The organism is Nonomuraea sp. NPDC049480, from assembly GCF_044465905.1.
Taxonomy (GTDB): Bacteria; Actinomycetota; Actinomycetes; order Streptosporangiales; family Streptosporangiaceae; genus Nonomuraea.
The window spans coordinates 1-55,427 of record NZ_JBITMD010000022.1; the positions used below are offsets into that span (position 1 = coordinate 1).

Consider the following 55,427-nt stretch of genomic DNA (forward strand, 5'->3'; position numbering starts at 1 on the left):
CTCAACGTCCAGGAGAGCAGAGTGCTCACCTACCGGCGGCCACTATCCACCACGGAGTCTGCCGGATGGCTTACTCCCAGAACTCATTAGGAGAGCCCAGTTCATGACCGATCCGCCGCGTACCCCCGCGCATGCCATCCCGGCACGCCTGCCCGCAGCCATCGTCAAGGCAGCCGCCACGATAGCCGGAGGGGCCGCCATGGCCAGCATCCTGTACCAGATCCTCGGCGAACGCGCCGACCGGCGCCGTTTCCCGCCTCCCGGCAAGCTGGTCAACGTGCGCGGCCGGCGCATTCATGTGTGGCTCGAGGGTGACGGCGACGGGCCAACAGTTGTGGTGGCGCCCGGCATTGGCTCCACCTGCCTGGAATGGACGGCAATTCAGCGTCAGCTCGTCCCCCGCCATCGCGTGCTGCTGTACGACCGGGGCGGGCTCGGCTGGTCGGATTGGGTGCCGGGCCAGCGCTCGGCCCCCAAGCTCGCCGACGAACTCCACGCCGTATTGGAGGCGGCCGCGGTACCGGGCCCGTACGTGCTGGTCGGGCACAGCCTCGGCGGGTCGATCATCCGCCTCTACGCCGCGCGTCACCCGGAGCGGGTCGCCGGCCTGATCCTCATCGAATCAACCCACGAGCTGTCCACAGAGAAGATCGTCGAAGAGTTCGGCTGGCGGATGGGCGACTACGATCGGTGGAAACGGGCCGTTACCCGCTATCTGCTGAGGCCGCGCGGAATCGAGCGCGCCCGTGTCCGGCTGCTCGGCCACCGGTACTACCACGACTGGGCCGCCAAAGAGGTCCCCGCCGACCTGGTCGAGACGAGCGTGGCCTTGGACCTGACCAGCCGACGGCGCCGCGCAGTCGTCGCCGAACTGATCGGCAACGGCGCTTCTAGCAAACGCGCGATGGCCGCCGAACGCCGCCACTTCGGCGACTTACCCCTCACGGTCATCACTCGCAGCCCCACCCCGATCGGGGCCTACGGCAGCCACAACGATCCCGAGTTCCTACGTCGATGGATGTCGTTCTGGATGCCCCTGCAGCAGGACTTGGCAGCCCTGGCCAACAACAGCCGTCACATCGTCACGACCAGAGCCGGTCACAGCGTCCACCTCGACGAACCAGACCTGGTCGTAGCTCCCATCAAGGACATGTGCGAAGCGCGCTCGGCGACACAACCTCACGTTGACACCGCATGTGACGCCGGCGGTCCTCAGCGAACGTTACGGAACCTGTCGGGAGTATCACTCTAAGGGCTCTGCCAAGATTCCTGTGGTGACAGAATGTGCTGTTCCATCCACACCCCGCTGCTCTGGATGAGACCGTGAACGGTGTGCAACCGTGACATGGTGAACATGCTCTTCCCGCACCTGGCCGCGGTGCAGATCGAGCAGATCGACCGGCGCCGGCGGCGTCCAGGCCGACGAAGACGGGCCTGCCGTCGGTGGTGATGCCCCAGGCGGCCAGGATCGGCTCGGCCCGGCTGCTGGCCTGGTGCATCTTGAAGTGTGAGGCGTCGAGGAACAGGTAGTCCAGCTCGATGCCGGTCAGGTCGCGCCGGCACCAGGCGTCGTACTCGGCGACGATGGCCTGGCAGATGGTCGAGACCGTGGACTTCGACAGAGCGGCTTCCGGGCCGAGTGCATCGGCCAGCGCCCCTTCTACGTCGCGCACCGACAGGCCGCGCACGAAGGAGGCGATGACCAGCGTTTCGAGGGCGTGGGTGCGGGTGACGCCGGTGCCGAACAGGCGGGAGGCGAATTTCTCGGTGGTGCCGCGCAGCTTGGGGCGGGCGATGGTGATCGGGCCGCTGGTGGTCTTGATCGTGGTCGGGCAGTGCCCGTTGCGGTGGCCGGGCCGCACCACGACATCCTCCTTCTCGCTGTCGGCTGCGGTGACGGTGGCGGCGCGCTGGTAGCGGGCGCGGCCGAGGAACGCCTCGACTTCGGCCTCGACCGCGGTCTGGATGATCAGGCGGGCGCCGAGCCGGGCGACGTCTTCGAGGACCTCGACCAGGTCACGATCAGCGGTGAACAGAGCGTCGATCTCGGCACGGATGGCCTGGATAGGCGATACTCGACGGGTCACGAGCGTGGACTCCTTCGTACGGAACTTGGCGGTTCAGTACGGAACCTACGCTCGTGATCTATTTACACCGCATCCAGGACGCGACCAGCAGGTCGCGTGCGATATCGAGCAGGTCGCTTGAGACGGGACACTGAGTCTGGACACCGATGACCCGTGCATATCCCCAACGAAGCTGTACCAGACAGAGAGTGTGTTATCTACCGGATGTCGGAGAGACCGGTGCCTCCTGCGCAGGTCTCGTTGTTGATGACATCGCAGGAACAGCGCTTCGTTGCTTCGATTGATCACCCTCATGAACGACCAGCGCCTCGCATTTCGCGAACTTCGTCGGGGTTCCGCGGTGAGTGAGTGCAGGTCAGCTGATGACCGTTGTCCGCAGCCCGTGGTCCCGCAATCGCGGCCGACACCAACCTGATCAACCATCGCGGCCGCGCTCAATGAGGCATGCCTGCCGACGGCGATCATCCCAGAGCTGGACACGGGCGGCCGTTACGATTTTGCCTGACGGCTGACCATCGCAATGACCGCGCACCTCAAGGGCGACCCGGCACCGGGAAAACTGTTCTTCTTCGGCGTGGCCATCACCGGGCCGCCCTGGCTGCGCTTCCACGTCGCCGACGCGCAGGCCGCCGCGTGCACAGTGAGGACATCGAAGTCCGCGGGTCGTCCATGACGCACGACTTCACCGTCACCCGGAACCACATGTCGTTGTGCTGAGCGGGCCGTACGGCAGCGGCTGGCCGACGGCGGCACCTGGATGATCGTCGAGCCGTTCGCTGGTGCGAGCGTGGGTGACAATCTCAACCCGGTCGGCCGGGTCTACTACTCGTTCTCGACGTTCCTCTGTGTGCCGAACGCGCTCTCACAGGAGGGCGGCTACTCCCTCGGCGCCCAAGCCGGCGAGGAGCCGATGCGCCGGATCGTCACCGACGCCGGATTCGCCAGCTTCCGGCGCGTCGCCGAGACACCCTTCAACATCGTGTACGAGGCGCGCGCATAGGACATGTGGTGTCTGGGCACGGCTAGGCCAATCCGGTCTGGCCGCGTGACTTTCACACCGGAGCGGGACGGGAGGGATCACATGTGGCTGGCCGGTGTGCTCCGCCAGGTGCGCGGTGCACCACATGATCGAATGGAGAGGTTCAGCGATGATTCGGCAGGCAGTCGATTGACAGTCGGTTGACTACGCCGCTCGGACCCGCGCCGGTTGAGAAGGCTGAGGCAGGGTGAAGCCCTTGGCGAACAACCAGATGGGCAGCACCAGGACTTCGAACAACCCGCCCGGCGCGAGCAAGAGCATGCCCGCTCCCGCGTCCATGTCCAGGACGCCGAGCAGGTCCAGTGGCACTCCCAGCAGCAGCAGGGCGTAGCCGATGAGGCCGAGGACCGCGATCGGCTGCGGGACGATGCGGGAGGCGAACAGCAGGTAGGTGAACACCAGGCCGCCGATGGCTGTGGGGATGTACACCCACAACATCGTGTTGGGGACGGCTTGCAGCTGCGTCAGCAGGTAGATGCCGCAGGTGGCGGAGACCGCGAATTCGATGACCCTCATGACGGGGTACCACAGGGCCAGCTTCTGGTTGAAGTCCTTCAGGATTCGGTACATGAGCAGGCCGATGCCTACCACGGCCAGGCCCGAGCAGATCATGAGCGTGACGCCGGTCGTCAGCGCTGTTTTGTCGGGGTTGCCGTCGATGAAGGCCTGGGTGAGTGTGGTGCCGATCATGGCCGAGATCATCTGGAAGATGAACAGGGCTCCTACCGTGACCGCGATTGTCCGGGGTGTCATGACTGGGCCGTCCTTTCTCGGGGAGGTTCGGCATGCTTGCCCGCCTCTGGCCGGGTGGTCAGCCGGCGGCCGCTGATGAGCAGCCAGAAGATCAGCACCACTTCACCGGCGAAGGTGAACAGCGCGATGTCGAGTGCATAGCCCGGGACCAGCATTAGGCCGAGCCCGTCGGCGAGGTATCCGAGCCCGGCGATCACCAGCAGGATGCCGATCACGCGCGGCATGAAACCGGACCGGTACGCCAGATGGCCGATCAGCAGCAGGTGGAAGGAGAAGAAGACGAGGCCGATGTGCCAGATGGTGGTGAACGCACCCGCCGCGCGCAGGACCTGTCCGGGGTCGTTGAGCGGATCGAGCGCGGTCACGAGACGGCCAGGACGGTCATCAGCAGCAGGGCGATGCCCGCGATCAGGCTGGCCATGCGCATGGACCAGCCGGCGTGGCTCACATTCGCGCCGGGTCTGTCATGAACGATGGTCTTCACGGGTCTCTCCCTGGTCCTCTGGATCTGGAGCACGACCTCGGGCCAGGAGGCCGAGCATCTCGGCGATCCGGGCGGCCCTCCCGGCGCCCGCCGGGGGTCGTCCATGCGGCGGTTCGCGGGTCAGCGGGCGGCGGGCGCGATCGTGGCGGCGGTGAGGGGAGAGGGCTTGAACCCTTTGACGACCAGCCAGAGGCCGAGCGATCCCTCCCACAGGAATATCGGAACGGCCGACATGCCCGACAGCACCGAGACCTGCGGGTAGAGGCCGAACAGCACGGCGGTCGCGGAAAGCAACAGCAGGGGCGCCCCGATGAGGCCCATCACCGGAATGACCCGTGGCACGAGCCGGGCCCGGTACAGCAGGGAGCCCAGCAACAGGGCGTTCACGGCCGGGATGAAGCCGGGCCCGAGCAGGAACGTCCAGTTGTGGATCGCGACGAGCGCGGTGCCGGTGGTGACGAGCGAATCCGTGTCGGCTCCGGCGGCTGCCGGCTGCCGCAGGGTCACGACGGACAGGAGGCTGATGATGCCGGCGACGATGATGGCGGCCTCCAGGACGCGCGCGGCGACGAAGCCGAGCGCGGCGGCCTCGTTGTGCCGTTTGACCACCGGATACAGCACGACCGCGGTGCCGATGCAGGCGAAAGCGCAGATGACCTCCAGGAAGCCGCTCCACAGCACACCGGTGTCCGGGCCGGGCCCGGCGATGAAGCCCGGGTCGTTGAGCACGGGGCCGTAGAGGACGAGCGCGGGAATGGAGGTGACAATGGTGATCAGGTAGAGCAGTCCCGCGACGAGCGCGGTCCTCCTCATCGCGTCCGTCGCGCCTCGTTCCGGCGCCGGGATGTGCACGTTGGTTGCCATGTCGATGCCTTTCGTGGCCGGTCCGTGCCGGACGCCCCTGGCTCGATCCGGCCGCCCCGGCTCCGGCAGTTCTCGCTCTACGAGTGGGGCAGACGCCTGCTCAGGTACTTCTCATGAGCCGCCCCGGCCGCAAGCGGCGGCCGGGGTAGCAGTGTCTCCCGCGGGCCAGGGATTAGGCCGAGACGCCGATCCTCGCGGTGTAGACCACCCGCCCGTTGTTGCCGCTGAAGGAAAGGTCACGGGCGCCCTGGACGGCCGGGCCGATGTCCTGGACCCCGAGGTCGAGATCGTTGGAGCCGCCGCGGGCGCCGTTGCGCTCCCGAAGCCGGACCAGAACCTCGGTGTTGAACGGCTCGTGGATGTTGAGCGTGACGTCCTCGTCGTTCCTGGACTTGTCCAGGCGGTGCGGGCCGGACACGTGCCGCTCGGCCCCGCCGTCGACCTTGAGGTAGACGTCGACCTCGTCGCCGTCCCCTCCGAAGCCGTCGCGGGTCTTGACGCAGTGCAGGTTGGTGATGTCGAGGTGTGCCACAGCGGGCCTCATTCCGGTGAAGGGAACAACCCTGCCCCCGCTTGATCAAGAGGGCCGGGCGGTGCGCGGAGATAGATCAGGGTCGCGAAGGCGTGCCAGCGGCGTTGCCGACCATCGACATGGTTCCACTACCTCGCGTGGTAATGACGCAGCCAGGCGATTTCACTCACCCTGCGGTCGTCCCAACGGCCGCCGTTCGGAACGGGCAGCGGGGCCGGCCACGGGCGGACAGCGCCGCGGGCCGAACGCCTGCCCCTTGACTCAACGCCCGCCCCTGCCGGAGGGAAACCGACGATAAGCGAACGATCCATCAGCACAGCCGATAACTGCCGCAGGCTCGATTGGCGGGAGGGGACCCGAGAGCCGGATCGGAGAACGAACGGAAGGCGGCAGGCCTCCGCCCTGACCGCCCTTGTCTACGCCAAAGGACGCAAAGCCCTGGTGAGCTTCGGCACTGAGGCGCGGCCATCGCAGCGCTGTACTGGGGGTGTCGGGCACCGGCTTCGGAGCCTGATCATCCACCCGGCAAGGGGATAGATGAAGACACGCAGGAACGATAGCCGCTCACGAGCCACCATCGTGCGCAGGTACGGCGTGCGCGCGCTGGCAGCGGGGGCCGCGCTGTCCGGCACGCTGCTGGCCGTCGCCGGGCCGGCACACGCCGCCAGCAACGTGGTCGTGACCGGCGGCGGCACGCTGCAGATCATCGCGGGCAACGGGCCGGACAACATCACCGTGTTCGTCGGCGCCGGCGGCCGGCTGCACGTTCGCAACACCCTCGACGTGGTCCCGGCGGTCGCGCCGTGCGTGGCGGCGGGCGCCAACGAGGTGTCATGCCCGGCTGCGGGGATCGTCCGGATCAAGGCGGCCACCAGGGGCGGCAACGACACGCTCCGGAACTTCACCTCCCTGCGCTCCAGGGCGGACATGGGGCGTGGCAAGGACAGGTTCTTCGGCGGGACGGCCAGAGACGTGGTCTTCGGCCGGGCGGGCGATGACGTCCTCAACGGCCTGGGAGGCAACGACGCCGCCAACGGCGGCCCGGGCTTCGACCTGTGCACTGCCGAAACCAGGGTGCTCTGCCCGTAGCGGGTCGGCGCACACGGGGATCGGTCCGGGAGATCGGCCCTTGCGTGGGCTGTGGCGGAGCTTTCCTCAAGGTCCGGCGCTCGGGCCGCCGTCATGGGGCTTGCGGCGCCGAACGGCGGATCTCCCTCGGCCTGCCCCGCTGACCCCACGCGCCGTACCCGGGGAACCTGGACCCGCAGGCTGGGGCGCGGCCGGCCGACGCCGTGCCGACAGCGATGAAGCGGGTCGAGAGTGTCCGGTCCGGCGAAGCCGGAGGGCCAGGGTCAGGTCCAACGATCAGTCAGTGACGGCGACCATGGCGATCGACACCAGAATCCCCGGCCGGTCGACACCTAGCTTGCTCACGCAGCGCGGCGGCCGCACGTCCGGGAAGAACTCGTCGAAGACCTCATTGACGCCGTCGGCGTCTTCGGGGCGCAGGAGCAAGGTGTGGACCATGACAGCGTCGCTCAGAGCAGCGCCGCCGGCGCGCAGGATCGCCTGGCAATTGAGCAGCGACTGGCGGGTCTGCTCCTGGATCGTGGGCCCTGCCAGCTCGCCGGTCGCCACATCGACTCCGACTGTTCCGGCGACGTAGATCGTGTTGCCCGCCTTCACCGCCTGGCTGTAGCTGGGATATTTCGGCGCCTCGGGCGTGGAGATGACTTCTCGCGGCATCGCATGTGCTCCTGTTCTTGACGGGGTCTGTTCTCCTCGGATGAAGCGCTCAGCCGCCGACAAGGCCTGCCCTGACGTCGCCGGACTCGGTTGACCTGCTGGATCACACCACGATCGGGAAGCGGCGGTCCAGGCCGGTGATGTGCAAGCAGTTGGGCCACGCGCGGCGGAAGGCCGGTCAGGGCCAGCGTGATGCCCCGTGCCCGGGCACGGCCCTGCACGCCGACCAGCACGCCCAGCCCGCCTGCCACGCAGAAGGTGACCTGGGACAGATCGGGGCTTGAAACCCAGGAACAGCCGTTGGCGCTGAGATTGATCTTGGACGGAACGTGACGCCCGGTTTCGATGCGTGATCATCGCCGAACCCCCATCTGTTCCGCTCCGGCGTGAAGGGCGTCTAGGCGACCCCGCCGGATGCTCCTTGGTCTCGTCGCGTGAGCTTTCCCCCCAGTTTTAGTGCGGCCCGGCCGCTTCGGCTTCGGTGCCGGTTTACCTAGGCCGGGCCACGGCATCACCCATATCGGGACGGGCGGATGCCAGACTGTGAGAAGTGGGCAACGCGATCCTGGAGCGAGAAGACGAGCTGGCGGCGCTGGGCAGCTCCGTCCGCGACGCCGGCGACGGATCCGGCACGGTGGTCCTCATCTCCGGCGAAGCAGGGATCGGGAAGTCGAGCCTGGTCGAGGCCATCCGCGGAGTGCTGCCGGCGGAAGGCAGGCTCCTCATCGGCTACTGCGACGACCTGGTGACGCCGCGGGTGCTCGGCCCGTTACGGGATCTCATCGGCAGCGTCGGCACGGCGTTGACCCGGGCGCTGGAGCTCGGTGACCGGGGCGAGGTGCTGGAAGCCCTGCGCGACGAACTCGGCTGGGCCAACCACCCGACCGTGCTCGCCATCGAGGATGTGCACTGGGCCGACGAGGCGACCTTCGACGTGCTGCGCTACCTCGTCCGCCGGGCGGCGCAACTACCGCTGGTCCTGGTGCTGACCTACCGCGACGACGAGCTGAGCACCGACCATCCGCTGCAGCAACTGCTCGGACTGGCTTCGCGGGTCGGGCCGGTCCGCCGGCTGCGTCTGGCCCGGCTCACCGAGTCCGCGGTGCGCCGGCTGAGCGCCGCCGCGAACGCCGATGCCGATGAGGTCTTCGCGATAACCTCGGGCAACCCGTACTTCGTCACCGAGGTCCTGGCCTCAGGCGACGCGACGACGGTGCCGCTCACGATCGCGGACGCCGTCCAGGCCCGGACAGCGCATCTCGACCCGGCCACCTTGGAGATCCTCGAACGGCTCGCCGTCGTACCGTCGGTCGTACAGCGCTGGCTCGTTGAGGCGCTCGTACCGGAGGGTCCGGCGGCACTCGCCCCGGCCGAGCAGCTCGGCCTGATCGCGGTCACGCCGAGCCGGGTGGGCTTTCGCCACGAGCTCACCCGGCGCGCGGTGGTGGGCTCGATGCCGGCCGCGCGCCGGATGGCGGCCAATCGCAGCGTGCTCGCCGCGCTCATGGCGCGGCCGGGAACCGACGTGTCCCGGGTGGTGCATCACGCGGCCCAGGCGGGCGACAGCGCCGTCATCCTCCAATACGGGCCGATCGCCGCCCAGGAGGCGTCGGCGGCCGGGGCGCACCGGGAAGCGGCGGCCCATCTGCGGCTGGTGCTCGACCAGCACCCGATCCTCGAGCCACGAGCCGAGGCGGAGCTGTGGGAGGGCTTCGCCATCGAGTGCTACACCATCGACGCTCCGGCCGGCGACGCGCTGGCGGCCCAACGCAGGGCCGTCGAGCTGCGGCGCGGTGACGACCCGCGTGTCTACGGCGCCTCCCTGCGCTGGCTGTCACGGATCTGCTGGTGGGCCGGGGACCCGGACGGGGCGGATACGGCGGCCGACGAGGCGATCGCCGTCTTGGCCGCCGCCGGCGACGACGACCTGCTGGCGATGGCGCTCAGCGGCAAGGCGCAACTGCACGCGCTGGCGGGGCGCAACGCCGAGGCCGTCGTCGTGGCCGAGCAGGCCATCGCGCTCGGCAAGGACACGCCCGCGACCCTGTCACACGCGCTCAACAATCTCGCCATGGCGCTCTGGGGAACCGGTGACGCCCGCGCGCGTTCCTCCATGGAGGAGAGCCTGCGGATCGCGCTGGCCGCCGACGAGCCGGAACACGCCTGCCGGGCCTACGTGAATCTCATCCTGTACTACCTGGAACTCCTGCATCTCGACGACGCCAGGCGGCTGCTCCCCGAGGGCATCGAGTTCGCCGAGCGCTCCGACTTCGTGATGTTCACCCGATATCTCCAGGTGGCGTTGGGGGCGTTGCATTTCGCGACCGCCGAATGGGATCAGGTCGTGTCGGCCGCGGCGTACGCACTCGACAGCTCCCCGCCGGTGCGATGCGCCGCGGTGACGCTGATCGGCCGTACTCGGCTGCGGCGCGGCGAACCCGGTGCGGTGGAGACGCTGCGTGAGGCGTGGCAGATCGCGCTACCCCTGCGCGAGTGCCAGTGGATCGGCCCGGCCGCCGCGGCGCTGGCCGAGGCGGCCATGCTCGCCGGCGACGCCGGTGCCGCCGCCGCGGAATTGACCGAGGCCTACGAGCTGGCCGGCCGGTTCGGCACGGCCGCCATCCGGGCGGAGCTGGCCTACTGGCTGGGCCGGGCGGGCCGGCCCGTCGGCGGGGAGGGGCTGGACCATCCGTACGCGCTGCTCGCCGACGGCCGCTGGCGCGAGGCGGCCGAGACGTGGCGGGCGGCCGGTTGCCGGTACGAGTACGCGGCGGCCCTGGCCGACAGCCCCGAGACAGAGGACCAATTGGCGGCTCTGGTTCTGCTGGACGAGCTGGGTGCCGAGCCGCGTGCCCGGCTGGTCCGGGCACGCCTGAGAAGTCTCGGCGTGGCCCGGATCCCGCGCGGTCCGGCACCCGCGACCAGGGTCAACCCGGCCGGGCTGACCGAACGCCAGAGCGAGGTCGTCCAGCTCCTCGCTCTGGGCATGACCAACGCCGAGATCGCCGGCCAGCTCGTCCTCTCGGTGCGCACCGTGGACAGTCACGTCGCGGCGGCGCTGGACAAGCTCGGCGTCCGCACCCGCAGGGAGGCTGTGACACGCGCCCGCGACTTGGGCATCCTCGACCTGCGGCGATGAGCAACGTGCCCGCCGCCGCAGGAGATCAGGTCAGGTCAGCCGGTGGGAATGAAGCACTGTGCCAGGGCGACCAGCTTGGTGTCGCGGATGCCATGGGAGTTTCCGCTGGCGACCCAGCCCTCGGCGCCCGGGAGTGAGTCGAGAATCCTTCCCTGCTGTTCGGTGCCGTCGGACTTGGACAGGTACACGCCGCCCGAGAGCATGGTGTATCCCGGCTGGCACGGAACGTGGACGATCTCCTCCCTGGCGTTGATGGGGAGCGGGATGTTGGCCTGCTCGACATGCGCATCGCCCAGCGGTGCGCACTGCGTGGTGATGACGAGCTTCTCACTGAGACTCCCCGAGAAGACCTTCATGGTCCAGCCGGTGCCGTCAGCGGTCACCGTATTGGAGTACATCGCGTTGCCTTTGGTGCTGAGGGTTCCCTCCGGAGTCCGTAAGGAGCCGCCACCGCCGAACGCGCGCATCCCGGACGGGCAGGTCACCACGCCCCGGCGATTGCCCCGCGCGTCGGGGAAGAAGTTCTGCGTGAGTGAGATCCATCTGGACGAGCTCAGGCCGGGGACTTGGGCCGTCGGCAGACAGCCGACGACGATCTCCAGGAAGGCCCGGTTGGCCGTACTTCTGAGACGGCCGACGGCCTCCGCTCCCGAGAAGTCCGGGAGCGGGGTGATGGCGGCGATGCCGGCGTTGCCTGCGGCGGAGGAGACCATCCGGGTGCCACTTGGGCAGAGCGCGGTGCCGCTCACCACTGTGTTCGGCGCGCCGGAGAGGACGCGCTTGATGTATTGGATCTGGAATGCCGCGGCCGCCGATGAGGCCGGGGCGGCGGAGGCCTGGCCGGCGACGAGCATTCCTGCGGCCGCGACCACCGCCGCAAGGACGGTACGAACAATGTTCATGACGCTTCCTTCAGGGTCGGCACAGCGAGTTCATGCCGCGAAGGGAGTTCAGCACTTCGGTGCTCTGGTCAGGCTCTTGTGAGGGGATTCGCTGAACGACATATCGCAACATGACCCGCTTCTATACCGGCGAGTCTGCGGCCGACGGACAGGTGCGACATCGGTAACCGCTACCGAGATCGGCCCCGGCGGCCACTGACAGCCAGGCCGTCCCCGGAGGCGCCGACGACGAGCACGTTGCTCATTGATCACCTCAGCGACGACGGGCCGGGACTGCCGACCTGCCGAGGCGGGAGTGGCGCCGGCTGCGCGCGCCGATCGGCTACCGACCAGAACCCGGACGGGGGCCGGCGTGCGCGGCCTGTGGCTGACCGGCGAGCTCGGCGTTCATCGGCGTTCATTGGCGATCGTCGTTGCTGATCGCATATGCCACCGCGGTGTGGAGATCGAGTTCGGCTCCGCGGCGGAAGGCGGCGGCGAACGCCTGTTGTCCGAGCCCTTGGCGGGCGCCGCTCTCGCAGTCCTGGTGGGAGTGGGTGTGGTAGGGCAGCAGGGTGGGGGCGAAGCCGATCTCTTGCCACAGTGCGTCGGCGGCGCCCAGGAGGCGGGCGGCGCGCTCGTGGGCGTGGCGGGCTTCGGCGGTCCAAGCCAGCACCTCCAGCGCCTTGGCCAGCGCCCAGTGGTCGTTGGCGGCCATCCATGGCGCGGTGGCTTCCTGGATGAGTCTCTCGGTCTGGCGGGAGTCGCCGTGTTTCCAGGCCGCGATGCCGATGAGGAACAGCGCGTACGCGCGGAACAAAGGCGCGTCGTGGACATCGCACAAGGCCAGCAGCTCACGGCCGAGCGCCGCGGCGGCGTCGGGATCGCCGGCGGCGCAGAACGTCGCGGCGAGATAGAGGTTGAGGCCGACGGCGTCGAGATCGCCAGCCGCTCGCTGGCGTGCGCGCGCCGCCTCCATCAGGGCCAGGCCATGGGCGGTGTTGCCGGCCGTGAGCTCGGCGATGCCGGCCGTCATGGCGGCGTATGTCCGGCCTGTCTCATCTGCCAGCTCCTTGGCCAGGGCATGACACTGGCTGAGCCGTGCCGTGGCCGCGACGGGATCTCGCTGGTAGATCGCGAGCAGGGCGTCGACCCACAGTGCGGTGATACGCGTCCGGGTCGGCGCCGACGCGAGGTCGAGGCCATGATCCAGCCAATGCCTGCCCTCGGTCAAAGCCCCGGCCAGCAGCCAGAAGGCTCCAAGCCGGGCGGCCATGTCCAGGCCGCCTTCGGCCGAGGCCGGCCTGCTGTAGCAGAACTCCAGAGCGGTCCGCACGTTGGGCAACTCGGCCTGCAGGATGCGGAAGCTCTCGAGCTGGTCGGGGCCGAGCCGGTCGATTGACTGCCGTTCGGCCAAGGACCGGTAGTGAGCGCAGTACCGCTCCCGCAGCAACTCCTCATCGTGGGAGGTCAGGCGTTGACGCCCGTAGGCGCGCAGGGTGTCCAGCAACCGGTAGCGCATGCCTGTCGCCGACGGCCGGGCCGACAGGATCGAGTGGTCCACCAAGGCGGCGATCACGTCGACGATATCCTCGGCGGCGATGCCGGCACCGGAGCACACCTGCTCGGCCGTCTCTAGATCGACGCCACCCGGGAAGACCGAAAGGCGCCCCCATAGCCGCTGTTCGGCAGGTGAGCACAGCCGGTAGCTCCAGTCGATGATGGCACGCAGGCTCTCGTGGAATGCGGCGAACGGCGATGAGCTGTGGCCGGTCAGGCCGGTGCTGTCGTCCTCCAGCTCCCGCTCGAGCTGCTCAAGGGGGCAAGCACGCAGGCGCGCCGCGGCCAGTTCGATGGCCAGCGGGATGCCGTCCAGCCGCCGGCAGATGCGGGCGAGTACCGCAATGGTGGTGGCATCGATCTTCAGGCCGACCTGGGCGGCGGCAGCCCGCTCGATCAGCAGCCGCACCGCATCACTGCGGGCGATCTCGCGCACCGGCGCGTGCTGGTCGGCGTACGGCAGCGGTTCGATCGCCAGCACCTGCTCGCCGAGCACGCTCAGGCGGTGCCGGCTGGTCGTGATGACGCTCACGTGGGGAACGGTGCTCAGCAGCCACTGCGTCAATTCCGCGCACGCCTGCGCCAGATGTTCGCAGCCGGCCAGCACGAGCAGCATCCGCTTGTCGGCCAGGTACTCTGCGAGCTCCGGCCGTAGCGGCCGGTCGAGGTCCCGCACTCCCAGCGCGGCGGCCACCGCCGGGGCGAGCAGATCGTCATGCGTGAGTGGGTGCACTTCCACGATCGCCACGCCGTCGCGAAACCGCGACCGCAACGTGTGGGCGGCGTGCAACGCCAGCCGGGTCTTGCCGACCCCTCCCGGACCGGTCAGCGTCAGCAGCCGCGTTCTCGGCACCAAGCGCCGAACATCGGACATCTCACGTCGACGCCCGACGAAAGTCGCGCTTCCGGCCGGTTTTCGCACCCGGCCAGTTGAACCAGGCATCTCCCTGCCAGCCTACAACGCGCGTTCCACCTGGGCATTTACCGCGACATCAATCCGCGGGAAGTGGGCGGCGGCCGTCGTGGTCTTGTTCCTCTTCCAGGGCCGGGGCCACGATCGTTATCCAGGTCAGCCGCCGGTCCCACCCGTACACTGCGCCGCGAACTCCAATCCTGTCGCCTGGTCAAACGCGCCGCCGCGGTCGAAGGTCGCCTCGCCGAACGAGGCGCCGGCGTTGAAGGCCGCCCAGGGGGAACTGGGCGTCGCCGTTGAAGGTCAATCACTCCGCCGAACCTGGCGTAGTCGTCGAAGGTCGCCCTGGCGAACTCGGCCGAGGTGCGGGGTGGTGGCGTGGGCGGGAGTGCGGCGCCTCGCGGAACGCGACTCATCCAGGCGGATAACGGCCGCGGTATGCGTACCACGCGTGCACGTGTGCTAGATTAGGCGCAGTTGCAGTTGTGGTACCCATAAAGAACTTGTGTGCACCTGACGGTATGTAGCCTCAGGTGCATTTTTTTGTTTACCGGTCTTCTCCGGGTGTGGGCCTATCTCGGCGACACGGAATTCGTGCAGTGCGGATTTCGGCTTTGCACCTATCAAGAGGAGATCAACATGGCTGCTGGCACCGTGAAGTGGTTCAACGCGGAAAAGGGCTTCGGCTTCATCGAGCAGGACGGCGGCGGCGCCGACGTCTTCGCGCACTACTCCAACATCGTCTCTCAGGGCGGCTACCGCGAGCTGCGCGATGGCCAGAGGGTGGCCTTCGATGTCACCCAGGGCCAGAAGGGCCCGCAGGCCGAAAACATCGTCGCCGCCTGACAAAATAGCGCCACGGCAGGGCTCGCACCTTCACAGGGTGCGGGCCCTGATTCGTTTCCGGCTGCTGTATCGCCGCCCGCACGAGAATCGGCAGCACGGGAGGTCTACCACAGCCGCACAGCTCCTTGAATGCCAGTAATCGACAGCGTGTGAAACGTCATCACGCCTGGTAGGAGGCCACGAATCCCGGGAGATGCGAGGCTGGCGGCAACAAGCGCGACCAAGTCGCCACGCTGCACAGCAAGACCCGGTCAGCTTCGGGCTGCCGGGTCTTCTCACCGCCGGTGTCAGTCCCCGGCCGCGCGCTCGCGTTCGTATGCGGCGTTGATGCGCAGCGCCTCGGCGAGCTGGTCTTCCAAGATGATGATCCGGCAGGCGGCTTCCACGGGAGTGCCCTGATCGACGAGTTCCCGGGCACGCGCGGCCAGGCGGAGCTGGTAGCGAGAGCAGCGGCCATGGCCGCTGCTGGAGCGTTTCGGCTCGATCAGATGCGCTACGCCCAGGGCCCGCAGGAACGTCGGGGTGACGCCGAGCATCTCGGCGGCCGTGCCCATGCTGTAGGCGGGGTAGTCCTCATCGTCGAACCGGTCGTCGGCCGTGACCGTGAGTTCGGCCGTATCCGTAATCCTGCCGCGAGTGAGCGTGTCACCCTCGGCAGCCGAGCGACGTTGATCCATACATTCCTTTCTCATCACGCGCACAGGGGCCCCGGCGCCTGTTGCGCCGGGGCCCCGAAGAGTCCAACAGGCGGATTCGAGTGATCATCGCAACGGTGACGGACAGTCATGGTGCCAGACCTTCATAGAAGACGTCAGCGGGCGTTCGCCAGCCGAGCGTTTTCCGGGGACGGTTGTTGAGTCGTTCCTCGATGGCGCGTAGGTCTGCTTCGGTGTGAGCCGACAGGTCGGTGCGCTTGGGAAAGTACTGGCGGAGCAGCCCGTTGGTGTTCTCGTTGCTGCCGCGCTGCCAAGGGCTGCCTGGATGGGCGAAGAAGACGCCTTCACTCAGGTAGGGGGCGATCTGATCGTGACAAGCCATCTCCGCTCCCTGATCCCAGGTCAGCGTTAACCGCGCGGCCGGCGGCAGACCGTCGAGGACAGCGATCAGGCCATCGCGAACGGCCTGCGCGTCGTGACGAGCCGGCAGCGGGACCAGGCGCAGGTAACGGCTCTTGCGGTCGACCAGGGTGGCGATCGCGGACTGGGTTCAGCCGCCCCGTGATCAGGTCTCCCTCCCAGTCCCCGACTCGATGGCGGAGCTCGACGACGACGGGCCGCTGGTCGATGAGCAGCGCGGGCGCGATGAACCGCGGCTGACGCTGGTCGGGTCGGCGGCGGCGTTTGCGCAGCGGTCGCCCGGTGCGTAGCCGGCGGGTGAGGTTGCGGCTCAAGCCGCCCTTGCCGCCGTGGTAGAGCGCCTGGTAGATCGTCTCGTGGCAGACGTGCCAGCTCGGCCGGTCTGGCCACGCGCTGCGCAAGTACGCGGCTATCTGCTCAGGACTCCAGTCCAGCTCCAGCTTGGCCTGCACCTCCGCGCGGAGCTGCTCGTCTTCCAGCAGCCGCCCCTGACGCGGGCGCCGGGCCCGTTGCCGGGCTCGTGCATGGGCCAAATCACCGTCGTAGATGCCCCGGTCGTGCGGGAGCGTATTGCGCCGCAGCTCGCGGCTGATAGTCGACGGGGAGCGTCCCAGGCGGTCGGCGATCGCGCGTACCCCCAGGCCCCGCGCTCGCAAGGTCGCGATCCGCTGCCGCTCCAGCAGCGATAAGAACCGGCTCGATCGGGCGCTCTCAGCCAGCCGCGCCGGCGGTAGACCGCCGTTCTCCGCCCGCCACCGGTATCCGGTCTTGCGCCCGATTCCGACGGCTCGACACGCCTCCACCGTTCCCACGCCGGACAGCACCAGCCGCCAGTACTCCGATTCCACGTCCAACCTGCGCTTGGGCCCTCGCCTCGCCATCAACACGCCCTCCATGATCAGGTGTGTTGCGACAAGCACTAGAACCCGAGCGTCGTCAGGGGGTCAGAATTCGGCCGTCGTTGACACCGACGACAAGCGCATGCGATCGAGTTCGCGGAAGGCACGCGGTTCGGCCTCATCGCGCGCGCGTGGACCGATGACAATGCGCGCTTCGAGAGCGTCGCGCGACGGCTTCGCGTCGGGGGTGTGATCCAGAGCGACGCTCCGACGGCGTGGGACGCCCCGTTCTGCGGGGTCGAACACTCATAGGTACGGGCGCGAGCGCGGTTCTACGGCGTCGAAGAAATACCTCGTTCCGAAGTCTCTTCAGCGCGGAGGCTCGAAGGGCTGACACCACGGTGGTGATTCGCCTAGTCGGCGGAGCGCAAAAGCATTGCCTCTACCTCGGGACCGGCATCGGTCGTGCAGACGTACGTGTGCCTTCCGGTCGCTGGATCAACGTAGTACAGAGTCGCACGCTTGCCGCATCTTGAGCACCAGGCGTCAGGCCCGCCACCGAGTTCGGCCAGGCCGACCTTGATCTCTGGGATAACAAAAGCCATGCGGGAAGCGTAGATCGGCATGGTCAAGACTTCCGTGATGACAGCGCGTCCTGCGGAATCTATGCCCGTAGATTGTTCGACACGGGGGTGACGGGCCCGCCGGTGTCATGCCGCCGGTGGTGAGGAAGATCCGGCCGGGTCGTGAGGTGAGATCCGGGAGGACTGGGCGAGACGAATAGGGCTTTCACCATTCCCGGCTCAGGGGTGACGCCGAAGGCCCGGTTGAATGGTGCGTCGTTCGCGAAACCCCACCGGGCGCCAATGGCGTTGAGCGGGATGTGGCCGAGCCGCGGATTGGCCAGGACGCGGTGGCAACGGTCCAGCCGCCGCAGGAGCGCCTTGGCGTCCCGAACGCGGTGTTATCCCTTGCAGCTCCGCGTGGTCCGCCCCACACGGACGGCGCAGGGTGGCAGCTGGAATAGCAATGATCGAATAGGGTGTCGGCCGTGCTCGGTGCGTGCTCGGTGCGTGCTCGTACGCCCCGTCACGTGGCGTCAGGGGTGGGCACCTTCTAGTCCGGAAATCAGCCTAGTCCGGAAATCAGCGAGTTAGCGGGCAGGCGGCAGCGGACCCCGGCGTATGGTGGCGCGCCAGAGTTGGTGATCAGCTCAGTTGGTCAGGCGACTGGTTCCAGGGTGACTCGGTAGCCCAGGGCTTCGAGTTCGCGGATGTGCTTGCGTTTGCGGTGGTCGGTGCTGATGCGTTTGTCGTAGAAGTCGGAGCCCAGGTCGATGAAGTGGGTGTCGGGGTCGGACAGCAGGTGCCAGACGATGGTCAAGATGGAGCGGCCGACGGCGACGATGGCGCGTTTGGGGCCGCGTCGGCGGGCGATGCGCCGGTAACGCTCGCCCAGGAAGGTGTCGGTCCGGCCGGCCACCACCGCCGCCTCCCGAGGACGCGGGCCAGGTAGGGGTTGCCGTGCCCGGTCGCGCCGCGGCCCTTCTTCTTGCCCGCCGACTCCTTCACCCCGGGCGCGAAGCGGGCCCAGGAGGCCAGGTGCCCAGGGGTGGGAAAGCGGCTCATATCCCACAGTCATTAGGTTCGAATCCTGCAGGGCACGCTTACCTGGCCAGACAAAACCCAGGCCTGACCTGCGGTAACGCCTGCCCGCCGACGCTCGGCGTGTGCCACGGTGTGCCAGCCTCGGCCCGCACGTGCCGCCGCTCGCGGAATATACGCGGAATGATCTCGCCGTCCGTGGCCGCCTCTTGCGCGGGTGGGGCCAAGTGACGGCGGTTGGCGCGGCTTGTGAGGAAGAGGCGTCGACCGGCACGCCCGGCGGTGGCGTCGCGCCTTCTTCCAGATCGTTTCCACGGGGATATGTGCAGGTGCCTCGTTCGCTGCTGCGCTCGCTTTCGCATGGCGCCCTGGCGGTGGCCGCGTGGGCGATGTACGAGACGTTGATGCCCCGCGCCCTGGGTGGTGGTCGGGCTCCGGCGTACGCGCGGCGCTGCTGGGTGGCCGAGGCGCTGGGTGTGAGTCCCGCTTCAGCCGCGCTAGTGCGGCAGAGAAGATTGTGCGGGCGCGCCGCCAGTGCCGCCCTGCAGTTGCCGTCGACGGCGCGCGAGTGGACCGAGCAACTCGCCGCGCTCGCCCGCCAGTTGAAGGACGGCGGCAAGCTCGCAGACGAGCACTGGCACCTCGGTTACCTGTACGGCACGCTCGCCGACGCCGTCATCGCGCTCGGCAACGCCCACCCCGGAGGCCTCGACCGGCTCCAGCCACGCCGCCGCTGAAACGCGTCGACCGGGCCTCGATACGGCTGATCATGCCGGAGCAAGATAGTAGACAAGACAGTCAAAACCGAGGTGAAGAACCCAGGTATCGCTACGCCGATACGACCATGCCGACCATGATCGGATGCAACGTGTCCGGTCCGCGCGAACCTTGCGACGTCCCGACCTACGTTGCGAACGATCGTGCAATGTCCGGAAAACCTTCGACAGGAGAGATGTCGGCTGTCCGGTCCGGGGCGCCGGCTCCGACGTCACGGGTAAATCAGGTCTTCAGAAGGGAACCACAGGCCATGGGCAAGGTGATCGCGAGCGCGACGGTCTCGTTGGACGGCTTCATCGCCGACGAGTCGGACCGGGTGGGTCCGCTGTTCGACTGGTACAACAACGGGGATGTCCCCTTCAATGGCGGCGACCCGGAGCGGGTCTTCCACGTTTCGGCCGCCAGCGCCGCGTACATGGAGAAAACCTGGTCGCAGATCGGAGTGGCGGTGATCGGCCGTCGCCTGTTCGACCTCACCAACGGCTGGAACGGCCGACCCGCAGCGGGCGACGCCGTCTTCGTGGTGACCCACGAACCGCCGACGGACTGGCCGTTCCCCGACGCGCCGTTCACGTTCGTCACAGACGGCCTGGCAAGTGCGATCGCCCAGGCCAAGGTCGCCGCCGGAGACAAGGACGTGTCGCTGACCGGCGGTGACCTGCTGGGCCAGGCCCTGGCCGCCGGTCTGGTGGACGAACTCCAGGTTGACCTGGTCCCAGTGGTGTTCGGCAAGGGCGTACGGTTCTTCGGTGCGTACGACGGTCCACCCGCACTCCTCGGCAACCCGGAGATCGTCCAAGGCGACCGCGTCACCCATCTGCGATACGACGTCCGTCGATAGCGCGCCCGGTGAAGGCACCGCCGAGGTCTCGCTCCACAGGATCAAGGCGTCGGCCACGCGGTCGCGCGGGCTGATGTACCTATGCAGCTGCGATGTACGGGTCCGCCGAGTTGCCGAAAGATCTTGGGCTGAGTTTGCCCGATCGGCAGACTTCGGTTCCGCCGTGAAGGGGCTGGGGCCGATCGCCGCCCGGTGGCTCGTTCCTCACCACCGGCCACCGAGCCGGGCGGTTCTCGTGCGTCGCGGTGACCGAGGGAACCGAGCACGAGGAGCGAGCGAGCGTCGAGCTGTGTAGTCGAGCGAGGTGCCGAATTGGAGCAATTGTCAAATCCTGTGTATCGATGAGTGTGGTCGGACTTCCCAGGTCGGCCGTTGGAGTTGATCGTTGTACACGATGATGTCGGCGTGGTCGGTTGGGCGGGCTGTGGCGAAGTAGAGCTGTTGGGAGGGGATATAGCGGTTGCGCCAGGACCGTTCGATGTCGGCGGTGTCGGCGGTGTCGGCGGTGTCGGCGGTGTCGGCGGTGGATCCGGCCAGCGCTGTGCCTCGGTCCCGGGCGCGATCTACCGTCTGCTCGAATGGGACGGACACGAAGATGCGCAGGTCCCACCGGTCGATGAGTTCTGGGCGCAGGAGGAAGACGCCGTCGAAGAGCAGTACGGCGTCTGCGGGGGCGGTCGTGGCCGGCGGGGACGATGGGGTGTCGGTGTCTCTGTCGTAGACCGCGTGTTGGAACCTTCGGTCTCCGCCTGGGCCCAGCGGATCGAGCAGGACCCGGCACAGCGCGGCGTGGTCGTGGGCGTCGAAGTAGCAGCCTTCGGCCGAGTACTGGCCGCGTCGGTAGCGCTGTGCACGGGGGAAGAGGAAGTCGTCGATGGTCGCGCGGATGACGTCGCGGTCCTGCGCTCGCAGGACGACGGCGAGCTCGTCGGCCAGCGTGGTCTTGCCGGCGGCGGGCGGCCCGTCGATGGCGACCCGCAGCGGGTGCGCGGTCGTGACGGACATGATCGCCTCGGTCAGCCGACTGATGAGCTCGCCGCGGGTGCCTTGGTCCATTGCTGCCTCTCTCACGATGTCTCTGTTTAGCACCGCACGTCAGGCTGCGGTCGTCGGGCTCGCGTTCGACGAGGACGCCTCGTTCGAAGCGGGCTCCGGCGCGGACGAGGCCGACGAGGTGGGGGACAAAGTTCGTCGTCTTCTCCAAACAGGTGAACGCACGCGCACGAACCCCGCTCGCGCCGGATCCCGTTCCGAGTCACACGACGCTCCGTCCCGCCCGAACGATCAAGCACACCTAGGCATTGCAACCTGATGGTTCTGTTCGTGCATGCACAAGCCCGCGCGCGGCAACGGCCAGATCAAACGCGTCCTGGACCACCGACTGGCTCTCCCGTGTCACCACGCAGGCCAAGGCGGACACCTCCACCCCGGACACCGTCCAGGACGACCGCTACAGCTACACCACCGCCGGCAACGTCACCCGCGTGCTGGACGCCGCCTCGGCCATCCCCGGCACCACCGACGGCCAGTCCGAATGCTTCACCTACGACGGACTGCGCCGTCTCAAGACCGCCTACACCACCACCGCCGGCACGTGCACCGGCACCGGCGACGCCCAGGGCATCGACCCCTACAGCCAGGCCTACACCTACGACAAGGTCGGCAACCTCACCACCCTGACCGACAACGGCCAGACCGCCACCTACACCTACCCCGCCGCCGGGGCCGACGCGGTCCGTCCGAATGCCGTCACCAGCATCACCAGGCCGAACGGCACCGACACCTACGCCTACGACAACAAGGGCCAGCTCACCGCCCGCACCGTCGCCGGCAAGCAGGCCACCTTCGACTGGGACCCGCTCGGCCAGCTCACCCAGGCCACCATCGACGGCCGGCAGACCGGCATGCTCTACGACGCCGCCGGCGAACGCCTGATCCGCCGTGACCCCGACGGCAGCACCCAACTCGCCGTCAACGACACCACCGGCACCGTCAGCCGCGAACGCTACCTGCCCTTCGGGCAACGCCGTGGCGCGGACGACCTGCCCTTCACCGACCGCGGCTTCCTCGGCAAGACCGAAGACGCCTCCACCGACCTGACCTACCTGGGAGCCCGCTACTCCCGAAGACGGTGACCGCGTTGATCACCAGCGAGGGACCCAAGAACATCGTGCAGGTCTCGGTGGACGGCGCCGGCGGCAGGGAGAGCATCGAGGCCACGGAGACGCATCCCTTCTGGGTCCCCGTGGAAGGCAGATGGGCGGAAGCCGGCGAGCTACAGCCGGCGCAGCGGCTCCGGACGAGTGCCGGAACCTATGTGAAGATCGCGTCCGTCGCGAAATGGTCGGCCAATGGCCGGCGCGTCCACAATTTCACGGTCGCGGACTTCCACACCTACTACGTGGCCACGGGATCCTCGGACATCCTCGTCCACAACCACGCCTTGCTACACGGGAGTCTCACGGCAGGCGCAGGATGCGCATGTCAAGGGGACGAGGCAGTACGACGAACGAATCCGCAACGGCACGCCGACCTCGACGTTCAACAGCCGAGCCGAGCCGAGGCGCACGCGTACGCGGAGTTCGCCTGGAAGAACGGAACCCCGGTGCCGGGCCGTCCGAACGTAAGAGACTGTGAGTTCGGCAGGCCGGTCGGTCGCGGGCCGAACGGGGGCTGGCAGACCAAGGTGCGCGTACACATCAACGGGCAGGACGGGTGCACGCTCACCCGAAGGGGAAGGAATATCTCAATTGATGGCGGGAAGGAGGATCCCGGGCGGTCGGACCGGCCGTCTCGGAGCCTTTCGTGAATGCCTTCTCCGATCCTACGGAGATTTGGCGGACCCGAAGCGGCACTTCGTCGCGGAAGTGGTGGCACGACAGCCATACGCCGACATCCTGACGGGCTTGGCGGAGAGCGGAGAGGTCAACGACGACACGGACGTGAATTGCGACGTCTCGTTCACCTACATCGCCAGGCGCCGGAGATATCTGACGGTTCGCCTTTCCATGGTGGGGCCGTACGCGGCCATTCTGTCGTCAGGAGCCGACGGGCTGAGTCCCTTCCACGTCATCTCGGCACGTGACCAGTGTGAAGACGCCTCGGAGCAGGCCGTTTTCGACCTGATTGACGAGAGCGGGTTCAAAATTCTCTCGGACGGGGAGCTGCGGGAGAAGGTGCCGATCCGGCTGAGGAAGGGCGGCCCGATCAGTACCATTTACGCAGCGTTCTTCGAACCAGACGGGCGCATTTGACATTGTCCGCGAAGGGGCTCACGCCAAGACGCGTGAGCCCCTTCGCACTGCCCGGTCGAGGGCTGAGGGCGACGGCTGAAAACTGGATCAGGCACACCTTCCGTGAACGCTTTTCATCCTCACGCCGCCTGCGCAACTCGGTGATTCTGCAGGACGGCGATGGCCTTGCACAGGTGGCCGGCCTTGGACGGGCTGCAACGTAGCTTGCGGAGGATCTTCCAGCTCTTCAGCTGGTCGTTGGCGCGCTCTGTGCCTGCCGGTAATTCCATCCATGCTGGTCAAGCGGCATGTGAGTATTCGTGGAGGACGCCGCCGAGCCGGTCTCGTCGGCGTATGTTCAGGTCGGTGATTCGTCCGGGATCGGTGATCGGGTCCGGGACGGGACGCAGTGGAGCCGCTTGGTTCAGGGCTTGGTGGGCTCGGTGCTGGTTGTAGAAGCGTTCGTACTCGCGCAGGGCGTGCCGCAGGTGGTGTTCGTTCCAGACGAGGCAGCGGTCGAGAAGCTCGTGGCGGCAGGACTGCACCCACTGCTCCATGATGGAGTTCATCCGCGGCGTAGCTGCACCGCGAAATGCCGGCTGCCGTGCTCGTCATCCACCGACAGGTGCGAATGCCGCGTCCTTCGCTGGCGTCCGGTCCCGGGATCGGCACAACGGCATCTCCTGCTGACCTGCACATGAGCCATTGCCATCTGCGCCACCTCCACATCCCACCGTCAACGACGGCAGGAGCAGGGGCGAGAGCTTCTCAAGCTCAGCATTCAGCCTTGTCTTGTCGGATCCGTGTCGTCGCGTTCTTGGATGGCTGCCGCTGGGGAAAAGATATCCCCAGCATGAGGGATACAGGCGCTAGCGGTCTCGCGCCCCGAGGTTGGCCTGATCGGCGGCGGTACGGCCGGCCGCCCAGCCCTCCCGATCCCAGGACGTGCGGACCGCGTGCGAGACCAGGTTCGGGAACATGCGCTCGACCGCCTGCTCCACCTCCTGTTCGCGGGCCGCCAGCACCGGCACCAGGTCGGTGCCGCGGCTGGCGCTCTCCTGCGAGACCGCACCCGCCGTGGCCTCGGCGAGCCGCTCCCCGATCCTGGAGGCGAACGCCGACAGGAACGACTGGCGGAACGTCTTATTCCTCGATCGGCCGGTGCCGTGCTTCTTGGTGCCCGAGTTCACCAGCGCGGTCTGCGCCTGCACCAGCAGCGAGGTGAACAGCACCTCCACCCAGGACAGGTCCGCCCAGAACCCCAGCACAGTGGCGAACCCCAGCTCCTTCGACCAGATCACCCGGCACCTGTTGGCCTCGGCGATGAGGTCGAGCAGCACGGCCTTGGGCTGCTCGTACGGCGCGTCGATGCCGACCCGGATGCCCGCCGGGGTCTCACCTCCGCCTGGCTGCGCGTCCAGCATCGCCGCGTCGATGCTGTACTTCGCCATCAAGCTCTGCGCCGCCGACGTGAACGTCTCCGCCTCCGCCTCGTACGTCGTCGACTCCGCCTTGGCAAGCAGCGCCCGCACCCGCGCGAACGTCTTCTCGCTGACCGCGTGCGAGCGTGCCTGGACCGTACAGCGAGCGGCCCCGGGCCGCGGGCTCAACGACTCCAGCCGCGGCAGCCCGGTCAGCAACCCCAGCAGCTCCAGCCCACCGGAGACGGTCACCAGTCGGCTGGCCCCGTCGCGTGCCTGCCGCGCCGCCAGGTAACTGCCCTTCCACCACACCGCGGCCTCCAGGCCGGCGAGTTGGTCGCGCCAGCGCTCATCCACCGTGGCCGGCGCATAGGCCCGCATCTCCCAGGCGATGAGGTCAGCCGCCGCCCGCCCGTGCCAGTCGGTCAGCCGCCTGGCCGCGATCCTGACCACGTCGGCGGGCTGCCAGCCGTTCCGCCACAACCCCGAGATCGCACGGGTCACAACCTCCACCAGCACGCGATCGGCGTCGTCCCGGTCGGCCAGGAAGGCGGCGGCGGAGTCGAAGGCTGCCTCATCCTCGCGGGCAAGGGCCTCCATCGCCGCGCCGATCAGCTCATTAGCCTTACTCACACGTGCCGTCCACCTTGAGGAAAGTCCGCCAGAACCCTACCGCGACGGAGCCTCGTCCCCTGCTCGCCGGCGCGGTGGAAGGCGGCGAGGCCCTGACCGACCCCGGCTGACCCGTCTACCCTGACGATCAGGGCCGAGCATATTGGGCGTCCCATGGCAAGCGACCCGTGCGCGCAGGTGTACCGCTCGAAACCGGCCGTGTGCAGGATCTCCCACACCGTGGAGGCCGCGATCGGGTAGCCCAGGCGAGCCGGCTCGCCCTGGATGCTCCGGTGCCCCCAGGTTGGGTTCTCCCGCGCCACCCCAACAATCAGTGCCTTGACGGGCTGGCGGGTACAGAGCAGTCCCGGGCGTCGCACAGGCGGCGGTGGATCAGCCGCGACAACAGCGTGAGCCAGAGCCGGTCGGCGTGACCCCACCGTGGCCGGCCACCGAGTTGCGGCGGAGCACCTGATTCTCGTGACAGAGCACCAGCAGCTCCACGTCCTTGGACAGATCAGCGCGGATCAGCACCGTCAGCAGGCCGAACAGGCACCTCACCAACCGGTGGACCAGGGGTGACAACACCTTGCGACGGTCGCAGCCGCCGCTCTGATCGCGCAGCGAAACCCCAGGTCAGAGCACGAAACCGTGTTTTCGAGCGGGACAGGATCGGCGGCATTCCCACGCACCTCCACCTCGCCCTGGGCAAACGCCCGAACAACGTCTATCCAGGCGTCAACCGCTACGACCAACATCGAGACCGTGCTGATCGTGCGGGTCTTCCCGGAGGGAAGCGCGCCGTCGGGTGCCTTGAGTTCCAAGGCGCCAACGCGCACAAAAGTCACATACGGGACAGCAGCTCAGCCTTCCGCCGCGACCTGTTCGATCATGGGACCTTGTACGGCGGCCAGCACGGCGGCGGCGAAGGGCAGGGAGTGATGCGTGGCTCCCCAGCCAATGCCGAACACCACGGAGGCGGGATCGTTGTTGGGATTGGACAGGGCATGGTGCCCACGGATGCGCAGCCGCAACGACCCGCGAGCGTCCTCCAGCGCATGCCAATCGACGCCCTCGATCTCGGTGATCGGGTAACGCTGGTCACCTGCCGTGTACTTGGCCGGGGAAGCTCCGGACGAGAACCAGGTGAAGGTGACAGCCTGCCCGTCGAAGGCGGCCTCACCGTCCCATGCCTTGAAACTACGCGGCACCGAAGGACCGGCGATCAGGAACCGCTCAGCCGGACCGCGCTCGGACAGGGCCGCGCGCATCTCGTCGGCATACTGGTCGGCCAGCGTCTTCGTGGCGGCGGGCAGCACCAGCCGGTACGGATCGAGCGACTCCTGGAGCTGCCCCGTTGCCGCGGACATGACCGGGTCGGCTCCCTCCCGGGGAACCACCCGCAACACCACCCTGCCGCGTGCACCAGGCTCCAGCATGACATCGGCCAGCGCGTCGTACGGCACGAACCGCTCACCGAGCTCCATGCTCAGTTTCGACGCCTTACCCGGCTCAGGCGTAATGCGCAGCCCTCCGTCCTCGAACTCCCACGCGCAACCTCGCCCCTTCAGTACGTCACCCATGCAAGCAAGGATAGGTGCTGGTGCTCAAACACTGGCGGCTGCGCAGACGGGCGGCCGCCGCAACGAGCCGGCTGGGCCTGCGCACGTCGCTGGCCGCCGCGTTCGGCGACGGCGACTACGGCGACTTCTGCTGGGGCACTCTGGAGGAGCAAAGCGGTCGACCTGTCCAGGTCGCTGTGCTTCGAGCAATGGCATTCGCCGGTGACGGTCTCCATGGCGGTCGACCTGACCGCAGCATGGTGGAGCGGCTTGCTGTGAGAGCTCCGAAGTACCGCGTTGTTGTGCAGGTCGTCCATCACCAACCGTCGGAGATGAGGTGCTTGGGCGGGGCCGTGATCTTGACGGGGGTTCCCCATCCTCGATAGATGATGTTCATCGTCATGGTTTCGGCCTCGCCGCCCTCCGGCCAGGTGAATTTCATGATGGCCTGGAAGCGTCTCGGCAGGTTGTCCGGCCCTGCCCAGAGTTTCCAGGTGATCCGCCCGCCATGCACCCCCTCCTCCTCGGTATCGAAGGAGATGCCGGCCTGTCTCTCACTCAGCTTGGTAACAGTCACGGTGCCGCTGTGGAGGGTCGTCTTCACTCCCTCGAAGGTTCCGCCGTCGGCGCTGGTCGCACCGTAAGAGGCGACCAGCTCGAGAAAGCCCGGATTGATCCCGTTGACCAGATCCTTGCCCCAGACGACCCCGGCGAAGTTCCGCCCGTAGGCCCATTCCCCCAGCGTCGGTGGCGACTTCCAGATGTACTTGCCCTCGTCGGAACGCACATAGCTCTGTGAGTAGAACTCTCGGCCTATGGTGATCTCTCGGGATCGCCCCGTCGCCGCCTTCTCGTAGGAGATCTCCGTGAGGTCGGCGGCGTACATGCCTGAAGAGTTGAAGCGGTACGCGCCGGAGATCTTGAGATCCTCCGAGGGTGGAGGGCCGCCGCGTCGCCTGACGGAGAAGCGTACGCTGCTCTTCTTCGCATACTGCTTCTTGATCGCTTCGACGACGGAGTCGAGAGACTCCGATGCGAGAGCTGCGTGCACGGCGCCGCCGGGAATTGTCACGCTCAGCAGGCTGGCCACTACCAGCGCGACGCTCATGCGTTTCATGCGCCGATCGTCGCAGATGATGATCTCCATCTCATTACGGCAAGGTGCTGGCCCGATGGAGATCATCATCCAGCAAGGAGCGGCGCGGGAGCACGCCGGTGATGAGGAGTGGCCTGCTCGAGCGTCAATCAGCAGGACGGCGTACGAGGGGCCGGCCTGATAGGAGCCGGCAGGGATAAGGCGGCCAGAGCGAACATCGGCACCAGCGCAGCACCTGCTGTGCTGTGGTTGACGGAGGCATGGCTTTACGCGATGCCGAACGGCTCGCCCGCTCAATCGTCCGCCTTGCCGTTCTCGCTCGTGGTAGCGCAAATACGGAATGGAGCATCCGCGGTCGGAAGGGCTCGGATTGCTCGTGCCGGGTCTGAACGGAGGGGACGGCCCATCATGACCCGAGTCTGAATCCCCGATCCCAGTCTGAAAAGGCCATCAAGATCTTCAGGACGCTCCTAGGGTCAGCAGACCGCTCCCGCGTCCACCACAGTGAACGGAACAGTGGACTGCTTCGGCACCGGCTCGCCGCGAATCTGCATGAGGAGAAGCTCGACGGCCCGCCTGCCCATCTCCCGCTGGTCCTGCCGGACGTGCAGGAACGCTGACCCGGTGACCGGGTCGGGAGGCGAGTCGAAGCAGGCGATCAGGTACTTGTCGCGCGCACCGAGGACGTCTGTGGCCTTGGCCAGGACCCGGGCGAGGTTGTACTCGCAGGCGACGAGCGCGGTGATGTCCGGCCTCGCGCGCAGGAACGCGACGGCGCGCTGGACATCGGCTTCGACGCTGTCGGGAGTGAAGGCGTCGGGCAGGGTGCTGCGCATGTCCGTCAGGAAGTGCCTGCTGCCGTACGCCGGGTCGCGGTCTGCGAAGGCGGCACGGAAGCCTTCGAGCCTGGCCTCGATGCTGGAGGTGTTGTCCGGCGGCGGCGACACGAAGGCGAGGTGGCGATGGCCGCGCTCCATGACGTGTTCGGTCAGCGCCTTGGCGGCGGCCGCGTTGTCGGTGTGCACGGCGCAGCCGGCGATTCCGGACAGGTAGCGGTCGATCAGCACCACGGCGTGGCCGTCGAGGATCACGCGGAGCAGGCTCGCGTTGTAGTACTCGCCGTGGACGGGGAAGACCAGGAGCCCTTCCACGAGGCCTGATGTGACCAGAGACTCGATCGCCTTCTCCTCATCGTCCTGGTGTCCGCGCGTACGCCGGATCAGGAGGCTGATGTCATGGAGGGCGCACTGCTCCTCGATCGCGTAGAAGAGTTCGAGCCCGTAGACCTCGGAGAGATCTGGGATGACCAGCCCGATCGCCGAGGCCGAGCCACCGCGGGGCCGGGGTCGGACGGGTGACGGCGTGGGCGAGTCGGCCGCGAGCCGGTCGAGGTCGGGGAGCTCGCGCGCGACGAAGGAGCCCTTGCCGCGGATCCGTTCCACCACACCGGCCTGCCGGAGGACCTCCAGTGCCTTCTTCGACGTGATGCGGCTGACGTCGAAGAGCTTGGCCAGCTCCATCTCCGACGGCACCCGGGCACCAGGGGCGAGCGCCCCGCGCTTGATCTCGGTCAGGAGGTAGTTGCAGATCCGCTCGTACAGCAGCGGAGCGTCGGCGGTCAACGGGCCTCGATCCCTTGGTCGGCAACTTGGTATGTACCTGATATTACAAGCATGCCAGGCGTGGCGTCAGGTTCTCCCGCCTCGTTATCGAGCTGAGACTTAGAGCATGTTGACCTATATCAAGTTATGTCTTTATTTTTCAGACAGGTTACAACGCATGCCAAGTTGCGTAACGGAGAAGGACGTGGCTGTGCATTCCAGGCTTACTCGCAACACGCCGCCGTGACGGCCGTGCGGCTCGGCCGCGAGCAGGCACGGGCGGGCGCGCTGTTCGTCGCTCCCGCGATGGTGCTGTTCGCGGTGTTCATGGTGCTGCCGGTGCTGGGCGCGTTCTTCCTGAGCTTCACCGACTACGACATCCTCACCCCGCCCAGGTGGACCGGGCTCGGCAATTACGCCCGATTGCTCGACGACGTGGTCTTCATGACCGCGATGAAGAACATCCTGCTGTATTGCCTGATGTTCGTGCCGGCGATGATCGTGTTGTCGCTGCTGCTCGCGCTCGCGCTCAACCTCCGGCTCCCCGGGATGGTGATCTACAAGACGGTCTTCTTCGTCCCCGTGGTCACCTCGCCGGTCGCGGCGGCGACCGTGTGGGGGTTCATGCTCAACGGCCACTACGGGCCGGTCAACGAGTTGCTGCGGCTGATCGGGATCGAGGGGCCCGCCTGGCTCGGGGACAGCGACACCGCGATGGCCTCGATCGTGCTTGTCACGCTCTGGCAGGGCGTCGGCTGGAACATGCTCATCTACCTGGCAGGGCTGCAGGGCATCCCCGCCTACCTGTACGAGGCGGCCGCGATCGACGGGGCGGGCCGATGGCAGGCCTTCCGGCGGATCACCTGGCCCGCACGGCCCGGGTCACGACAGGGACATCGCTGTCCCCGTCATGACGTGCTCCGGCGCTCGCTCACGGGCGCTGGAGCCGCCGGGCCGGCCGCGGGCTCAGCCGAGGTTCACGCGGGTCAGGGAGTTGACGCGCGTCGCGATGATGCTCACGTTGAACACCGAGATGTTCGAGGTCGTGGTCGCGTTGCACGACAACCGCACGGTCCCGGAGGTGCCCACGGTGCGCGCCGTGACCGCTGCCAGGCTGGCGAACTGGCCGTTGGGGCCCAACGAGGCGACCGTGCGGCTGTTGTTGGTGCTGCTCTCGCTGATGATCAGCAGCGTGCAGGCCAGGCCGGACGCCACGGCCGTGTTGTTGCGGCCGGTGAGCGTGGCCTCGGCGGTCCAGCTCCCGGCCGGGACGGCGAAGTCGAAGAAGATGTTCGCGGCGCCCGTCGCCGTCCGGGTGGCGAACGTGTCGGCGATGATCACTTCGGGAGGCACCGCGGCGGACGCCGGGACCGCTAAGCCGATGCCGGCGAGCGCGGCCACCGCCGCGACCCAGATCGCCCGCCGGCCGCGTACCTTCTTGAGAATCGCAGCAGACATGCCGCATCACTCCTCACATCCGGGGCGGCGCTGTGCCGCCCGACGACGCTCCGATCGTGCCGTGCGGCGTTGCGCAACCGTTGCACCCGCATCCGCGCCAACACCGGGCCCCACACATGCCCGGCGGCGGGAGCCGCCCTGTGCCCTGCGCCTGGCGGCGGCATCGGACAGGGTCTCCGCGATCGTGCAGGTATGCCAGTTCGGGACGTATCCGTATCCGGTGAGCGGTGCAACCTGTCCACCGAGTATCGGGCGCCGACAGCACGGTGATCACGTGAGTCAGCGCAGGTCGGCGACTAGATCGTGGGATTCACGGCTGTTGCCATCGGGGCCCTGGGGCCGTTGCCGCGGACCGCGCGCGAGAACGTGGACGAACAGGACCGCCATGACCACTGCGCCTGCCCACATGGCCTGCTGCCAGCCGTCGACGAAGGACTCTTGGGCAGCCCGCCCGATCTTCCCCGGCAAGCGGTACGAGGACTGGAAACTGGAGGACCCCGCAGGGCAGGGCATCAAGGCCGTACGCGAGACACCTGCCGTATGTGACGGAAGTCACGGGAGGCGGAGGAACACGAGCGCTGAGCATAGAAGGCCAGGTCAGATGCCGTGGACGAGTTATGGCACCGCACACGGTCAGCAGGATCACCGGTACGTGAGGGTGAGTAGTCTTCTCATGACCGCTCTACCTTCTGTGGAGACGAGAGGTTCCGAGCAGGTGCGCCGCTCGCAGCCGTACTATGCGCAAGGCCAGCCGCAGCGCGGCCGCGCGCCTGCCGGGGGCCACCAGCCTGCCCGCTCGCCAGAGCAAGCGGAAGCCCGTCAGCGCCCGGTCTTCATAAAGCGCCAGCGGGCGGGCGCACGGACGGCGGCCCGCCAGCACGGGGAACTCCTCGGCCAGGTGCGGGTCACGGCACGAACGCACCACGACCGTCACGGCCAGCACGCCGCCGAGCGCGGCCGCGATCGCCGAGCAGCCCCCGCAGGCACTGTCGGCGACCACGACCAGCCGCTCTACCAAGGCCACAGTCCCCACGCGAGCGCGGCGACTGTGGCGACCCCCGTGACCGAGGCCAGCAGGCGGGCGTTCATCGACCAGACATCGCTCCAGCCGCCGTCCTCGCTGTGGCCGATGCTGGCCGCCGCCATGATCCAGCGAGCGACCGCGAAGCCCGCCCCGGCCGCCAGCGCGCCGTTCCACGGCAGTGCGAGCAGCACCGCGGCCAGCACGAGGTGGGGGAGGGAGGAGGGCGAGTACGTCCGCATCCCGGTGCCCATCTCGAAGCCGAACTGGATGCCTCCCAGCACCCGCCCGCGATGCAGCACGTGCTCGGGCACGAGCCTGGCGTTCTCCGGCACCGGCAGCTTGATCAGGCCAACCTCACGCAGGAGTACGGCGGCCGCCAGCACGGCGAGCGCCGCCAGCCGTACCGGCAAAGGCAGAAGGCCCTGCACGATACCGCCCAGAATCACCCCGACGGCGGCCACCGTCAGCGCGCCCAGCAACAATCCCACGCCGAAGTAGGCGAGGGCACCACGACCGCGCCAGACCGACGCGCTCAGCAGGAATGCCGAGTTGTGGCTTCAAGTGCTGCCGGAGTTCGCGTATCCGGCATTGAGCCCCGCGAAGAAGAAGACGAGCGCCAGCGGGCCCCCCACTGTGATCGGCAGTACCGTCCCCAGAGCGATGGGGACGGCCAGCGTCAGCGGATTGAGGGCCAGCCGGCGAAGGGCAGGCGGCATCAGCACATCGAGATCGTCAGGTCGGTGTGGTGCGTGCCGTCACGCCAGGTCACGGTGGTGACGGCGTCGGAGCAGATGTACTGGTGGCCGCCGGACTTCCAGCGCCAGGCGTTCTTGAACGAGGTGCTGCCGCAGCTGTCGTCGATGCGCGCCGCGTTGGTGTACTTCTCCTGGTCGGAGGCGCCGGGCTTGTGCGTGCGACTGCCCTCGAAGTGGCGGCGCGTGCTGTTGCACGGGTAGGCGCCCATGCGCCAGCCGCCGAAGCAGACGGCCTTGCCGTCGCCCCACCAGTTGTTGCGTCCCTCGGGGTAACCGCCGTCGGGGTAGGACCTCTCGCAGCTGTTCTCGTCCCAGACCGAGGTCGGCCCGGCCGCCTTGGCCTGCCGCTTGTTCAACGCCCAGTCCAAGGGGACGAGCGCGGCGGCCATCACCGAGACGGCCATGCCCTTCGCCAGGGTGCGGCGGCTGGACGGCAACGCGCCGATCAGGTTTCTGACCCGGCTGGGCTGGGCGCCCTCCGGCATGGCGTCGATCGCCGGGATCTCGTCAAAGCGCATGGCTGCTCCTCGCAGCTAGAAGTGAGTTCATCAGCTCGGGCAGGTCCGTGTCGCCGTAGACAAACCGGCGTGCGATGACCGCCCCCGAAGGATCGATCGCGAACAGGCAGGGCGCATACCCCTCATACAACTCGCGCCACTGGCCGGCGTCGGCGAGCACCTGGCCGGTGGTGAACACCTCGGCCATCTCCTTCTCGACGACCAGCCCGAGGACGCGGACGCCCGGCCAGGAGGACTCGTGCAGCGTCGTCCACGCCTGATGGCAGACCGCGCAGGTGCTGTCCATAAGGAGGACGACCGACGCCACCTCGCCGTCCTGCGGGCGGAGCGCGGGAACGACCGTCGTGCTCTCGTTGTCCAGCCGTGCCGTGTTCGGGTTCAGCACGTTCTGCTCCAGCGCGCGCAGCCTGGAGTAGACCGCCCCGACGGCGACCAGCGTGAACAGGGAGACGAGGAGTGCGAGCAGCGAGACGGCCAGCGGCAGGCTCACGCCGCCCACGCGACCTTGAACCCGGCCAGGACGTCCTCGACGAAGCCTTCGTCGGCCGCGCGGAAGGAGCCCGCCTCCGGGTCGAAGGTGAACTGCACAGTGAAGACCGCGGTGCTGTTGGCGTAGATGTACTTGTGCTCGTACGGCGTGCCCTCGACCCTGTCCTTCTGCTCCGGATCGAGGTCGAGCGGGATCTTCCACACCTCCGCGTCACCACGGCTGGCGCCCCGGAACTCGGGCAGCGTCTCGCGGGCGGCACGGGCGTCGCTCGCCATCACGATGAGCCGGTCGTTGCGCCCGATGACCTTGGTCGCGAACTGCTGGGTCGCCGCACGCACGCGCGGCCTGAGCATGGCACCCTCAGGGCTGTCGGTGAACTCGACCGCCGCGACGAGCGCGTTGAGCACCGACCGGCGTGGCGCCGGACCGGCGAACCACGTCTTGGCCTCGTTGTACGGGCCGACCCAGACCAGGCAGCTGTTCGTGCGGTCGATGCTCTCGTAGAGGGTGAGGTCGTAGCCGTGGCGGCGGAAGGTCTCGACCCGACCACCCGGGAAGATGTGCGTTGGCAGGGCGCTGTTGCCGCCCTTCTGGACCAGCGTGAAGGCGTGGGCGAAACCCGGCCCTGCCATCTTGGTGAGTCCGTGCCATTCGAGCGCGCCCACCGAGTCCGGCAGCTCGATCGTCAGCCGGGCGGCATCAGCCGCGGCGCGGGTGAACCGGGAAAGCATGATCGTCATAAATGTGCCCCCAGGAAGGAGCGGTCGCCCAGACCGCATGATCATTGCTAGCTAGACATTGTGAGGACGCCACTCGAAACAGCAATAGATATGGCGATAACAGGACTTCCTGATATGACTAACGATCTTCGGTCGCTAGGAATCCTCAAACAGGAAGGTCTCTGGGTCCAGGCCCAAACGGGCATCCACCACGTGGGCCGGCTTCCTGCGCTCGTAAGCCAACGCCCTGCGATTTTATCGAGATCACCACCTTGAACGGGCAACGCCGGTACATCCTCGGCCGCCCCGGCTGCGTGCCCATGTCGGCCGGGTTTTATCCGCCGCGGTTGCCCAACTGGCTGCGGTGCATATCGATCTCTTCAGGCGCGAGGCGCAGCGTCTCCTCCTCATCGGGCGGCGTCACGTCGTCTCCTTTGCGTCGTGGGCTGGTTTGTCCGGGGTGTTACTGGAAACTCCAGCAGGTCCACATCCTGAACCCGCAGTAGAAACCCCGCGTACGACCGGCTCTCGCCCTGAAGCTGCCGTCGCCGTTCGTCTGGCATGCCTGCTCGATGAACAGCTCGGGCGGCTCTGGGTAAGCGCTGGCGAATGAGTGCGGCCCGTACCACCCCGCCAACCCAGTCTCAGCTCTTCAACTTGGCCCGATGAAACAGTGCGGCCGGTCACGGAGTCGCTCCAGAGCGCTGTTCTGTGCAGCGTGCACTGCCCTGGCAACATGCAGGCACTCCAGACCTCGCGGCTGTGGGAGGCACGCTTGGAGTGCATGCGCCGCCGCGACATACCTGGCGGCCATTTCACGGTCGACATCGACATCTGGCTCCAGCCACCGAACTCGACGCACTGGCCATGGCCACCGATCTCGACGCCACCCTCCATGATCACCACGGCACCCTCTTTAAGCCCGATCCGCAGCCCTGTACCGCCTCCGCCAAGTGGCCACCTCAACAATCCTCTCCCTCGACGAACCTGAAGGAGCCGGGCAGGAACACCCGCCCTCGGCGGGCCAACCGCCCACAGCGGACACCGACGGAGCCGGATGGTACAAACCCCGGCGCGCTCTTTCACCGGCTACCGCCCCGGGACGATCCCCGGCCCACACGGCAAAGGTATCCATCAGCCGGTTGACTGTCGTCAACCGCTGATTGGACATTCGCGTCCACCAATCGCGGTAGCAAATGGCTCGTGTCAACCACCGGGTTACCCCCGCGGCCACCCGAATGCAACCGTTTCTGGACGACGTCCTGCCCGTGAACGCCGCGACGTAAGGGGGCGCTTGGTCGGCGGTCTGCCGGCGGCCAAGACCAGCTGACCTTTGACCAGCACCTGCCGAAAGTTCCATCCATGCAGTTCAAGCCGCATGCGCGTACTCATGGAAGAGTGCGCCTGCCGATAATGTAATCAGTGCAGGTCATCCTGCTTGCACGGCCAACCACTGGCAACATCTGACCGAGCTGCCGGTCAGAGGCAAGTGGCGTGGGTCATCGAGGTGCGGGTACGGCGACTGGACCTCGTCCAGGTTTCCGTTTCCAGGACGATCATCATGGGTCTGAGCGCCTGATCAAACCCTGTCCGGTGCCAAAAACTCGGTCGTGGCGCCGGCCCGCGGTTTCGCGCGTCCTCAAGCGGCTCTGTGATACTCACGGATCAGACCACAGACGGCGTTTCGTCGCTCTATTCGAGCCGTGAGATCGACCGCCTCGGCCGGATCATGAAGGGGTTAGGGTAGTGACAGTGCCTGGTGCGGTCGGTGCTGGTTGTAGTGGCGCTCGTACCCAGCCAGGACCTGCCGCAGGTGCCGCTCACCAAGAATCAGAAAGTGATCGAGGCATTCGCGGATCTCTTCGAAGATTGAGGGCCGGCCCTGCTTGGCGGGTTAGGTCCACCTGACGACGTAGCGCCGCAACCTCATGCCGCAACACCAAGATCTCCACCTCTTTGGAAGCACTGCCTCGCGCGAGCAGCACCAGCCAACCGAACACCCTGACCACCAGCAGATACAGAAGTCGAAACAGCACGGGAACCAAGCCTGGAAGACCAGGTCAGATCCCTGCATCAGTTCTGGCACCGGACAGGCACCAAGCTCGCCCTTCTGGCGCCCGTCGCCGACGTCGACACTGGCCGACTGGACTCACAGATACCGATCGACGGCTGGCGCGGGGCTGAACGTGTTCCGGCTCGCCGTGGACCGAAATCCGCGACGAGTTTGTGACGGCATGTACGTATACCGCTGCCTATCATGAAGGATCGAGGTTAGGGCATTTGCCGGGCATTTTAATGTCCGGCAAATGCCCGGCCAATGTCCTGGTCGGGCATCTAGCCGTGATTGACACTTGTACCATGAATTCGACAGTGAAAGCGCTCCTCGCCGGATCGGCCTTGACCTGTCTCGCGGTGGTGGGCGCGACGGGCACCGCTCACGCCGCAACTGGACGGCTGACATTGATCGGCGGGACGGGCAGTCGCACCGTCGTCTACGATGCGTGCCAGCCCTCAATGCAATTCAGGCCGCAGCCGCTTCAGCTCGAAGCGTTCGAAAATCAACCGCTTCCCGGGTGCCAGGCAGTCCTGTTCAACCGCACAGGCGCTAGCAAGGTGTTGTGCGTGGGTCGCGGAACCGTACCCGTCGAATTCCGCGAGTCGATGCTCGTTCGGATCCAGCTCGGCACCGCGCCAGTCTGCACCTGATGGGTGGACGACACGCGATTAACGTGATCCGCCGATTTCGACAGCCGTAAGTTTCCGGAACGGCAAAGAAGGTCGTCTTGGCGATTCCCGACGGGCGTCAGAATTCAAATGCGGCCTCATGGACCGTATTCTGAAAGCGCCCGGAGACTGCCAATATGCGGCCTTGATGATTGGAGGCATATAACCTATCCCATTTCCCCTGTCATCCTCGGATCTTATCAACAAGGAATGGAGATGGCCATGAAAAATCGATCAAGGAGAATCGCTACAAGTCTCGCAACATGTCTGCTGGTCCTTGCGGCCGGACTGGGGTTCGCTGCGCCGGCCTACGCCGCCGAGAACAGTGGCTGCAATGGCTGGGCCTGCGTCAAGATCACAGGTAGCGGTGGCCGGGTAGACCAGATCCAGGCGTATGCGAACATGTGGCAGGTACTTAGCTTCTACGGCCACTTCCGCATCTTCGGCCCCGACTTCGCCTACAACACTTCCGACCGGACCAACCCTCACACGCTCGTCCACTACAGGAACATCGGCCGAAACTATGCGAACGGAAGAGCGTTCTGCGTTGAGGCTTACCAGAAGAACTCGGACGGCTCGTACACGCGCAGGGGACTTCCTTGCGTCTACACCCCGATAGATTAGTGGTCCTCACTTCCCGGAAATTCTTCCGAGGTGCAAGCCTGTGACGGGCGGACGCGGCTGCCGGTCCGACGTACGAAGAGTTCGCGGTGCGGCGCCAGCTATATCGGTTCGACTACTCCGTCGAGCTGACATCCGGTAGCGACGGCGGCCACCTCGCCGTGTTCCAGGTGGCCATGCACGAGCTGCCCATCTTCGCTCGCCAGTGCCGCCGCGGCGCGAAGCCGCTGAGGTAGATCGCTGGCGCGATCGAATCTGCACGTATCGCGCGAGAAGGCCCCAGCCGGATCACTGACCGGTTGGGGCCTTCTGCTTGCGCCCGGCCCCCGAGGGACTTTGGCGGCAACACACTCGGGGGCCGGGCTGTCTAGGGCACCGACCGTGTAGGGCGTCAAAACCCGCGTGTGGTTTGAGCTGGGGTCTCTCCAACCGAGCCAAGCGGCTCGGCGGTACTCTTTGATCACTCTTCCCAGTATTTCGTGGCGCTCAATCCGACCTTCCATCGGCACTGCCACAGGCTCATCGTGATCAGGTGGTCGCTGCCCACGAGCCTGATGCGGCCGATGCGCGTTGTAGTGATCGAGATACTCGTTCAGGACCGAGTGAAGGTGACGTTCGCCGTAGATCAGCATGCGGTCGGTGCACTCGGCGCGCACCGCCCGGATCCAGCGCTCGGCATAGCGGTTCGCCCTCGGGGTCCGCGGCGGAGTCTTCAGCACCGTGACGCCCACAGCGGCGAACACCTCGAAGACGGTTGTGAACTTGGCGTCCCGATCGCGGATGAGGAAGCGAAACGACCCTGTCCGCTCGCCGAGGTCGATTAGGAGATTGCGGGCCTGCTGAATAGTCCATACGCCGGTCGGACGGCTGGTCACGCCAAGGACGTGCTTTCCTGCGGGTACGAACCCCGTCAAACCACAGGTCAGAGCCGTCGTGGTTGCGTTGTGACGCGGTACAGGGCGACCGGGTGCGCACCCAGGACCCGAAGTCAGGAGCGACGATCTCGAGCAGCGTCCTCGCCGTGATCACCGGCCCGGGCGCCAAGAACCTGGTTGAGGTCACCGTGCAGACCGGCGGCTTGACGGGGACGGTCGTCGCCACCGCCGACCACCCCTTCTGTCGGAAGACCTGCGCGGCTGGACGGCGGCGACGCACCTGTGGGCCGGGGCCTGACTGCGTACGGACGACGGCGACCGGGCCCACGTCCTCGCGCTTGCCAAGCGGACGGTCAACGATCAGCCCATCTACCACCTGACCGTCGCAAATACCCACACGTACTTCGTCGCGATCGGCGACAAGGCCGTGCTTGTCCACAACGCCGACCCCCGCCCCGTGAAGCTGGAGTTTTCCGAATGGGACCCGGGAGATGGTGACGACGACGACGGATACAGAACCCCCCGCAACAACCAGGCCCAGAACAAGGCTTTCAACGACGCGATCAGGGACGCCGAGCGGCAGTTGGGCCGTTCGCTCACGAAGGCGGAGCGCAGGAGGGTGCACGACGCGATATCCAAGAAGGGGTACGGCTATCACAATCGTGGACGAGGTCATAGGGATGTTCGGCGACGGCGACTGCAAATAGCGACGGGGGAACAGTCCCGTCTGCCACTGCTCGAAGATCGTAAGATGGCCACCCGGGACACTGAGTCAGTTCGGAGGACCAAGCTGGTATTCGACCCGCACCGCATGGAGGCAAGGCTCCATGCCCTCCTGGGACTGCACGCGGTCGGTGTCGGCCGGGCCCTTGACCTGGGGATCATCGATTTCGACCCCACACCGCCGGACACCTGGGCAGACGACTGGCGGAGCGCCTTCGCGCTCCACCTCCAATGCCCCTTCCGCATCACGCACAAAAGCCGGGTGATCCTCGGTTCCGCTGACCTCGCGTGGCTCGAACGCGAAGTCCGTGGCACCGGCGAGACCGAAAGCGAACGGACCATGTACGACTTCATGGCGGATCGGGTCGACGCCACCTTCATGGAGCTGAGGCCCACTGTGACAGCTGCGCGAGTGTCACCTTTCGGCGATCTCCATGTCGAGCTGGAACGTGAGTTCACGGTGCAGGCGTTTCCTGCCGGGTCCGGGCGTGCCGAGGCGTGGCGTTTTCTGCGAAGAAATGCCGAGCACGTGGTGTTTCCCCCTGACGAACAGCTGGAAGAACAGTGAACGTTCTGCCCCACCTCCACCATCCACCGTCTGCGACGGCGGGTACGGCAGCCAGTAGTGTTTCGAACGCTCAATATGCGACCTCGAGGACGCTTCACCGGAAGTGACACCGGGCGGGTGCCCATGGCCGAGGCACTGCGCATCGGACGGATGAGTGGGGTGATCATCAGGTCCCGTTCGAGGTCATCGGGAGCACCCTCGCCCCGAAGCCCGAAGTCGTGATCATGGGCCGGGAACTGTGTGGCGATGGTGGGCGGTACGTGATCCGGCGCACGGAGCGGAGCTGCCGGAACGTCACGCGAATGGACAGCAGCGGAGTCGGTGATGTCAAAACGGCAGGGCTGGTCGGCGAGGCCACCGGCTACTTCGGCTTCAGCGTCCGGCTCGTGGGCGTGATCTCCGGCCGCATCCTGGGCGGCATCTACGGCGGCATCCTGCTGGCGCGGGGCGTAGGGAAAGTTCAGTTCCCCTATGGGCCGTTCCTGCTCGCGGGCGTTCTTGTTGCTCTGCTCCTGGTCGGTCCGTAGCCGGCGCTGTGTCTCCTGCAGGACCGAGGCCATCCTCGTAGCGATTGGATCGCTCCCGAGAGACCACTTGCCATCCGGCGCCACTCCCTCTATTGTCTGACGAACGTAAGATAAACGATCGTACGACAATGGGATCTCATCCCGGTCCGGCGTCAAGGGCGTCGATTCCACCCGGATGTCTCCCATGTGCTCGACGTTTCGGATGTCGCCGAAAGTCCATTGATCAGTCACTCGTTGATTTGCCGAGGAGAGTCATGCAGCAGCAACGCCAGCGAACGGCCCGGCGCAGTGCATCGAGCGCGAGGCGTTTTCTGAAGAAGAACGCCGGAATCGCGCTGGCGGTCACCGCGACGGCGGCCGTCCTGGGGTCGGCGCCGTCCGCGTCCGCAGCGACGGGACACGCGTATCCCGGATCCGTTGTCACCGACGTACGGACCGCGGCGCAGTTCGACTACGCCGCCGGCGAGATCCCCGAGAACATCACCGTCAACCCCGACGGCTCGATGATCCTGTCCATGCTCGGCAGTTGCGCGGTGTGCCAGCGCACCCATGGGCCGCAGGTGATGCGCATCTCCGCGTCCGGACGTCGCACGGTGCTCGTCACCGGGCAGGTGGGTGAGGCGATCAGCGGCAACACCCGTGGCGATGACGGCACCGTCTACTACAGCGTGTGGGCCCCGGGCAACGCGGCCAGGAACGGCGTGTACACGCTGCGCCCGGACGGCACCCCTCAGCGCATCGCCGCTCTGCCCGCCGACTCGGGCCCCAACGGGCTGGCCATCGACGCGGCCGGACGCACCCTCTACATCGCCGACAGCTTCAAAAGCATCATCTGGTCCGTTCCGATCTCGGGCGGATCGGTGACCCCGTGGCTGACCGATGCCGCTCTCGCGCCGGTACCGACCGAAGCCCTGCCGATCGGTGCCAACGGGCTCAGGTTCCACAACGGCGCTCTGTGGGTCAGCAACTTCAACAAGGGAACACTGCTGCGGGTACCGGTCACCCCCGCCGGCGCCGCCGGTCCCATCCGCCTTGTCGCGGGCGGCCTGCCCAACATCGACGATTTCAGCTTCCTGACCCCCTGGTCCGATGTGGTGTTCGTGGCGCAGAACGGCTCCTCCTCGCAGAACGGTCCGGACAGGATCGTGGTGGTCTACCCGAACGGCACCTACAAGGCCGTTCTGACCAGTGCGGACGGTCTCGCCTCGCCCTCTGCGACCGCGGTTCGCGGCGACCGGTTGTACATCACCGACGGCGGGGTCGCCGAGCCCCACGACGCGAAACTGCAGACCGGGAGGATCAACGTCGCCGCTCTTCTTGCCAACGCGGCACAGTGACCTGGCCAGGGCGGTATCCGGGCGCAAGTCCCGGCTACCGATGGAGGAACGCATGGTGCGGTACGCGAAAGAACACAAGCAGGAGACAAGGCAGCGGATCATTGCGACGGCCGGTCGCCGGCTCAAGCGGGACGGCATCGACGGCTCCGGAGTCGCGACGCTCATGAGGGACGCGGGCCTGACCAACGGCGCCTTGTACGCCTACTTCCCTTCCAAGGACGAACTCGTCACCACCGCGGTCGCCGACCAGATGCGCGCACAACACGCCAACATCGTCGCGCAGGCAGCGCCCGGCCGTGCCGGACTCGAACAGATCGTGCGCTGGTACTTCTCCCCCGAGCAGCGCGACAACATCGAGGACGGCTGCCCCAACGCCGCCCTGCTCGACGAGATCGCACGCTCCACGGATCCCACCAGGCAGGCATACACCGACGGCGCGCTTGTCCTCATCGACGACTTCGCTGCCCGCCTGGCACCCCACGATCCACCGTCGGCGCGTCTGAAAGCACTCGGCCTCCTCGGCATGCTGGCCGGGACGCTGCAACTCTCCCGCGCCCTGACCGACCGGCAACTCGCCGACCAACTCCTCGAACAGGGCATCCGCAACGCCCTCGCACTCCTGGACGCCGAGCAGCACAACTGAGACGCCATCCGCGTATCGATCAGAAGCTGGTCCGGTCGAACAAGGTCGGCGGCTCCCTCGACAACCGCATCCGCTTCGCCGTCGAGGTCACCACCGCCGTGGCAGACGAGATCGGCCACACCGACTACCCCACCCACACCGCCTGACAATCCCCGGCGATACCGGTCCTGGCGGGCCGGTATGTCAAATGGCCCCATGGAGGTACCAAATGTCTGAGCATGCTGCTGTTGCACTGAGCCCGGAAGCGATCCAATTCGCGGAATGGCTGGCCACAGGGGCGAATCCCCCTTCCGAGTTGGATGCGGCGCGCATCCAGGCGGAGCAAGTCCATCTCGCGGCCCGGGAGCCGGAAGGCGTCACCTATCGGGAGGTGGACGCGGGTGGCGTTCTGGGAATCTGGTGCGAACCCGTCGACGCCAACACCGACTACGTCCTCCTGCACACTCACGCCGGGGGCTCCGTTCTGGCGTCAGCACACGTCGACCGAAAGCTCGCCGGCCATATCGCCAAGGCCGCCGGGGCCCCCGTACTGGTCCTGGACTTCCGGCGCGCACCGGAACACAAGTACCCGGCTCAGGTGGACGACGCGGAGGCGGCCTTCATCTGGCTGCTGTCCGAAGGGTATGCGCCGGGAAACATCATCACGATCGGCCACTCGATCGGCGGGTTCATCGCCGTCGCCCTGGCGCTTCGCCTCCGCGACAAGAAGCAGCCCCTGCCGGGCGCCATCGTGTCGATATCCCCCTGGTGCGACCTCGAGATCGCCAACGAGACCATCGCGACCAACGCCGGGACGGACAAGATCCTCAGCAAGGATCTGCTGGAGTTCTTCCGGGAGTCCTGGATCGGCGGCACGGGCATCGAGTTCACGGACACCAGGATCAACCTGAACCGGGCGGACCTGAGCGGTCTGCCCCCGACCCTCGTCTCCTGGGGAACGTACGAGGTCCTCGCCGGCGAGGACGAGGAGTTCGCCGCCCGCGTCAAGGACGCCGGAATCGACACGGCGACCGTTGTGGTCCCGGGAGGCCAGCACTCGTACGTCTACGGTGCCGGCCGGGTCCCGGAGACCGACGCCGCCATCGCACAGATCGGCGCGTGGGTCCGCGAGAAGACCAAGATCTGACCGAGCGGTACAGGCTCGGCAGTCGCAAGATCCGCGCGCCTGCCGGATCGGGACGGGGGAACGGACGCGAACATGGCCTGCGGTGGCGCGCAGGTCCGCGACGCCCGGGCGCCCGTCGAGAAGTGGGCAATGGGTGATGCCGACGTCTCACTGCCCGATCTGATCTGCGAGAGTCTCACGCAGCTGCGCGCCGGCCTTCCCATCGTCGGTGTCGCACCGGCTTCACAACCGTCCCCACTCCCGACGCCGACCACCCGCCGGGTGGCCAGACGATTCCATACACCCTCGATGAGGGAAAGAACGAGGACCCGATGAGTGCCTTCCACCCCGATCTCAAACGAGGTCGCTTTATCCCCAATGTGTCCTACGGACGTCTGTCGACGCGCATCGTGCGGAGCGTGAAGTGGCGCTCGACCGATCCAGGGCCGGACGTCACGGTTCAGGAGATCGTCGTGCCCGGGCCCGAGGGCGCACCGCCCGTCTCGGTTCGCGTCTTCCAGCCGACCGGCCTGAAGGCAGCGGCTCCGGCGCTGCTCTGGATACACGGAGGCGGACTGATCTTCGGCGCACCCGAGCAGGACGACCGTACGAACATCGCCTTCGCCCGCGAGCTCGGCATCACCGTCGCCGCGGTTCGTTATCGACTGGGGCCGGACCATCCCGCGCCCGCCGCGGTCGAGGACGCCTACGCCGCGCTGCGTGGACTGGCCGAGCGCGCGGGCGACCTGCACATCGACATCGATCGCATCGCGATCGGCGGCGCCAGCGCGGGCGGCGGAATCGCCGCGGCCCTCGCGCTGCTCGCCCATGACCGGGCCGAGATCCGCCCAGTGTTCCAACTGCTCCTCTACCCCATGCTGGACGACCGCACGACGACGAGAACCGACCTGGACACCCTCAAGGTGCGCGTCTGGACGCCCAAGAGCAACCGATACGGCTGGTCGTCCTACCTCGGCGACGCCGTCGCGGGCCCGGACGTCTCCCCGTACGCGGCCGCAGCCCGCCGCGAGGATCTCACCGGTCTTCCTCCGGCCTGGATCGGCGTCGGCACCCTCGATCTCTTCCACGACGAAGACGTCGAGTACGCGCGCCGGCTGAGTGACAGCGGCGTCCCCTGCGACCTCGACGTCATCCCCGGCGCTTTCCACGGCTTCGATCTGGTATTTCCTAAGGCCGAGGTCTCGCGGGAGTTCTGGCGCCGGCAGGCACGAGCGCTGAAGGGCGCACTGTGAGGCCGACCGAAAGTGAAGGCAGATGGACATGCAGATCGCGGCGAAGGGCTCCGTCCTCACGGCGGCGGCAACGGGATCGGGCGGGAAGGGGTGCTCGGACTCATCTCCCGCGGCGAGCGCGTAGCTGCCGTCGGCCTCAGTGAGAGCGGGCCGACCGAAACGGCCCAGGTGCAGCACCGGGACACCAGCCGCTTCCACGACCCGGTCACCAGCTTGGTGTCGATGTCGGCCTCGGTGACCTTCTTCCTGCGGCCGTCCACCAGCCGCGGCATCTGCTTCATCGCCGCGGGCATCCGGGCGGGCCTCGGCGTTCGCGCCGAACTCGACCACCGTCGGCGTTCGGCGGCGGCACCATCTCGGTCACCGCGGCGACCACCTCCCGCGACTCCCGGCGCGACACGATCGAGTCGATCGCCTCCCACACCTCATCGCCGGCCGCACCCGCCCCATCGACGAGTTCACCCATCAGATCCTGCTCGAATGGCTCGATTACCGGCGCACCCGCTGGCCGGACACAGCCAATCCCCACCTGTTGATCAATCAGCTGAGTACGCTGGGCACCGATCCGGTCTCCAAGATCTACTTCGCCAAGAAGCTCCGCGGTCAGGCTGCGACGCTCGAACGCCTGCGCGTTGATCGGCAGCTTGAAGAAGCCCTCACGTACGGCCCGGACCCGCTCCACCTCGCCGCAGTGTTCGGCCTCGACCCCAAGACCGCCACGGGTCCACCCGAGCGCCGAACACCTTCAACGTCTACTGCGAACACCCGGCGATCGACTGCCCGATCGCGTACACCGACACGCTCCCGGCCGGCATCGCCGCCAGGGCCAACCCGAGCACCGTCGGTAGCCCGTGCCGGATACGCCGCGCGTCCCGAGGATCAGGTACCTCCGACAGGGCCCTGAGCAGGCTTTCCTGCCCGTTACGACCGAGCAGGACAGGTCGTGTCCGGCTGTCCGGCTGGCTTTGGACAGCGTTGATCAGCAATGATGCAGGCGCGGGCACGGTACTTCACAAGGTGAGCTGAAGGCGTCGAGAACCTCAAGATCACCGAAGCCGTGCCCGCCCCGTCAAATCCACTCTCGACATCAATACAGAGTCCCTGTCGCGCACTCACCGACTTTGCCGTACCCCCGCCTAAACAACTCGCCCACGCTCACCAGCGACGACGCCATCCCGCTCACGCCGAAAGTCGCGCAACAAATCCCGCTGTTGGCCGGCCTGGCCGACGGAACAGCGACGACCAGCAGACCTGCGGACCTGGATCGCCGCCCAAGACCTGCGGCTGATCTGCCGGGCCCGCGACCGAGACGACGCCGAGCATGGGCTCGATCTACTCGCTTGAACTACCTCCGATACGACCGGCGTTGAGCGCCCGTGCGTACGTCTCCCGATCCAGCAGAGGGAGCTCGCCAGTGGCGTCCGTGGTGGCGATGTATTCAAGCATCCGCCGCTGAGCTTCCTTCGATTGATCCCTGACCAGGAACTCGGCGTGCTCGAACTGCAAGTCCTGTTCGAGCGACAGGGAGCTGCCGAAGTAGATGGATCGCTTGATGGCTCCGAGAGATTTCTTCGAGCGTAGGCTCAGATACTCTGCGCGCTCGATCGACCGTGCGAGGACCTTTTCCTGTGGCACCACTTCGTCGACCGCACCGAGCGAGAGAGCCTCTGCAGGCGTGAACGGCCTGCCTTCGAGAACGGCGACCAACGTCTGCTGAGTACCGATCAGACGAGGCAGTCGCTGAGAGCCGCCGCCACCCGGTGTCAGTGCGAGCAGGACTTCTGTCAGGCCGATGACATGCTCCCCGTCTGCCATGATGCGCAGATCACAGGCAAATGCCAGTTCCGCGCCGACGGCAAGCGCCGAACCGTTGAGTGCCGCAACGAAGATGGTGCCGCTTGCATTCATCTTCAGGAAGGTGGCATGGAAGCTGTCGAGCTGCAGAAGTGTCTTGAGCCGGGTCATCCCCGCGAGCGTTCTGACAACCGGCACTCTGTTGATGAGTCTCGCCGTGCGCGCTACGAGCTTGGCGATACGCGTGTTGATCGGCGGGAATCCGGTGCCACCCTCTTGTAGCCAGCGCACATCAGAATGACTCAAGAAGCGGTCAGGATGCGTACCGGTGAAGACGACCGCGCGGATGTCCGGATCGCGGTCTGCACGACCGACCAACTCTTTCAGCTGCTTGGCGATCTCGGGATCGAACAACGCATGCGGGCCTCCGTCGATACGAGCGACGAGCACCCCGGCGTGGCCCTCGACGGCAATGTGTCCTGCGGGTTGCGAGCTACTTCGTGACGTGTCCATGTGGTCCTCCGGTGAGTCGGCTGTGGTCGACGATTTCGGGCGCTCGCGCGGGTCGCGCTCCCGCGTGAAACGGCGACGCATTCTGTACGCGGGGGCGCGCCGGCCCGGCGGCCCGGGGCGGCGGGTGCGGTCATTTCATGCGGACGACGACCTTGCCGGCCTTGGTGCGTCCTTGCTCGAGGTGGGCCAGGGCCTCGCGGGTCTGGTCGAAGTCGAAGACGGAGTCCACGACCGGCCGGATGATCCCGGCGTCGATGAGGGCGGCGAGTTCGCGGAGCTGGTCGCCGCTGGCCTTCATGAACAGGTACGAGTACGTCACCTGGCGTCGCCTGACACGCCGGCGGATGCGGAAACTCAACGCCGCTATCGCCAGCCGGATGACGGGATTGGCGCCGATCTCCCGGGCGAAGGCGGGGTCGGGTGGCCCGGTGATGCTGATGACGGTCCCGCCCGGCTTGAGCACCCGCAGAGACTTGTCGAGCGTCTCGCCGCCGACGGTGTCGAGAACCACGTCGTAGTCGTGCAGGATCGTCTCGAATGCCTGTTTCTGGTAGTCGATGACGACGTCCGCGCCGAGGCTCTTCACCAGATCGGTCTTCGTCGCGCTCGCGGTCGTGGCCACGCTCGCTCCGAGATGTTTCGCCAGTTGGATGGCGATGGTGCCGACGCCGCCGGCACCGGCGTGGATGAGGACCTTCTGGCCGGGGCGCAGGTCGGCCCGCTCGACCAGGGCCTGCCAGGCGGTCAATCCAACCAGGGGGATGGATGCGGCCTCCGCCATGGTGAGCGTGGCCGGTTTGGTCGCCACGTCGTCCTGGTGGATCGCAATGAATTCCGCGAACGTGCCCATCTGGTTCTGGTCCGGGTGTGCGTAGACCTCGTCGCCGACGGCGAAGCGTGTGACGCGGGCACCGACGGCGACGACCGTGCCGGCGAGGTCGTTGCCGAGGACGAACGGCGCCCGCAACGGCAGGATCGCCTTGAGGTCGCCGTCACGGATCTTGAGGTCGACCGGGTTGACGCTCGCCGCGTGAATCCGGACGAGGACGTCATGAGCGCCCGCCTTCGGATCCGGTACATCGCTGGCGCGCACGGTGTCGGCGTCGCCGTAGCGCTCGACCACAAATGCCTTCATCGTTGTCTCCGTCTCTGGTGTGCGCTGCTCACAGCAGTACAAAGATCGCTCGGTCAGCGCGGCGTAGTCGCAAGACTCGTCTCAGGCTGAACACTCGCCCGGGCTTTCCGGGAAGCGGACCGGTGACGTGCTCGGTGCTTACGGGGTTCGCCCGCAGCTGCCAGCCGGTGCCGCGACCAGCGCAGGCCGCTTGCACCGGCAGAACAGATGGCGCGGGTTCGCCGCCGGTCGGACCTGCTCCGGCTGCCCTGACTGCTAGCCCAGGAGCGAGGCGAGCCGGGTTTCGATCGGCTGGTGCAGGCCGGCACGGACCGCGCGGGTGAAGTCGTCGGCCAGGATCTCCACATCGCCCTTCTCGACACCGTCGAGGATCTGCCGGACCACGTCCGCGGGCTTCGACTTGGCGGCGTCGATGCTGGCGGCCATGTCGGTGTCGACGTACCCGACGTGGACTCCGACGACCTGCACGCCTTGGGGCCCGAACTCCAGGCGCATGGAGTCGGTCGCGCTCCACACGGCCGCCTTGGATACCCCGTAGGTGCCGCCCGTGGGGAGCCAGGAGGCCACCGAGGCCATGTTGATCACGATGCCGGAACGCTGCACCAGTCGGTCGGCGAAGGCCGAGGTCACCGCGAGCGTGCCGAACAGGTTCGTCTCCAGTTCGCCGCGCAGGGTGGAGGTGTCGGCGTCGAGGACCGAAACGCCGCGGGCGATGCCGGCGTTGTTCACCACGACGCTCACGTCCTGTGCGGTCTCGGCGGCGCGGGCCACCGAGCCGGCGTCGGTGACGTCGAGCTGCAGCGGGACTATGCGGGGGTCGTCGGTGACGATCGTCTGCGGGTCGCGGGCGGCGGCATAGACCTTCGCGACGCCGCGGTCGAGGAGCTGACGGACGAACTCCCGGCCCATGCCGCGGTTGGCACCGGTGACGAGAACGGTCTGGTCGGCGAGCTGAGTCATGTCATTCTCCAGGAGTCAGTGCGCTCGGTCGGGCGCTGAGTGACGAATACGCCGCCGTACGGGGTTGTTTCGCAGACACGCGGGGGAGCCCATCTGCTGGATCGCTTGGAGCGACCTCGGGTACGCGGCCGACGGCGCGGATGAACAAGCAATCTGATTACGGTCATACGACCATAGGGTGGGAGAGCAGTCGGGGGCAAGCCGTTAGGTGAAATTAAATTATGGTCGTACTCTCAATATTGTCGGGGCGGCGGACGAAGCGGCCTGCCTGCGGGTGAAGGGGAGTGTGGTGCGGTACGGGAGAGAGCACAAGCAGGTGACGCGGCGGCGGATCATCGAGGCGGCCGGGCGCCGCTTCAAGACCGACGGCATCGACGGCTCGGGGATCGCCGCACTGATGGCCGACGCGGGATTGACGAACGGTGCGTTCTACGCCCACTTCGACTCCAAGGACGACCTGGTCGTCGCCGCGGTCGCCGACCAACTCCGCGAACAGCGCGAGGGCCTGAGCGCGGCGGCACCCGGACCGGCCGGAGCCGAGCAGTTCCTGCGGGAGTACCTCTCGATCCGGCATCGCGACAGCCCCGAGGACGGCTGTCCGTCCGCCGCCCTGCTCGACGAGATCGCCCGCAGCGCGGATGCCGTCAGGCGCGCGTACACCGACGGCGTGCTGGCCGTCATCGACGACGTCGCCGCCCGGGTGGCACCCGACGACCCGCAGTCGGCGCGCGTGCGATCGCTCACCATCTACGCCCTGATGGTCGGGACGCTGCAACTCTCCCGCGCACTGGTCGACCAGCAGCTTGCCGACGTCGTCCTCGAGCAGGGCATCCAGAGCGCTCTCGCGCTGCTCGACGCTGAAGGCCGGGCGACAGGGCGGGCCTCGCCGCCGACGTGAGCCGCCCTTGAAATTACGAGAATAATTTCATGACCGAGGGGTCTTGCCTCCCGACTCATTCTCAAACTATGGTAGTATGATCGTAATCTTATGTTGCTTCGACGGCACCGGCGAGCAGGCCGCCTACCCGCCGATCTCCGTCGAAACGACGACCACGAAATGAGCCATCCCATGAGCCAGTCCAGCACGATCCGCCTCGAGCGCACGACCCCGCAGACCGCCAGGATCACGTTCGCGAATCCGCCGATGAACCTGGTGATTCCCGAGACCGTGGTGACGTTGCACGAGATCGTCCGCGGACTCGACGACGACCCCGACATCCAGGTCGTCGTCTTCGCCAGCGAGGTCCCCGACTTCTTCTTCAACCACTTCGACGGCGCTGAGGCCGGCAACCTGCCCGTGCCCGAGCACGAGGACGACGCGCCGGTCTGGACCGACCTGGTCCTGCGGTTGAGCAAGGCCGCGTACGTCAGCATCGCGGCCATCCGGGGCCGTACCCGCGGCGCCGGCAACGAGCTGGCCCTTGCCTGTGACCTGCGGTACGCCAGCCGGGAGAAGGCGTTCTTCGGCCAGCCCGAGGTCGGGATCGGCATCGTGCCCGGCGGTGGTGGTGCCGAGCGGCTCCCGCGGTCCATCGGCCGCGACCGGGCGCTCGAGGCGATTCTCGGCAGTGCCGACTACGACGCCGACCTGGCCGAGCGTTGGGGATGGGTCACCCGGGCCCTGCCGGACGCGGAACTCGACGCCTTTGTCGACGCGATGGTCGCACGGCTGGCTTCCTTTGACCGGCAGGCGTTGGCGACCGCCAAGGCGATGGTCGGCCGGGCCACCCTGCCGCCGGATGCCGACCTGATCGCCTCCTACGGCGCGTTCGTGGACTCTCTGACCGGCCCGGGACTCCTGCCCCGGGTGATGGCGCTCGGCGCACTGGCCGCCGACAAGGGCCTGGATGTCGAATACCAGCTGGGTGAATACCTCGGCCAGATCAACCAGAGCCTCTGATCGCCTTGTCTGCGCGGCGGCGAGAGGCAAGAAGGCCGGCTCTGCGGCGCGCGCGGCACTGAACCGAATGCGGGGTACGCCATGCGCGCCCGGCGTACCCCGCGCGGAAGGCGAACGCGTCATGTATGGCCGGCTGCTCGCAGGGTTCAAACCATTCGAGGCCGACGTCGACGGCGCTCGCATCGCCGGTCGCCACCGCCGCCCTGGCCCGTTCCTCCAGCGGTCGTCTCCCGGGCCAAGGCGGGCCCGCCCCATCACTTGTCCTGAGGATTCGGGTTTGCCGGTGAGCTTGTGGAATCTTTAAATTATGGTCATACTTTGATTGCCGCGGAGCCGCCGGAGCCTCACCCAAAGGGAAGAACAGTCATGAGCCACCGCCAAGAAAACAACGCGATCACGTCGTACAAGTACGCGCCCACCCGCACCATATCCGCCGGTGGCGTGGAGTTCGCCTACCGGGAGCTCGGCCCGAAGACCGGCGTCCCGCTGGTCCTGGTGACCCATCTGGCCGCGGTCCTCGACAACTGGGATCCCCGGGTGGTCGACGGCCTCGCCGCGAAACATCGGGTCATCGCGTTCGACAACCGGGGCGTGGGCGCCTCCACCGGCGCGACGCCGAAGACCATTCGGGCGATGGCGAAGGACGCCGTGACGTTCATTCGGGCGCTGGGTCTGAACCAGGTCGACCTGCTGGGCTTCTCCATGGGCGGCATGATCGCCCAGGTGATCGTTCAGGACGAACCTCAGCTCGTGCGCAAGCTGATCCTCGCGGGCACCGGGCCGGCCGGCGGTGAGGGCATCAAGAACGTCACCAAGCTCTCGCATCTCGACACCGTCCGAGGGCTGCTCACGCTGCAGGATCCGAAGCAGTTCCTGTTCTTCACCCGGACCCCGAACGGCCGTCAGGCGGGTAAGCAGTTTCTGGCGCGCCTGAAGGAACGTACCGACAACCGGGACAAGGCGATCTCGTTCAAGTCCTACTTCGCGCAGTTGTCCGCCATCCACAGCTGGGGACTGGAGCGGCCACATGACCTCTCTGCCATCCGCCAGCCCGTGCTCGTCGCCAACGGCGAGAGCGACCGGATGGTGCCGACACAGAACTCGCGCGACATGGCCCGCCGCCTGCCGGACAGCGACCTGGTGATCTACCCCGACGCCGGGCACGGCGGCATCTTCCAGTTTCACGGCCAGTTCGTCGAGCAGTCCCTCGCCTTCCTCCAGCGGTAGCACCGCAAGGGGCACTGCCCCCTCGCGGTCGAGGGGGCAGTGCCGTGGACGGCCTCGGCTGCGGCTCAGCGAAGGAACACGAGGGCGTTCTGGATGCCGTGTTCGAGGACCTCATCGGCGAACTTCGGGTCGGACACGGCGCGGGACAACTGCAGCGTCCCGATCGCCATCGTGTACAGCGCGAGTGCCTTCCCGTACGCGGACTGCGGATCCGCGGGAGCCAGGCGAACGGCTATCTCGTCCAGGATGACCCGGGCACCGTCGGTGTAAGCGTCCTTGGCTCCGGTCGGGCAGCGCCCGATCTCGTCGAGCAGGGCGGCGGCGGGACATCCGGCGCCGGGGTTGTCCCGATGTTGAGGCGACAGGTATTCGCGCAGAAATTCCTCCAGGCCCGACCGGCCGGGCGGCAGCTCACTGAAACTCTGCGCCTGGGAACCCAACTGGTCGGCGATGACGTTGGCGACGAGGTCGTCCTTGGATGAGAAATGGGCGTAGAACGCACCGTTGGTCAACCCCGCGTCCGCCATCAACGTGGCCACACCGGAGCCGTCGATGCCGTCGGTCTTGAACCGACGGCCGGCCGTGTCGAGGATCCGCTGCCGCGTGGCCTGTTTGTGCTCCTTGTCGTAACGCGCCACCGGAACTCCTCCATCTACTCGGCACGCTCAATGCATGGTATGACGTACATAATTTCACAGTCGTGGGGTGACGTTCGGTCAGTGGTTTTGGGCCGGCACGCCTCGGAAGGTGCGTCGGTAGGCGAGTGGCGAGACGCCGATGGCGGCGTGCAGGTGTTCGCGCAGCGAGGTGCCGCCGGCGAAGCCGACCTGGCCGGCGATCTCGTCGACCGCGAGGTCGGTGGATTCCAGCAGGTGCCGGGCCCGGTCGACGCGTTGCTGGATGAGCCAGCGTCCTGGGCTCATGCCGACTTCCTCGTTGAAGCGGCGGGCGAAGGTGCGCAGGCTCATGTTTGACTGCTCGGCAAGGTCGCTCAGGGTCAGCGGCTTGTGCAGGTTCTGCAGCGCCCATTGGCGGATGGCGGACGTGTCGTTCGCCACGGTGTCGGGGACCGGGCGCTCGATGTACTGCGCTTGGCCCCCGTCGCGCCACGGGGGGACGACGCACATGCGGGCCACATGGTTGGCGATCTCGCTGCCGTGGTCCTTGCGGACCAGGTGCAGGCAGACGTCGATGCCGGAGGCGGCGCCGGCCGAGGTCAGCACGTCGCCCTCGTCGACGAACAGCACGTTCGGGTCCAGTTCCACCTGCGGATACCACTGACGGAAGGCCTCCGTGGCGGCCCAGTGCGTGGTGGCCCGCCGTCCGTCGAGCAGCCCCGCCGCGGCCAGCACAAAGGCACCGGTGCAGATCGACACGATCCGGGTGCCGGGGGACACGAACGCGAGGGCTTGCGCCACGTCGACCGGCGTTTGACGGCTGAAGTCAGTGGTGCCGAAGGGCGGGATGATGACGGTGTCGGCGGTACGCAAAACCTCCGGGCCGTGGTCGACGGTGATCGAGAAGTCCGCGTTGGTACGGACCGGGCGGCCGTCGGCGGTGCAGGTCAGGACTTCGTAGCGGCCGTCGGCGGTGCCGAAGACCCGCCCGGGGATGCCCAGGTCGAAGGGGTACACGTCGTTCGGGGCGAGAACGACGACGCGGTGCACCTGTGCCATGGCAGGATCCCGTCGAAAGTTGGCGACCATGCCATTGTAGCGGGCCGTGACGGCGGACAGGCTGGACCCATGACGAACACCGAGACCATGCGAGCCATCAGCCAGGACACTTACGGAACCCCCGACGTGCTGCAGGAGACCCTGCTACCCAAACCGGCGCCAGGGGTGAGTGAAATCCTTGTAGCCGTCCACGCGGCCGGGGTCAACCCGACCGACTGGTGGAACCGGGCCCAGTCCATGACCGTCGCCCAGATGCCGCTGGTGCTCGGCTGGGACGTCTCCGGCGTCGTCGAGGCCGTCGGCATGGGCGTCACCCTGTTCAAGCCCGGCGACGAAGTCTTCGGGATGCTGCCCTATCCGGGCGGGGTGGGTGCGCACGCCGAGTACGTGACCGCACCGGCCCGCGTCTTCACGCACAAGCCCGCCGGTATCGACCACGTCCAGGCCGGTGCGCTGCCGCTGGCCGCGCTCACCGCCTACCAGGCGCTGGTCGACACCGCCGGCGTCCGGGCCGGGCAGCGGGTCCTGATTCATGCGGCGGCCGGCGGCGTGGGTCACCTCGCTGTGCAGATCGCCAAGTCCCGCGGCGCGTACGTGATCGGCACCGCCAGCGCCGCCAAGCACGACTTCCTGCGGTCGGTGGGCGCCGACGAGGTGATCGACTACCACAGCGTCGATTTCGCCGAGGTGCTCAGCGACATCGACGTGGTCCTCGACCCGATCTCGCTCGACTCCGCCGCCCGGGCCCGCTCCGTGGCCGTGCTGCGCCCGGGTGGCACCCTCGTCTCGATCCTTCCGGTACCCATCGACCCCGCCGAACTGGCGGCGATCGCCGAGCGGGGTATCCGCTACGAGTCGCTGCTGGTCGAGGCCGACCACGGAGGTATGCGGGCCATCGCCGCCCTCGTCGAGGCCGGGGCGCTGCGTGCGCACATCGAGGCCACGTTCCCGCTCGCCGAGGCGGCGAAGGCGCACGCGCTCGGCGAGACCGGCCGCACCACCGGCAAGATCGTGCTGACCGTACGAGACGGCGGCCAGGCGCAACTGGCCCAGCAACTCCTGCAGGACCTGTTCACCCGCGGCGACACGGCCATTGTCGACCGGCTCCTGCGGCCGGACTACATCCAGCACAACCCCCTGGCCCCCGATGGCCCCGACGCCCTCAAATACTTCGTCGCCACGACGCGGCAGCAGTTCCCGCAGGCCGCCTTCGAGCTTCTGCGGGTCATCTCCGACGGCGACCTGGTGCTGCTGCACTCCCGCAACGTCCTCGTGCCGGGCAGCCCGGGCATGGCCGTGTTCGACCTCTTCCGCTTCCAGGACGGGAGGATCGCCGAGCACTGGGACGTCCTGCAGGAAGTGCCCGCCACCACCGC

General features: G+C 67.2%; 60 protein-coding genes and 4 pseudogenes (1 of these 64 running past the window's edge). 26 read left to right on the plus strand and 38 right to left on the minus strand.

Annotated elements, in window-relative coordinates:
* Positions 1 to 103 precede the first annotated feature (103 nt).
* Positions 104 to 1,252, plus strand: coding sequence for an alpha/beta fold hydrolase (locus ACIBX3_RS43855; RefSeq protein ID WP_397126548.1), 1,149 nt, complete (start codon positions 104 to 106; stop codon positions 1,250 to 1,252).
* Here the strand turns inward: ACIBX3_RS43855 and ACIBX3_RS43860 are convergent.
* The gene (locus tag ACIBX3_RS43860; protein WP_397126549.1) at positions 1,143 to 2,087 is read right to left on the minus strand and encodes a transposase; all 945 of its coding nucleotides are present in this window, start codon (positions 2,085 to 2,087) and stop codon (positions 1,143 to 1,145) included. The genes ACIBX3_RS43855 and ACIBX3_RS43860 overlap by 110 nt on opposite strands.
* A 520-nt stretch (positions 2,088 to 2,607) precedes the next feature.
* Here ACIBX3_RS43860 and ACIBX3_RS43865 point away from each other — a divergent pair.
* Entirely contained in the window at positions 2,608 to 2,760 is a 153-nt protein-coding gene (locus ACIBX3_RS43865; RefSeq protein WP_397126550.1) for a hypothetical protein, read from the plus strand.
* A gap of 114 nt (positions 2,761 to 2,874) precedes the next feature.
* Positions 2,875 to 3,087, plus strand: coding sequence for a hypothetical protein (locus ACIBX3_RS43870; RefSeq protein WP_397126551.1), 213 nt, complete (start codon positions 2,875 to 2,877; stop codon positions 3,085 to 3,087).
* Between the two features lie 183 nt (positions 3,088 to 3,270).
* Here the strand turns inward: ACIBX3_RS43870 and ACIBX3_RS43875 are convergent, their stop codons facing one another.
* From ACIBX3_RS43875 to ACIBX3_RS43895, 5 genes are all read right to left on the minus strand, one after another.
* Positions 3,271 to 3,879 (minus strand): DUF4386 domain-containing protein, encoded by a 609-nt coding sequence (locus tag ACIBX3_RS43875; protein ID WP_397126553.1) that lies wholly within the window; start codon positions 3,877 to 3,879, stop codon positions 3,271 to 3,273.
* Positions 3,876 to 4,244 carry a DUF4386 domain-containing protein gene (locus ACIBX3_RS43880; RefSeq protein WP_397126554.1) on the minus strand — a complete coding sequence of 123 codons (369 nt, stop codon included), beginning with the start codon at positions 4,242 to 4,244 and terminating at the stop codon, positions 3,876 to 3,878. Before ACIBX3_RS43880 ends, ACIBX3_RS43875 begins: the two co-directional genes overlap by 4 nt.
* The gene (locus ACIBX3_RS43885; RefSeq protein WP_397126555.1) at positions 4,241 to 4,363 is read right to left on the minus strand and encodes a hypothetical protein; all 123 of its coding nucleotides are present in this window, start codon (positions 4,361 to 4,363) and stop codon (positions 4,241 to 4,243) included. Before ACIBX3_RS43885 ends, ACIBX3_RS43880 begins: the two co-directional genes overlap by 4 nt.
* A gap of 120 nt (positions 4,364 to 4,483) precedes the next feature.
* Positions 4,484 to 5,227 (minus strand): DUF4386 domain-containing protein, encoded by a 744-nt coding sequence (locus ACIBX3_RS43890; RefSeq protein ID WP_397126556.1) that lies wholly within the window; start codon positions 5,225 to 5,227, stop codon positions 4,484 to 4,486.
* A 172-nt stretch (positions 5,228 to 5,399) separates the two neighbouring features.
* Entirely contained in the window at positions 5,400 to 5,759 is a 360-nt protein-coding gene (locus ACIBX3_RS43895) for a hypothetical protein (protein WP_397126557.1), read from the minus strand.
* Positions 5,760 to 6,296: 537 nt separating this feature from the next.
* Between ACIBX3_RS43895 and ACIBX3_RS43900 the strand changes: the two genes are divergently transcribed.
* On the plus strand, positions 6,297 to 6,848 hold the full coding sequence (locus ACIBX3_RS43900) for a hypothetical protein (protein ID WP_397126558.1): 552 nt from the start codon (positions 6,297 to 6,299) through the stop codon (positions 6,846 to 6,848).
* Positions 6,849 to 7,124: 276 nt separating this feature from the next.
* Here the strand turns inward: ACIBX3_RS43900 and ACIBX3_RS43905 are convergent, their stop codons facing one another.
* Positions 7,125 to 7,505, minus strand: a complete 381-nt coding sequence (locus tag ACIBX3_RS43905; RefSeq protein ID WP_397126559.1) for a RidA family protein — start codon at positions 7,503 to 7,505, stop codon at positions 7,125 to 7,127.
* On the minus strand, positions 7,442 to 7,756 hold the full coding sequence (locus tag ACIBX3_RS43910; RefSeq protein WP_397126560.1) for a hypothetical protein: 315 nt from the start codon (positions 7,754 to 7,756) through the stop codon (positions 7,442 to 7,444). Before ACIBX3_RS43910 ends, ACIBX3_RS43905 begins: the two co-directional genes overlap by 64 nt.
* Before the next feature lie 299 nt (positions 7,757 to 8,055).
* Between ACIBX3_RS43910 and ACIBX3_RS43915 the strand changes: the two genes are divergently transcribed.
* Positions 8,056 to 10,644 (plus strand): ATP-binding protein, encoded by a 2,589-nt coding sequence (locus ACIBX3_RS43915; protein WP_397126561.1) that lies wholly within the window; start codon positions 8,056 to 8,058, stop codon positions 10,642 to 10,644.
* Between the two features lie 35 nt (positions 10,645 to 10,679).
* Here the strand turns inward: ACIBX3_RS43915 and ACIBX3_RS43920 are convergent, their stop codons facing one another.
* Both ACIBX3_RS43920 and ACIBX3_RS43925 read right to left on the minus strand, forming a co-directional pair.
* Positions 10,680 to 11,546, minus strand: coding sequence for a hypothetical protein (locus ACIBX3_RS43920; RefSeq protein WP_397126562.1), 867 nt, complete (start codon positions 11,544 to 11,546; stop codon positions 10,680 to 10,682).
* A 397-nt stretch (positions 11,547 to 11,943) separates the two neighbouring features.
* A complete protein-coding gene (locus tag ACIBX3_RS43925; RefSeq protein ID WP_397126563.1) occupies positions 11,944 to 13,941 on the minus strand; it encodes an ATP-binding protein in 1,998 nt (665 codons plus the stop codon).
* Between the two features lie 696 nt (positions 13,942 to 14,637).
* On the opposite strand from ACIBX3_RS43925, the gene ACIBX3_RS43930 reads away from it, so the two are divergent.
* Positions 14,638 to 14,844 carry a cold-shock protein gene (locus ACIBX3_RS43930; protein ID WP_375134007.1) on the plus strand — a complete coding sequence of 69 codons (207 nt, stop codon included), beginning with the start codon at positions 14,638 to 14,640 and terminating at the stop codon, positions 14,842 to 14,844.
* Between the two features lie 287 nt (positions 14,845 to 15,131).
* On the opposite strand, the gene ACIBX3_RS43935 is transcribed toward ACIBX3_RS43930, so the two are convergent.
* On the minus strand, positions 15,132 to 15,398 hold the full coding sequence (locus ACIBX3_RS43935; protein WP_397126706.1) for a MerR family transcriptional regulator: 267 nt from the start codon (positions 15,396 to 15,398) through the stop codon (positions 15,132 to 15,134).
* A 229-nt stretch (positions 15,399 to 15,627) separates the two neighbouring features.
* Positions 15,628 to 16,816, minus strand: a pseudogene (locus ACIBX3_RS43940) (IS30 family transposase).
* 90 nt (positions 16,817 to 16,906) lie between these two features.
* Here ACIBX3_RS43940 and ACIBX3_RS43945 point away from each other — a divergent pair.
* Positions 16,907 to 17,071 (plus strand): aldehyde dehydrogenase family protein, encoded by a 165-nt coding sequence (locus ACIBX3_RS43945; protein ID WP_397126707.1) that lies wholly within the window; start codon positions 16,907 to 16,909, stop codon positions 17,069 to 17,071.
* Between the two features lie 909 nt (positions 17,072 to 17,980).
* Here ACIBX3_RS43945 and ACIBX3_RS43950 read toward each other — a convergent pair.
* A complete protein-coding gene (locus ACIBX3_RS43950; RefSeq protein WP_397126714.1) occupies positions 17,981 to 18,244 on the minus strand; it encodes a hypothetical protein in 264 nt (87 codons plus the stop codon).
* Positions 18,139 to 18,387: a transposase gene (locus ACIBX3_RS43955; protein ID WP_397126564.1), complete on the minus strand. Its 249-nt coding sequence runs from the start codon at positions 18,385 to 18,387 to the stop codon at positions 18,139 to 18,141. Before ACIBX3_RS43955 ends, ACIBX3_RS43950 begins: the two co-directional genes overlap by 106 nt.
* Before the next feature lie 305 nt (positions 18,388 to 18,692).
* Here ACIBX3_RS43955 and ACIBX3_RS43960 point away from each other — a divergent pair, with 305 nt between their 5' ends.
* The gene (locus tag ACIBX3_RS43960) at positions 18,693 to 19,100 is read left to right on the plus strand and encodes a hypothetical protein (RefSeq protein ID WP_397126565.1); all 408 of its coding nucleotides are present in this window, start codon (positions 18,693 to 18,695) and stop codon (positions 19,098 to 19,100) included.
* Positions 19,101 to 19,390: 290 nt separating this feature from the next.
* Complete coding sequence (locus ACIBX3_RS43965; RefSeq protein WP_397126566.1) at positions 19,391 to 19,981, plus strand: dihydrofolate reductase family protein; 591 nt, start codon at positions 19,391 to 19,393, stop codon at positions 19,979 to 19,981.
* A 324-nt stretch (positions 19,982 to 20,305) separates the two neighbouring features.
* Here the strand turns inward: ACIBX3_RS43965 and ACIBX3_RS43970 are convergent, their stop codons facing one another.
* Positions 20,306 to 21,037: a cytidylate kinase family protein gene (locus ACIBX3_RS43970; protein ID WP_397126567.1), complete on the minus strand. Its 732-nt coding sequence runs from the start codon at positions 21,035 to 21,037 to the stop codon at positions 20,306 to 20,308.
* Positions 21,038 to 21,282: 245 nt separating this feature from the next.
* Between ACIBX3_RS43970 and ACIBX3_RS43975 the strand changes: the two genes are divergently transcribed.
* Genes ACIBX3_RS43975 through ACIBX3_RS43985 form a run of 3 tightly spaced genes read left to right on the plus strand, consistent with a single transcriptional unit; the run spans position 21,283 to position 23,235 of the window.
* A complete protein-coding gene (locus ACIBX3_RS43975; RefSeq protein ID WP_397126568.1) occupies positions 21,283 to 22,116 on the plus strand; it encodes a hypothetical protein in 834 nt (277 codons plus the stop codon).
* A 5-nt stretch (positions 22,117 to 22,121) separates the two neighbouring features.
* Positions 22,122 to 22,790 (plus strand): polymorphic toxin-type HINT domain-containing protein, encoded by a 669-nt coding sequence (locus ACIBX3_RS43980; RefSeq protein ID WP_397126569.1) that lies wholly within the window; start codon positions 22,122 to 22,124, stop codon positions 22,788 to 22,790.
* A gap of 25 nt (positions 22,791 to 22,815) precedes the next feature.
* Complete coding sequence (locus ACIBX3_RS43985) at positions 22,816 to 23,235, plus strand: hypothetical protein (RefSeq protein WP_397126570.1); 420 nt, start codon at positions 22,816 to 22,818, stop codon at positions 23,233 to 23,235.
* A gap of 278 nt (positions 23,236 to 23,513) precedes the next feature.
* Here ACIBX3_RS43985 and ACIBX3_RS43990 read toward each other — a convergent pair.
* The 6 genes and pseudogenes from ACIBX3_RS43990 to ACIBX3_RS44015 all read right to left on the minus strand — a co-directional run.
* Positions 23,514 to 23,786, minus strand: a pseudogene (locus ACIBX3_RS43990) (integrase core domain-containing protein); the annotation flags it as partial.
* Positions 23,787 to 24,083: 297 nt separating this feature from the next.
* Positions 24,084 to 25,268, minus strand: a complete 1,185-nt coding sequence (locus tag ACIBX3_RS43995; protein ID WP_397126571.1) for a DUF2786 domain-containing protein — start codon at positions 25,266 to 25,268, stop codon at positions 24,084 to 24,086.
* 372 nt (positions 25,269 to 25,640) lie between these two features.
* Positions 25,641 to 25,835, minus strand: coding sequence for a hypothetical protein (locus ACIBX3_RS44000; protein WP_397126572.1), 195 nt, complete (start codon positions 25,833 to 25,835; stop codon positions 25,641 to 25,643).
* Positions 25,836 to 26,110: 275 nt separating this feature from the next.
* Positions 26,111 to 26,830: a DUF4429 domain-containing protein gene (locus ACIBX3_RS44005; RefSeq protein ID WP_397126573.1), complete on the minus strand. Its 720-nt coding sequence runs from the start codon at positions 26,828 to 26,830 to the stop codon at positions 26,111 to 26,113.
* Positions 26,831 to 27,125: 295 nt separating this feature from the next.
* Positions 27,126 to 27,956: a hypothetical protein gene (locus ACIBX3_RS44010; protein ID WP_397126574.1), complete on the minus strand. Its 831-nt coding sequence runs from the start codon at positions 27,954 to 27,956 to the stop codon at positions 27,126 to 27,128.
* A gap of 425 nt (positions 27,957 to 28,381) precedes the next feature.
* Positions 28,382 to 29,527, minus strand: coding sequence for a GntR family transcriptional regulator (locus tag ACIBX3_RS44015; RefSeq protein ID WP_397126575.1), 1,146 nt, complete (start codon positions 29,525 to 29,527; stop codon positions 28,382 to 28,384).
* A gap of 231 nt (positions 29,528 to 29,758) precedes the next feature.
* On the opposite strand from ACIBX3_RS44015, the gene ACIBX3_RS44020 reads away from it, so the two are divergent.
* Positions 29,759 to 30,883, plus strand: coding sequence for an ABC transporter permease subunit (locus tag ACIBX3_RS44020; protein ID WP_397126576.1), 1,125 nt, complete (start codon positions 29,759 to 29,761; stop codon positions 30,881 to 30,883).
* A gap of 763 nt (positions 30,884 to 31,646) precedes the next feature.
* Here the strand turns inward: ACIBX3_RS44020 and ACIBX3_RS44025 are convergent.
* The 8 genes from ACIBX3_RS44025 to ACIBX3_RS44060 form a co-directional block, all read right to left on the minus strand.
* Positions 31,647 to 31,988 carry a hypothetical protein gene (locus ACIBX3_RS44025; RefSeq protein WP_397126577.1) on the minus strand — a complete coding sequence of 114 codons (342 nt, stop codon included), beginning with the start codon at positions 31,986 to 31,988 and terminating at the stop codon, positions 31,647 to 31,649.
* Complete coding sequence (locus ACIBX3_RS44030; protein WP_352365978.1) at positions 31,976 to 32,476, minus strand: hypothetical protein; 501 nt, start codon at positions 32,474 to 32,476, stop codon at positions 31,976 to 31,978. Before ACIBX3_RS44030 ends, ACIBX3_RS44025 begins: the two co-directional genes overlap by 13 nt.
* Positions 32,477 to 32,545: 69 nt before the next feature.
* Positions 32,546 to 32,710: a hypothetical protein gene (locus ACIBX3_RS44035; protein ID WP_397126578.1), complete on the minus strand. Its 165-nt coding sequence runs from the start codon at positions 32,708 to 32,710 to the stop codon at positions 32,546 to 32,548.
* Positions 32,704 to 33,261: a hypothetical protein gene (locus ACIBX3_RS44040; RefSeq protein ID WP_397126579.1), complete on the minus strand. Its 558-nt coding sequence runs from the start codon at positions 33,259 to 33,261 to the stop codon at positions 32,704 to 32,706. Before ACIBX3_RS44040 ends, ACIBX3_RS44035 begins: the two co-directional genes overlap by 7 nt.
* Positions 33,251 to 33,751 (minus strand): hypothetical protein, encoded by a 501-nt coding sequence (locus tag ACIBX3_RS44045; RefSeq protein WP_397126580.1) that lies wholly within the window; start codon positions 33,749 to 33,751, stop codon positions 33,251 to 33,253. Before ACIBX3_RS44045 ends, ACIBX3_RS44040 begins: the two co-directional genes overlap by 11 nt.
* Positions 33,748 to 34,491, minus strand: a complete 744-nt coding sequence (locus tag ACIBX3_RS44050) for a hypothetical protein (RefSeq protein WP_397126581.1) — start codon at positions 34,489 to 34,491, stop codon at positions 33,748 to 33,750. The genes ACIBX3_RS44045 and ACIBX3_RS44050 overlap by 4 nt, the downstream gene beginning before the upstream one ends.
* A 442-nt stretch (positions 34,492 to 34,933) precedes the next feature.
* Positions 34,934 to 35,107, minus strand: coding sequence for a DUF6338 family protein (locus ACIBX3_RS44055; RefSeq protein WP_397126582.1), 174 nt, complete (start codon positions 35,105 to 35,107; stop codon positions 34,934 to 34,936).
* Between the two features lie 1,101 nt (positions 35,108 to 36,208).
* Complete coding sequence (locus ACIBX3_RS44060; protein WP_397126708.1) at positions 36,209 to 36,340, minus strand: integrase core domain-containing protein; 132 nt, start codon at positions 36,338 to 36,340, stop codon at positions 36,209 to 36,211.
* Positions 36,341 to 36,828: 488 nt separating this feature from the next.
* Here ACIBX3_RS44060 and ACIBX3_RS44065 point away from each other — a divergent pair, with 488 nt between their 5' ends.
* Positions 36,829 to 37,176 (plus strand): hypothetical protein, encoded by a 348-nt coding sequence (locus tag ACIBX3_RS44065; RefSeq protein ID WP_397126583.1) that lies wholly within the window; start codon positions 36,829 to 36,831, stop codon positions 37,174 to 37,176.
* A 228-nt stretch (positions 37,177 to 37,404) separates the two neighbouring features.
* Entirely contained in the window at positions 37,405 to 37,818 is a 414-nt protein-coding gene (locus ACIBX3_RS44070; RefSeq protein ID WP_397126584.1) for a hypothetical protein, read from the plus strand.
* 98 nt (positions 37,819 to 37,916) lie between these two features.
* On the opposite strand, the gene ACIBX3_RS44075 is transcribed toward ACIBX3_RS44070, so the two are convergent.
* Entirely contained in the window at positions 37,917 to 38,690 is a 774-nt protein-coding gene (locus ACIBX3_RS44075; RefSeq protein WP_397126585.1) for an integrase core domain-containing protein, read from the minus strand.
* 457 nt (positions 38,691 to 39,147) lie between these two features.
* Here ACIBX3_RS44075 and ACIBX3_RS44080 point away from each other — a divergent pair, with 457 nt between their 5' ends.
* The 6 genes from ACIBX3_RS44080 (at position 39,148) to ACIBX3_RS44105 (ending at position 44,846) form a co-directional block, all read left to right on the plus strand.
* Positions 39,148 to 39,981 carry a hypothetical protein gene (locus tag ACIBX3_RS44080; RefSeq protein WP_397126586.1) on the plus strand — a complete coding sequence of 278 codons (834 nt, stop codon included), beginning with the start codon at positions 39,148 to 39,150 and terminating at the stop codon, positions 39,979 to 39,981.
* 302 nt (positions 39,982 to 40,283) lie between these two features.
* Entirely contained in the window at positions 40,284 to 40,508 is a 225-nt protein-coding gene (locus ACIBX3_RS44085; protein WP_397126587.1) for a hypothetical protein, read from the plus strand.
* 254 nt (positions 40,509 to 40,762) lie between these two features.
* Positions 40,763 to 41,845 (plus strand): SMP-30/gluconolactonase/LRE family protein, encoded by a 1,083-nt coding sequence (locus ACIBX3_RS44090; RefSeq protein WP_397126588.1) that lies wholly within the window; start codon positions 40,763 to 40,765, stop codon positions 41,843 to 41,845.
* A 52-nt stretch (positions 41,846 to 41,897) separates the two neighbouring features.
* Entirely contained in the window at positions 41,898 to 42,488 is a 591-nt protein-coding gene (locus ACIBX3_RS44095) for a TetR/AcrR family transcriptional regulator (RefSeq protein WP_397126589.1), read from the plus strand.
* Between the two features lie 208 nt (positions 42,489 to 42,696).
* Complete coding sequence (locus tag ACIBX3_RS44100) at positions 42,697 to 43,614, plus strand: alpha/beta hydrolase (protein ID WP_397126590.1); 918 nt, start codon at positions 42,697 to 42,699, stop codon at positions 43,612 to 43,614.
* A 398-nt stretch (positions 43,615 to 44,012) separates the two neighbouring features.
* Positions 44,013 to 44,846 (plus strand): alpha/beta hydrolase, encoded by an 834-nt coding sequence (locus tag ACIBX3_RS44105; protein ID WP_397126591.1) that lies wholly within the window; start codon positions 44,013 to 44,015, stop codon positions 44,844 to 44,846.
* 56 nt (positions 44,847 to 44,902) lie between these two features.
* Here ACIBX3_RS44105 and ACIBX3_RS44110 read toward each other — a convergent pair whose 3' ends face one another.
* The 6 genes from ACIBX3_RS44110 to ACIBX3_RS44135 form a co-directional block, all read right to left on the minus strand.
* Positions 44,903 to 45,127 (minus strand): hypothetical protein, encoded by a 225-nt coding sequence (locus ACIBX3_RS44110; RefSeq protein WP_397126592.1) that lies wholly within the window; start codon positions 45,125 to 45,127, stop codon positions 44,903 to 44,905.
* The gene (locus ACIBX3_RS44115) at positions 45,124 to 45,528 is read right to left on the minus strand and encodes a hypothetical protein (protein WP_397126593.1); all 405 of its coding nucleotides are present in this window, start codon (positions 45,526 to 45,528) and stop codon (positions 45,124 to 45,126) included. Before ACIBX3_RS44115 ends, ACIBX3_RS44110 begins: the two co-directional genes overlap by 4 nt.
* 70 nt (positions 45,529 to 45,598) lie before the next feature.
* Positions 45,599 to 45,850, minus strand: a complete 252-nt coding sequence (locus ACIBX3_RS44120; RefSeq protein ID WP_397126594.1) for a transposase family protein — start codon at positions 45,848 to 45,850, stop codon at positions 45,599 to 45,601.
* Between the two features lie 328 nt (positions 45,851 to 46,178).
* On the minus strand, positions 46,179 to 47,153 hold the full coding sequence (locus ACIBX3_RS44125; protein ID WP_397126595.1) for an enoyl-CoA hydratase/isomerase family protein: 975 nt from the start codon (positions 47,151 to 47,153) through the stop codon (positions 46,179 to 46,181).
* 130 nt (positions 47,154 to 47,283) lie between these two features.
* A complete protein-coding gene (locus ACIBX3_RS44130; protein ID WP_397126596.1) occupies positions 47,284 to 48,288 on the minus strand; it encodes an NADP-dependent oxidoreductase in 1,005 nt (334 codons plus the stop codon).
* Positions 48,289 to 48,543: 255 nt separating this feature from the next.
* Positions 48,544 to 49,248 (minus strand): SDR family oxidoreductase, encoded by a 705-nt coding sequence (locus tag ACIBX3_RS44135; protein ID WP_397126597.1) that lies wholly within the window; start codon positions 49,246 to 49,248, stop codon positions 48,544 to 48,546.
* A 289-nt stretch (positions 49,249 to 49,537) separates the two neighbouring features.
* On the opposite strand from ACIBX3_RS44135, the gene ACIBX3_RS44140 reads away from it, so the two are divergent.
* The 3 genes from ACIBX3_RS44140 to ACIBX3_RS44150 all read left to right on the plus strand — a co-directional run bounded on the left by ACIBX3_RS44140 (position 49,538) and on the right by ACIBX3_RS44150 (position 52,375).
* Entirely contained in the window at positions 49,538 to 50,146 is a 609-nt protein-coding gene (locus ACIBX3_RS44140; RefSeq protein WP_397126598.1) for a TetR/AcrR family transcriptional regulator, read from the plus strand.
* Between the two features lie 171 nt (positions 50,147 to 50,317).
* Entirely contained in the window at positions 50,318 to 51,148 is an 831-nt protein-coding gene (locus ACIBX3_RS44145; protein WP_397126599.1) for an enoyl-CoA hydratase/isomerase family protein, read from the plus strand.
* A 366-nt stretch (positions 51,149 to 51,514) separates the two neighbouring features.
* Positions 51,515 to 52,375 (plus strand): alpha/beta fold hydrolase, encoded by an 861-nt coding sequence (locus ACIBX3_RS44150; RefSeq protein WP_397126600.1) that lies wholly within the window; start codon positions 51,515 to 51,517, stop codon positions 52,373 to 52,375.
* Between the two features lie 65 nt (positions 52,376 to 52,440).
* Here ACIBX3_RS44150 and ACIBX3_RS44155 read toward each other — a convergent pair whose 3' ends face one another.
* Both ACIBX3_RS44155 and ACIBX3_RS44160 read right to left on the minus strand, forming a co-directional pair.
* Complete coding sequence (locus ACIBX3_RS44155; RefSeq protein WP_397126601.1) at positions 52,441 to 53,013, minus strand: TetR/AcrR family transcriptional regulator; 573 nt, start codon at positions 53,011 to 53,013, stop codon at positions 52,441 to 52,443.
* Between the two features lie 78 nt (positions 53,014 to 53,091).
* On the minus strand, positions 53,092 to 54,051 hold the full coding sequence (locus ACIBX3_RS44160) for a GlxA family transcriptional regulator (protein ID WP_397126602.1): 960 nt from the start codon (positions 54,049 to 54,051) through the stop codon (positions 53,092 to 53,094).
* An 87-nt stretch (positions 54,052 to 54,138) separates the two neighbouring features.
* Here ACIBX3_RS44160 and ACIBX3_RS44165 point away from each other — a divergent pair.
* Positions 54,139 to 55,080: pseudogene (locus ACIBX3_RS44165) on the plus strand (NADP-dependent oxidoreductase); the annotation flags it as partial.
* 27 nt (positions 55,081 to 55,107) lie between these two features.
* Positions 55,108 to 55,427, plus strand: a pseudogene (locus ACIBX3_RS44170) (nuclear transport factor 2 family protein) (its annotated part continues 439 nt past the right edge of the window); the annotation flags it as partial.

Coding starts and splice junctions, on each gene's coding strand:
- ACIBX3_RS43970 (WP_397126567.1), bottom strand. CDS start 21,037: ATGGACCAAGGCACCCGCGGCGAGCTCATCAGTCGGCTGACCGAGGCG.
- ACIBX3_RS43890 (WP_397126556.1), bottom strand. CDS start 5,227: ATGGCAACCAACGTGCACATCCCGGCGCCGGAACGAGGCGCGACGGAC.
- ACIBX3_RS43935 (WP_397126706.1), bottom strand. CDS start 15,398: ATGGGCACGGCCGCCGAGATGCTCGGCGTCACCCCGACGTTCCTGCGG.
- ACIBX3_RS44150 (WP_397126600.1), top strand. CDS start 51,515: ATGAGCCACCGCCAAGAAAACAACGCGATCACGTCGTACAAGTACGCG.
- ACIBX3_RS43920 (WP_397126562.1), bottom strand. CDS start 11,546: ATGAACATTGTTCGTACCGTCCTTGCGGCGGTGGTCGCGGCCGCAGGA.
- ACIBX3_RS43905 (WP_397126559.1), bottom strand. CDS start 7,505: ATGCCGCGAGAAGTCATCTCCACGCCCGAGGCGCCGAAATATCCCAGC.
- ACIBX3_RS43865 (WP_397126550.1), top strand. CDS start 2,608: ATGACCGCGCACCTCAAGGGCGACCCGGCACCGGGAAAACTGTTCTTC.
- ACIBX3_RS43930 (WP_375134007.1), top strand. CDS start 14,638: ATGGCTGCTGGCACCGTGAAGTGGTTCAACGCGGAAAAGGGCTTCGGC.
- ACIBX3_RS43875 (WP_397126553.1), bottom strand. CDS start 3,879: ATGACACCCCGGACAATCGCGGTCACGGTAGGAGCCCTGTTCATCTTC.
- ACIBX3_RS44085 (WP_397126587.1), top strand. CDS start 40,284: ATGGACAGCAGCGGAGTCGGTGATGTCAAAACGGCAGGGCTGGTCGGC.
- ACIBX3_RS44130 (WP_397126596.1), bottom strand. CDS start 48,288: ATGAAGGCATTTGTGGTCGAGCGCTACGGCGACGCCGACACCGTGCGC.
- ACIBX3_RS44100 (WP_397126590.1), top strand. CDS start 42,697: ATGTCTGAGCATGCTGCTGTTGCACTGAGCCCGGAAGCGATCCAATTC.
- ACIBX3_RS44065 (WP_397126583.1), top strand. CDS start 36,829: ATGAATTCGACAGTGAAAGCGCTCCTCGCCGGATCGGCCTTGACCTGT.
- ACIBX3_RS44010 (WP_397126574.1), bottom strand. CDS start 27,956: ATGGAGATCATCATCTGCGACGATCGGCGCATGAAACGCATGAGCGTC.
- ACIBX3_RS44040 (WP_397126579.1), bottom strand. CDS start 33,261: ATGCGCTTTGACGAGATCCCGGCGATCGACGCCATGCCGGAGGGCGCC.
- ACIBX3_RS44095 (WP_397126589.1), top strand. CDS start 41,898: ATGGTGCGGTACGCGAAAGAACACAAGCAGGAGACAAGGCAGCGGATC.
- ACIBX3_RS43900 (WP_397126558.1), top strand. CDS start 6,297: ATGAAGACACGCAGGAACGATAGCCGCTCACGAGCCACCATCGTGCGC.
- ACIBX3_RS44110 (WP_397126592.1), bottom strand. CDS start 45,127: ATGAAGCAGATGCCGCGGCTGGTGGACGGCCGCAGGAAGAAGGTCACC.
- ACIBX3_RS44125 (WP_397126595.1), bottom strand. CDS start 47,153: ATGGACACGTCACGAAGTAGCTCGCAACCCGCAGGACACATTGCCGTC.
- ACIBX3_RS44050 (WP_397126581.1), bottom strand. CDS start 34,491: ATGACGATCATGCTTTCCCGGTTCACCCGCGCCGCGGCTGATGCCGCC.
- ACIBX3_RS43965 (WP_397126566.1), top strand. CDS start 19,391: ATGGGCAAGGTGATCGCGAGCGCGACGGTCTCGTTGGACGGCTTCATC.
- ACIBX3_RS44160 (WP_397126602.1), bottom strand. CDS start 54,051: ATGGCACAGGTGCACCGCGTCGTCGTTCTCGCCCCGAACGACGTGTAC.
- ACIBX3_RS44005 (WP_397126573.1), bottom strand. CDS start 26,830: ATGGGTGACGTACTGAAGGGGCGAGGTTGCGCGTGGGAGTTCGAGGAC.
- ACIBX3_RS44090 (WP_397126588.1), top strand. CDS start 40,763: ATGCAGCAGCAACGCCAGCGAACGGCCCGGCGCAGTGCATCGAGCGCG.
- ACIBX3_RS44135 (WP_397126597.1), bottom strand. CDS start 49,248: ATGACTCAGCTCGCCGACCAGACCGTTCTCGTCACCGGTGCCAACCGC.
- ACIBX3_RS44145 (WP_397126599.1), top strand. CDS start 50,318: ATGAGCCAGTCCAGCACGATCCGCCTCGAGCGCACGACCCCGCAGACC.
- ACIBX3_RS44070 (WP_397126584.1), top strand. CDS start 37,405: ATGGAGATGGCCATGAAAAATCGATCAAGGAGAATCGCTACAAGTCTC.
- ACIBX3_RS43955 (WP_397126564.1), bottom strand. CDS start 18,387: ATGAGCCGCTTTCCCACCCCTGGGCACCTGGCCTCCTGGGCCCGCTTC.
- ACIBX3_RS43855 (WP_397126548.1), top strand. CDS start 104: ATGACCGATCCGCCGCGTACCCCCGCGCATGCCATCCCGGCACGCCTG.